The sequence below is a fragment of the Paenibacillus ottowii genome (assembly GCF_006874425.1).
Classification (GTDB): domain Bacteria; phylum Bacillota; class Bacilli; order Paenibacillales; family Paenibacillaceae; genus Paenibacillus; species Paenibacillus ottowii.
Genome location: NZ_VIJZ01000008.1, coordinates 115,343 through 173,013 on the forward strand (window position 1 = coordinate 115,343; position 57,671 = coordinate 173,013).

The 57,671-nt window shown below is 46.8% G+C and carries 52 protein-coding genes and 1 other annotated feature (1 of these 53 cut by a window edge); of the genes, 6 read left to right on the forward strand and 46 right to left on the reverse strand.

What is annotated here, in order from left to right:
- Nucleotides 1-348, reverse strand: the beginning of a protein-coding gene (gene addB, locus FKV70_RS18570) for a helicase-exonuclease AddAB subunit AddB (protein ID WP_142613781.1). It extends 3,219 nt beyond the left edge of the window; 348 of the gene's 3,567 nt are visible here — the first part of the coding sequence; it begins with the start codon at nucleotides 346-348; its stop codon lies off the left edge, out of view.
- A gap of 241 nt (nucleotides 349-589) precedes the next feature.
- Entirely contained in the window at nucleotides 590-1,969 is a 1,380-nt protein-coding gene (locus FKV70_RS18575) for a class I SAM-dependent rRNA methyltransferase (protein WP_142613782.1), read from the reverse strand.
- Between the two features lie 136 nt (nucleotides 1,970-2,105).
- Here FKV70_RS18575 and FKV70_RS18580 point away from each other — a divergent pair, with 136 nt between their 5' ends.
- Nucleotides 2,106-3,128 carry a Na/Pi cotransporter family protein gene (locus FKV70_RS18580; RefSeq protein WP_142613783.1) on the forward strand — a complete coding sequence of 341 codons (1,023 nt, stop codon included), beginning with the start codon at nucleotides 2,106-2,108 and terminating at the stop codon, nucleotides 3,126-3,128.
- Here the strand turns inward: FKV70_RS18580 and FKV70_RS18585 are convergent.
- From FKV70_RS18585 to gpr, 21 genes are all read right to left on the reverse strand, one after another.
- A complete protein-coding gene (locus FKV70_RS18585; RefSeq protein ID WP_064796020.1) occupies nucleotides 3,118-3,552 on the reverse strand; it encodes an NUDIX hydrolase in 435 nt (144 codons plus the stop codon). The two genes, FKV70_RS18580 and FKV70_RS18585, sit on opposite strands and share 11 nt — an antisense overlap.
- 100 nt (nucleotides 3,553-3,652) lie before the next feature.
- Nucleotides 3,653-4,996, reverse strand: a complete 1,344-nt coding sequence (gene mtaB / locus FKV70_RS18590) for a tRNA (N(6)-L-threonylcarbamoyladenosine(37)-C(2))-methylthiotransferase MtaB (RefSeq protein ID WP_063210079.1) — start codon at nucleotides 4,994-4,996, stop codon at nucleotides 3,653-3,655.
- 1 nt (nucleotide 4,997) lies between these two features.
- A complete protein-coding gene (locus FKV70_RS18595; RefSeq protein WP_142613784.1) occupies nucleotides 4,998-5,762 on the reverse strand; it encodes a 16S rRNA (uracil(1498)-N(3))-methyltransferase in 765 nt (254 codons plus the stop codon).
- Nucleotides 5,763-5,919: 157 nt separating this feature from the next.
- Nucleotides 5,920-6,612, reverse strand: coding sequence for a site-2 protease family protein (locus FKV70_RS18600; RefSeq protein WP_063210077.1), 693 nt, complete (start codon nucleotides 6,610-6,612; stop codon nucleotides 5,920-5,922).
- A gap of 2 nt (nucleotides 6,613-6,614) precedes the next feature.
- Nucleotides 6,615-7,580, reverse strand: a complete 966-nt coding sequence (gene prmA, locus FKV70_RS18605) for a 50S ribosomal protein L11 methyltransferase (protein WP_142613785.1) — start codon at nucleotides 7,578-7,580, stop codon at nucleotides 6,615-6,617.
- Between the two features lie 191 nt (nucleotides 7,581-7,771).
- Nucleotides 7,772-7,957 (reverse strand): YfhD family protein, encoded by a 186-nt coding sequence (locus FKV70_RS18610; RefSeq protein ID WP_142613786.1) that lies wholly within the window; start codon nucleotides 7,955-7,957, stop codon nucleotides 7,772-7,774.
- Between the two features lie 24 nt (nucleotides 7,958-7,981).
- On the reverse strand, nucleotides 7,982-8,356 hold the full coding sequence (locus FKV70_RS18615; protein WP_063210074.1) for a hypothetical protein: 375 nt from the start codon (nucleotides 8,354-8,356) through the stop codon (nucleotides 7,982-7,984).
- A gap of 182 nt (nucleotides 8,357-8,538) precedes the next feature.
- Complete coding sequence (locus tag FKV70_RS18620; protein ID WP_063210073.1) at nucleotides 8,539-9,735, reverse strand: NAD(P)-dependent malic enzyme; 1,197 nt, start codon at nucleotides 9,733-9,735, stop codon at nucleotides 8,539-8,541.
- A 61-nt stretch (nucleotides 9,736-9,796) separates the two neighbouring features.
- Entirely contained in the window at nucleotides 9,797-11,143 is a 1,347-nt protein-coding gene (locus FKV70_RS18625) for a 2-hydroxycarboxylate transporter family protein (RefSeq protein WP_142613787.1), read from the reverse strand.
- A gap of 120 nt (nucleotides 11,144-11,263) precedes the next feature.
- Complete coding sequence (gene dcuR, locus FKV70_RS18630) at nucleotides 11,264-11,971, reverse strand: two-component system response regulator DcuR (RefSeq protein WP_063210071.1); 708 nt, start codon at nucleotides 11,969-11,971, stop codon at nucleotides 11,264-11,266.
- The gene (dcuS, locus tag FKV70_RS18635; protein WP_142613788.1) at nucleotides 11,964-13,619 is read right to left on the reverse strand and encodes a DcuS/MalK family sensor histidine kinase; all 1,656 of its coding nucleotides are present in this window, start codon (nucleotides 13,617-13,619) and stop codon (nucleotides 11,964-11,966) included. Before dcuS ends, dcuR begins: the two co-directional genes overlap by 8 nt.
- A 151-nt stretch (nucleotides 13,620-13,770) precedes the next feature.
- Nucleotides 13,771-14,895, reverse strand: coding sequence for a molecular chaperone DnaJ (dnaJ, locus tag FKV70_RS18640; protein ID WP_063210069.1), 1,125 nt, complete (start codon nucleotides 14,893-14,895; stop codon nucleotides 13,771-13,773).
- Nucleotides 14,896-15,142: 247 nt separating this feature from the next.
- On the reverse strand, nucleotides 15,143-16,978 hold the full coding sequence (dnaK, locus tag FKV70_RS18645) for a molecular chaperone DnaK (protein WP_063210068.1): 1,836 nt from the start codon (nucleotides 16,976-16,978) through the stop codon (nucleotides 15,143-15,145).
- An 86-nt stretch (nucleotides 16,979-17,064) separates the two neighbouring features.
- Nucleotides 17,065-17,637, reverse strand: coding sequence for a nucleotide exchange factor GrpE (gene grpE / locus FKV70_RS18650; protein WP_064796013.1), 573 nt, complete (start codon nucleotides 17,635-17,637; stop codon nucleotides 17,065-17,067).
- Between the two features lie 121 nt (nucleotides 17,638-17,758).
- On the reverse strand, nucleotides 17,759-18,790 hold the full coding sequence (hrcA, locus tag FKV70_RS18655) for a heat-inducible transcriptional repressor HrcA (protein WP_063210066.1): 1,032 nt from the start codon (nucleotides 18,788-18,790) through the stop codon (nucleotides 17,759-17,761).
- Between the two features lie 974 nt (nucleotides 18,791-19,764).
- Nucleotides 19,765-20,241 (reverse strand): N-acetyltransferase, encoded by a 477-nt coding sequence (locus tag FKV70_RS18665; RefSeq protein ID WP_017428176.1) that lies wholly within the window; start codon nucleotides 20,239-20,241, stop codon nucleotides 19,765-19,767.
- Between the two features lie 156 nt (nucleotides 20,242-20,397).
- A complete protein-coding gene (hemW, locus tag FKV70_RS18670) occupies nucleotides 20,398-21,585 on the reverse strand; it encodes a radical SAM family heme chaperone HemW (protein WP_142613789.1) in 1,188 nt (395 codons plus the stop codon).
- 409 nt (nucleotides 21,586-21,994) lie between these two features.
- Nucleotides 21,995-23,809 carry a translation elongation factor 4 gene (gene lepA / locus FKV70_RS18675; RefSeq protein ID WP_063210063.1) on the reverse strand — a complete coding sequence of 605 codons (1,815 nt, stop codon included), beginning with the start codon at nucleotides 23,807-23,809 and terminating at the stop codon, nucleotides 21,995-21,997.
- Between the two features lie 71 nt (nucleotides 23,810-23,880).
- Nucleotides 23,881-24,390: a hypothetical protein gene (locus FKV70_RS18680; protein ID WP_063210062.1), complete on the reverse strand. Its 510-nt coding sequence runs from the start codon at nucleotides 24,388-24,390 to the stop codon at nucleotides 23,881-23,883.
- Between the two features lie 26 nt (nucleotides 24,391-24,416).
- Nucleotides 24,417-25,670, reverse strand: coding sequence for a stage II sporulation protein P (locus tag FKV70_RS18685; RefSeq protein WP_142613790.1), 1,254 nt, complete (start codon nucleotides 25,668-25,670; stop codon nucleotides 24,417-24,419).
- Between the two features lie 230 nt (nucleotides 25,671-25,900).
- Entirely contained in the window at nucleotides 25,901-26,902 is a 1,002-nt protein-coding gene (gene gpr, locus FKV70_RS18690; protein ID WP_142613791.1) for a GPR endopeptidase, read from the reverse strand.
- A 198-nt stretch (nucleotides 26,903-27,100) separates the two neighbouring features.
- On the opposite strand from gpr, the gene rpsT reads away from it, so the two are divergent.
- Nucleotides 27,101-27,373 carry a 30S ribosomal protein S20 gene (rpsT, locus tag FKV70_RS18695; RefSeq protein ID WP_014282531.1) on the forward strand — a complete coding sequence of 91 codons (273 nt, stop codon included), beginning with the start codon at nucleotides 27,101-27,103 and terminating at the stop codon, nucleotides 27,371-27,373.
- Nucleotides 27,374-27,456: 83 nt separating this feature from the next.
- Here rpsT and holA read toward each other — a convergent pair whose 3' ends face one another.
- From holA to FKV70_RS18725, 6 genes are all read right to left on the reverse strand, one after another.
- The gene (gene holA / locus FKV70_RS18700; protein ID WP_063210059.1) at nucleotides 27,457-28,488 is read right to left on the reverse strand and encodes a DNA polymerase III subunit delta; all 1,032 of its coding nucleotides are present in this window, start codon (nucleotides 28,486-28,488) and stop codon (nucleotides 27,457-27,459) included.
- A gap of 213 nt (nucleotides 28,489-28,701) precedes the next feature.
- On the reverse strand, nucleotides 28,702-30,162 hold the full coding sequence (locus FKV70_RS18705) for a zf-HC2 domain-containing protein (RefSeq protein ID WP_142613792.1): 1,461 nt from the start codon (nucleotides 30,160-30,162) through the stop codon (nucleotides 28,702-28,704).
- Complete coding sequence (locus FKV70_RS18710) at nucleotides 30,159-30,707, reverse strand: RNA polymerase sigma factor (RefSeq protein WP_063210057.1); 549 nt, start codon at nucleotides 30,705-30,707, stop codon at nucleotides 30,159-30,161. The genes FKV70_RS18705 and FKV70_RS18710 overlap by 4 nt, the downstream gene beginning before the upstream one ends.
- Before the next feature lie 295 nt (nucleotides 30,708-31,002).
- Nucleotides 31,003-33,618 (reverse strand): DNA internalization-related competence protein ComEC/Rec2, encoded by a 2,616-nt coding sequence (locus FKV70_RS18715; RefSeq protein WP_142613793.1) that lies wholly within the window; start codon nucleotides 33,616-33,618, stop codon nucleotides 31,003-31,005.
- Between the two features lie 202 nt (nucleotides 33,619-33,820).
- A complete protein-coding gene (locus tag FKV70_RS18720) occupies nucleotides 33,821-34,339 on the reverse strand; it encodes a deoxycytidylate deaminase (RefSeq protein ID WP_063210056.1) in 519 nt (172 codons plus the stop codon).
- Nucleotides 34,340-34,420: 81 nt separating this feature from the next.
- Nucleotides 34,421-35,071, reverse strand: a complete 651-nt coding sequence (locus FKV70_RS18725; protein WP_142613794.1) for a ComEA family DNA-binding protein — start codon at nucleotides 35,069-35,071, stop codon at nucleotides 34,421-34,423.
- Between the two features lie 287 nt (nucleotides 35,072-35,358).
- On the opposite strand from FKV70_RS18725, the gene comER reads away from it, so the two are divergent.
- Nucleotides 35,359-36,204 (forward strand): late competence protein ComER, encoded by an 846-nt coding sequence (gene comER, locus FKV70_RS18730; RefSeq protein WP_142613795.1) that lies wholly within the window; start codon nucleotides 35,359-35,361, stop codon nucleotides 36,202-36,204.
- On the opposite strand, the gene leuS is transcribed toward comER, so the two are convergent.
- From leuS to spoVAC, 16 genes are all read right to left on the reverse strand, one after another.
- Entirely contained in the window at nucleotides 36,185-38,623 is a 2,439-nt protein-coding gene (gene leuS, locus FKV70_RS18735) for a leucine--tRNA ligase (RefSeq protein ID WP_142613796.1), read from the reverse strand. The two genes, comER and leuS, sit on opposite strands and share 20 nt — an antisense overlap.
- Nucleotides 38,624-38,685: 62 nt before the next feature.
- Nucleotides 38,686-38,943: a binding site (T-box leader), on the reverse strand.
- A 145-nt stretch (nucleotides 38,944-39,088) separates the two neighbouring features.
- Entirely contained in the window at nucleotides 39,089-39,862 is a 774-nt protein-coding gene (locus FKV70_RS18740; RefSeq protein WP_142613797.1) for a class I SAM-dependent DNA methyltransferase, read from the reverse strand.
- Between the two features lie 3 nt (nucleotides 39,863-39,865).
- Entirely contained in the window at nucleotides 39,866-40,774 is a 909-nt protein-coding gene (locus FKV70_RS18745) for a CvfB family protein (RefSeq protein ID WP_142613798.1), read from the reverse strand.
- Nucleotides 40,771-41,118, reverse strand: a complete 348-nt coding sequence (rsfS, locus tag FKV70_RS18750; protein ID WP_142613799.1) for a ribosome silencing factor — start codon at nucleotides 41,116-41,118, stop codon at nucleotides 40,771-40,773. The genes FKV70_RS18745 and rsfS overlap by 4 nt, the downstream gene beginning before the upstream one ends.
- Nucleotides 41,115-41,711, reverse strand: coding sequence for a bis(5'-nucleosyl)-tetraphosphatase (symmetrical) YqeK (yqeK, locus tag FKV70_RS18755; protein WP_142613800.1), 597 nt, complete (start codon nucleotides 41,709-41,711; stop codon nucleotides 41,115-41,117). Before yqeK ends, rsfS begins: the two co-directional genes overlap by 4 nt.
- On the reverse strand, nucleotides 41,695-42,285 hold the full coding sequence (gene nadD / locus FKV70_RS18760) for a nicotinate-nucleotide adenylyltransferase (protein WP_142613801.1): 591 nt from the start codon (nucleotides 42,283-42,285) through the stop codon (nucleotides 41,695-41,697). Before nadD ends, yqeK begins: the two co-directional genes overlap by 17 nt.
- A 17-nt stretch (nucleotides 42,286-42,302) precedes the next feature.
- Nucleotides 42,303-42,599, reverse strand: a complete 297-nt coding sequence (yhbY, locus tag FKV70_RS18765; protein WP_013372202.1) for a ribosome assembly RNA-binding protein YhbY — start codon at nucleotides 42,597-42,599, stop codon at nucleotides 42,303-42,305.
- A 67-nt stretch (nucleotides 42,600-42,666) separates the two neighbouring features.
- A complete protein-coding gene (gene aroE / locus FKV70_RS18770; protein ID WP_142613802.1) occupies nucleotides 42,667-43,536 on the reverse strand; it encodes a shikimate dehydrogenase in 870 nt (289 codons plus the stop codon).
- 105 nt (nucleotides 43,537-43,641) lie between these two features.
- Nucleotides 43,642-44,769 carry a ribosome biogenesis GTPase YqeH gene (gene yqeH, locus FKV70_RS18775; RefSeq protein ID WP_063210046.1) on the reverse strand — a complete coding sequence of 376 codons (1,128 nt, stop codon included), beginning with the start codon at nucleotides 44,767-44,769 and terminating at the stop codon, nucleotides 43,642-43,644.
- Nucleotides 44,762-45,292, reverse strand: coding sequence for a YqeG family HAD IIIA-type phosphatase (locus FKV70_RS18780; protein WP_013372205.1), 531 nt, complete (start codon nucleotides 45,290-45,292; stop codon nucleotides 44,762-44,764). The genes yqeH and FKV70_RS18780 overlap by 8 nt, the downstream gene beginning before the upstream one ends.
- Nucleotides 45,293-45,435: 143 nt before the next feature.
- Nucleotides 45,436-47,682, reverse strand: a complete 2,247-nt coding sequence (locus FKV70_RS18785) for a transglutaminase TgpA family protein (RefSeq protein WP_142613803.1) — start codon at nucleotides 47,680-47,682, stop codon at nucleotides 45,436-45,438.
- The gene (locus tag FKV70_RS18790) at nucleotides 47,679-48,926 is read right to left on the reverse strand and encodes a DUF58 domain-containing protein (RefSeq protein ID WP_142613804.1); all 1,248 of its coding nucleotides are present in this window, start codon (nucleotides 48,924-48,926) and stop codon (nucleotides 47,679-47,681) included. The genes FKV70_RS18785 and FKV70_RS18790 overlap by 4 nt, the downstream gene beginning before the upstream one ends.
- A 3-nt stretch (nucleotides 48,927-48,929) precedes the next feature.
- Complete coding sequence (locus tag FKV70_RS18795) at nucleotides 48,930-49,889, reverse strand: AAA family ATPase (protein ID WP_142613805.1); 960 nt, start codon at nucleotides 49,887-49,889, stop codon at nucleotides 48,930-48,932.
- A gap of 215 nt (nucleotides 49,890-50,104) precedes the next feature.
- Nucleotides 50,105-50,461, reverse strand: a complete 357-nt coding sequence (gene spoVAE, locus FKV70_RS18800; protein ID WP_063210042.1) for a stage V sporulation protein AE — start codon at nucleotides 50,459-50,461, stop codon at nucleotides 50,105-50,107.
- On the reverse strand, nucleotides 50,458-51,480 hold the full coding sequence (gene spoVAD, locus FKV70_RS18805) for a stage V sporulation protein AD (RefSeq protein ID WP_063210041.1): 1,023 nt from the start codon (nucleotides 51,478-51,480) through the stop codon (nucleotides 50,458-50,460). The genes spoVAE and spoVAD overlap by 4 nt, the downstream gene beginning before the upstream one ends.
- Complete coding sequence (spoVAC, locus tag FKV70_RS18810) at nucleotides 51,477-51,983, reverse strand: stage V sporulation protein AC (protein WP_063210040.1); 507 nt, start codon at nucleotides 51,981-51,983, stop codon at nucleotides 51,477-51,479. The genes spoVAD and spoVAC overlap by 4 nt, the downstream gene beginning before the upstream one ends.
- Before the next feature lie 185 nt (nucleotides 51,984-52,168).
- Between spoVAC and FKV70_RS18815 the strand changes: the two genes are divergently transcribed.
- Entirely contained in the window at nucleotides 52,169-53,248 is a 1,080-nt protein-coding gene (locus tag FKV70_RS18815) for a M42 family metallopeptidase (protein WP_063210039.1), read from the forward strand.
- A gap of 98 nt (nucleotides 53,249-53,346) precedes the next feature.
- Here the strand turns inward: FKV70_RS18815 and FKV70_RS18820 are convergent, their stop codons facing one another.
- Entirely contained in the window at nucleotides 53,347-54,063 is a 717-nt protein-coding gene (locus tag FKV70_RS18820) for a metal-dependent hydrolase (protein WP_142613806.1), read from the reverse strand.
- Between the two features lie 349 nt (nucleotides 54,064-54,412).
- On the opposite strand from FKV70_RS18820, the gene exlX reads away from it, so the two are divergent.
- Nucleotides 54,413-55,126, forward strand: coding sequence for an expansin ExlX (exlX, locus tag FKV70_RS18825; protein ID WP_142613807.1), 714 nt, complete (start codon nucleotides 54,413-54,415; stop codon nucleotides 55,124-55,126).
- 229 nt (nucleotides 55,127-55,355) lie between these two features.
- Nucleotides 55,356-57,617 (forward strand): AraC family transcriptional regulator, encoded by a 2,262-nt coding sequence (locus tag FKV70_RS18830; RefSeq protein ID WP_142613808.1) that lies wholly within the window; start codon nucleotides 55,356-55,358, stop codon nucleotides 57,615-57,617.
- Nucleotides 57,618-57,671: the final 54 nt, after the last annotated feature.

The following is a 57,671-nucleotide window of genomic DNA, read 5'->3' on the forward strand; positions in this document are numbered from 1 at the left end:
TCCTGAATCCTTAAACAAACTCAATTCATCCTTGCGACGGCGAATAATCTTATATAAAAGCATCTTCTTGCCTTCTTCTGTTACAGGCACTAGTGCTGAACCGCCTGTTTCCTGCATGACTAAATAGGCAAGACGATGGAATCCCATCACCTGGGCGCGCACCGACCCCTGAATCCCGTTTCCAGCTTCGGTGAGCAATGCATGCTCAGAAGCAAATGACGATTGCTCTGGTACAAGTAACAGCATGGGCTTACCAAATGGATCTTCGCGTAACATAGACGTCATTTCATGACGGATTAACGTACTTTTACCACTACCAGAGCGGCCAATCAATAAGCGGACCGACATGATGCGGCCTCCTTTCTAACCCAAAAACATTCTATTAAATAGTATAGCATATCAGGCAAGGGAAAAAAGAACGTACGTTTGCCATGTTGTAGCAATTGATCACTTCTCAAAAACAAATAGTCCCGCAGGTTGGCTTGATGCAAGCCTTCTCTACAGGACTGATTTTTTACTAAAAATAAGTTTGTTTCACCTATTTATCTTTATCGTCTATAAGTCGCTTAACTATGACAAGATGGGATACCTACAGCCGTGTCCGACTGCGTACCTCAAAGATGGCAAATTTCAAATAATGACCTTCCTCCACACCCAATATTTGAGGATGATCCTTACCTGCCGCTCTCCAATCTACCAGTCGGAGGATTTTGCCAGCATCTGCTGCCGCTTCCTTAATCGTGTCCAAAAACAGCTCCGGCCGCATATGGAACGAACAGCTCGCGGTCACCAAATATCCGCCCTCGTTGACGAGCTTCATTCCGTGAAGGTTGATATCTTTATATCCACGTATAGCTCCTTTAACAGCATTCTTCGTTTTGGCAAAAGCTGGCGGATCGAGAATAACCACGTCAAAGGTGCGTCCGCCACCCGCAGTTAGCGGCTTGGATGTATCTCCTTTGCCCCCTGCTCGCGCAGTGCGTTCCTCTACACCTTTCACCTGATTGCGCAAATATTGAAAAGCATCGTCGACGACAAACTCGACGCGGTCTTCAAAACCGTTCAGTTTGACATTATCTCGAGCACTTTCAATCGCATGTTCCGAAATATCCAGACAAGTTACTTTTTTCGCACCATGTTTACACGCATTGAGCGTAAAGCTACCTGTATGGGAAAAGCATTCCAATACGATTGCTCCGTCCCAGAATGGGAACTCAACCACCTTACCACTTTTATTCATAGGCTTCAGGACCGTTGTGCCGTCATCTCCTGGGTTTGCAGCTACTTCCTGTAACGTTATTCCACTACGCGCTCCCCAGCCTCTCATCAACGGCGCAATGGCCGCACGATTTTCACGCTGGTCAAAGAAATAGCCTGTCTTCTGCCCCTCTACGATATCGACCTTGATTTGCAAGCCGTTTTCCGTCACCACTACATGTCGCGGACAATCACCGTACAAAGGCCCCTTCGTCTGTTCCAATCCTTCCAGCTCGCGGATGGGTACATCACTACGCTCATAGATACCAACTGGTCCCATGACTTCAACAAGTGCATCTCTGATTTCTTCCCTGCGCCGATCCATGCCAAGCGTTAACAGCTGAACGACCAACACATCACCAAAACGGTCTACAATCAGCCCAGGCAAAAAATCAGCCTCACCATACACCAAACGATAAGCATTTCCCCCGGTTACAAAGCGTTCGCGATGCTCCAAACAATTGCGGAAACGTTGGGCGAAAAAGCTTTTGTCCATCACTTCCAGCGGCTCATAGGACATCACACGCACTGTGATTTGTGAGGCAGGATTATAGTAACCTGTCGCCAAATAACGCCCTTGATGGTTCAGGATGCTGACCAAATCACCTGCTTCCGGCTCTCCCTCAACCTTGGCTATTTCATTTTTAAACACCCAAGGGTGTGCTTGCTCCAGCCTTTTTTTGCGGCTGCGTTCTAATATTACTGAAGGCAAAATCCTTCACTCCTATTCTTGAATTACAAAATTATCGTTTCGTAAAAAAGAGCACCGCCATGCTTGTCATGGCTGTCCTCGGTAAATCATAGGCTGTTACATAAGTATTCTCACCTAGAAAAGGGGGACTATGCCCGTGTTCATACATGTTATACTCCCACTATGCGGTGGGCTGCTTATTTTTTTAGGCGGAATGAAGCTGATGGAAGCTGCCCTCCAGCATTTGGCCGGCCCCTTCCTTACCCGCTGGCTGGATCGGGCTACCGTTTCCCCTTGGCGGGGGATGCTGTTCAGCTCAGGCATTACCGCTCTACTGCAAAGCAGCACCGCCGTAACGGTGCTGACGATCGGACTGGTCAACGCTGGACTGTTGACCTACGGCCGCACGCTCGGCATCATTCTTGGCACCAATATCGGCACCTGTCTGACAACCGAGCTGATGGGGCTCCAGCTTGGCAAGCTGGCTGTTCCGTTGCTATGCGGGTCACTGCTCTGCTGGGTCACTGCCGTCCTGTGGGAGGAAACGGTTGCCAGTCGTCAGTATGCAGCTGCCGGAGCTTCATCCGGCTCCAATAGGCTGAGCCGCCCGCAGGCTGTCCAATTTATCAGCCTCGTCTTTGCTGGATTTTCGCTGATTCTGGCAGGTATCCGCGTGATGCAAACCGTCGGCCCATGGATTGAGCAGGCCGGACTATTCCGCTGGTTTCTGGATCACGCGGCAGCCAACATGTGGTGGGCCTTCGCTGCTGGAGCCTGCCTGACCGCACTGGTCCACAGCAGTGCAGCCGTCATCGGTATGGCAATCAGCCTTGCTGCTGCTAGTGCCTTGCCAGTCGATGTAGGGATCGCCATCGTTATCGGCTCTAATGTAGGCACCTGCGTAACTGCCTTGATTGCCGCTGTTGGCGGCAGCGTATCAGGCAAATTTGTAGCCTGGTCCCACGTGCTGCTGAACGTAGGCGGAGCCTTGCTCTTTATGCCGTTGATTCCCGGGCTGGATATGGCTGCCACCTGGATATCTACCGAGCCCGGGGCCAAGGTAGCGCATGCCCAAACCCTGTTTAACGTCATCAGTTCTCTGCTTGCCTTGCCTCTCTGTTATTTACCGGTGTGGACACGTATAGAGGAGCGTTTGTCACCCCATAAGATTAAACGTTAATTCCTAGCATAGACAGCGCCTTGCTTAGAATGACATCATTGTTGTCATATCCGCCCTGACGCTGAAGACGCCATGCTTCTTCGGGCGTATGCCAGGCAACGCCTTTGATTTCTTCGATCTGTGCCTGTAAATCTCCATCCAGTGCCTCTACGAGATAATAATGAACTTCCTTGTCCACTTCACCATATTCCGGGTGCTGGTACGTATAAGCAATCATATCCACATGCTGAATAATCCGGCCGTTCAGCCCTGTCTCCTCACGAATTTCACGTAAAGCTGTTTGTTCGATCGTTTCACCCGGCTCCATTTTGCCTTTAGCCAAGGATGTCTTGCCATAGCGGTCGGTAATGAGCTGAATTTCAAGCTCTTCCCCCTGTTTGCGAAACACTACGCCACCTGCGGAAATTTCCTTTTTTGCTGCCATCCTGTAATCTCCTTTCCTTGCGCAACAAGGATTCCGTCCTCTCTGTAAGGAAAGGCGAAATCCTTGTTGGCCATCACTATTGCCTGGTCAGGCTCTTTTTTTACAAAGCTGTTTGCAGCCCATTTTCCAATACGCGGACCAATTGACCTTCACTTTCATTAATGCCTGCCTTCGTCAGCTTTACGCGGCACACCTTGCCAACCAGATCCTTATTACCTTCAAACACCAGTTGAATGTAATTGTCGCTATAACCGTAAAGTATGCCGCTATCTTCGGTCCCTTTAGGGGCTACTTCCGGAATAACCTCCAGCACCTGACCAACAAACTTCTCAGCATATGCCAGCTGCATTTGCTCTGATAGTTCAATCAACTCACGCACACGCGCATTTTTCACGTCCTCGTCCACCTGATCCTCCATACGTGCCGCAGGTGTTCCAGTACGCTTGGAATACGGGAATACGTGCATCTCCGAAAACCCGATTTTTTTCATCAACTCATAGCCATTACGGTACATTTCGTCCGTTTCCCCAGGGAAGCCGACAATTATGTCTGTTGTAATCGCTACATCTGGCATTGCCTTCCGAATCATAAGCATTTTGTTATAAAACTCTTCCGTCGTATATTTGCGGCGCATCCGTTTCAACACCGTATCGTCCCCTGCCTGAAGCGGTATGTGGAAATGGCGAACCAGCTTATTAGAGCGATTCAGCACATCCAGCATTTTTTCATCAATCTGGCTGGCTTCAATCGAGCTGATCCGAATACGTTCCAGCCCCTCTACTTTCTCCAGATCCCACAGCAGATCGGACAGATCATAATTATCCATATCGTCACCATAACCACCGGTATGGATACCCGTGAGTACGATTTCCTTGTAGCCTGCATGCACCAACTGACGCGCCTGTGTGATAATGCTCGCGGCATCACGGCTGCGCGATAAGCCCCGCGACCACGGGATAATACAGAAGGTGCAGAAGTTATTGCAACCATCCTGAATTTTTAGAAACGCACGTGTATGATGAGCAAAATCAGGCACATCCATTTCCTCAAACACACGGGTCTTCATTATATTACGCACCGCGTTTACAGGTTGACGCGACTCTTGGATCTCCTTCACAAACGGAATGATCTTATCCCGATCCTGCGTACCAATAACAAGATCCACACCTGGAATATCCATAATTTCAGCTGGAGAAGTTTGAGCGTAACAGCCCGTCACCGCCACAATGGCATCCGGATTTCGGCGAATCGCGCGACGAATGATCTGACGGCTCTTTTTGTCACCAGTATTCGTAACCGTACATGTATTAATTAAGTAGACATCAGCAGTCTGCTCGTCAAAATCCACCTGCTCATACCCTTCTTTTTTAAACAGCTGCCAGATCGCTTCTGTATCATAAAAGTTTACTTTACAGCCTAATGTGTAAAATGCCACTGATGGCATATTAAACCCCTCCCATTTCTCCTGTCTCATATAAAATGCATGCTAATGCAACCATACCTGCGGTTTCAGCACGCAGAATACGTCTTCCCAGTCCTGTAGACTGTGCCCCAGCCTGCTCGGCCTCCAGGCTTTCCGCTTCGGTAAAGCCGCCTTCCGGGCCTACCACCACCAGCACACGTGGTTTGTCTGCGGACGCCCATTGTTCTGCGAAAGGTCGGATTACATCCCGTAGCTGCCGACCCTGCTCTTTTTCATAACAATAACATATCAAATCATACCCAGCAAAAGAAGGCAGAAGTTCTTTCCACGTCAGGGGTGCGCTAATTTCCGGAATCCGGTTGCGATGGCTTTGCTCAGCCGCTTCCTTCACAATCTTGCGCCAACGCTCCAGTCGCTTGCCTTCCTTTTTGGCATCATATTGCACAACTGTACGCTCGGATAAGAACGGAACAAAACCGGTGGCTCCGATTTCTGTACATTTTTGCATCACCGTCTCCATCTTGTCCCCTTTAGGAAGACTCTGCGCAATGGTGATTTGAACATATGGTTCAGAGGTCATCTCCAGTGGCTCGATGATCGTCGCTTTCACATGATCCTGCTCAATTGTATCCAATGCAGCCAGCGCTTCCCTGGATCCCCCGTCACTGACTATAATTTTGTCACCACTACGGCCGCGCATGACTTTGGCAATATGCCGTGCATCCTCACCCGTAACAATAACGTGATCTTCTAGAAATTGCTCTGCCGGAATAAAATAACGCTGCATTCTCTCACACCTATTCTAAAAATAACTAATATTACTAACGTTCCGTACAAATTCCGAATAAATCACCAAGCACCATCATATCATCTTTTGCGCCTGTATGACCAGTCTGTTCCCTCTTCCATTCACGTTATACCCATTCTCATAAAAAAAGGAGCCCTTAGGCTCCGAACAATCCGGTAATGTAAAAAGAAAACTGCAAAAATTGTATATAAATCATCTGAGCCAGCGTGTAAAGAGGTTCAATCGTTATAGCTCGTACCGGTGGAATTACTAGTATAAGCAGGAAAATAAAGATTGACCATTGCTCAAACTGCTGAAGCTTGCGGCGCACACGAGTAGGAGCCACATCCTCCACAATCCGATAGCCGTCAAGTGGAGGCAGTGGGATCAAATTAAAGATAAACAAAAACAGGTTCAAATTGATCAACGCATTGATAAACAAATAGATTGCCTGCGCCACCCGCTGGTTCTCCATTCCTGGCAATACTTGAAAATGAAGGAGCATAGCATAGATCAGGGTCGTCACAAATGCAAGCAGCAAGTTGCTCAGCGGGCCAGCAGCCGATACAATAATGCCCATCAGGCGCGGACGGCTAAAATTGTCACGATTCACCGGAACTGGCTTGGCCCAGCCAAAGCCACCGATCAGCAGTAACAGTGTACCCAGCAGATCAATATGAACTGCCGGATTTAAAGTCACCCGTCCAAGCAGCTTGGCCGTAGGATCGCCAAATTTATTGGCATAATACGCATGCGCAAATTCATGCACCGTAAACGATATAATCACAGCCAGCAAATAAAATGGAAGGACATTTAAATTTACACGAAAAATACTTTGTAAAAAATCCATGCTTACCTCTTTCTCGCCACAAACGCCAGCCAATCTTCATCTCGGTTGATTTCGGCAATTTCAAAACCAGCTGCCTTCAACGCGGTTTCGACTGCCTCTTCTTTGTTTTTCCAAATCCCAGAAGCAATATAAATACCACCTGGCTCCAGGGCATTATATACATCATCAATGAACAGCAAAATGATCTCAGCCAAAATATTAGCTACCACCAGCTTGACTGGCAGTTGAATTCCCAGCGTTGGATCGCTTGCATTGAGCACAGAGAGCAAATCGCTTTCTTTGATGGTGATGCGTTCCTCCAGCCCGTTCAAACGCGTATTTTCACATGCACTGGATACCGCCACCGGATCAAGATCCAAGGCAAGTACATGCTTTGCTCCCAGCTTTATCGCTCCAATGGCCAAGATACCGGAGCCCGTACCGACATCAATGACTTCTTCTCCACCCTGAATTACGGATTCCAGTGTTCTCAGGCAAAGGGATGTTGTCGGATGTGTTCCAGTGCCAAAGGCCATACCCGGGTCGAGCTCAATGATTTTTTCATCCTCACTCGCAGGTTCATACTCTTCCCAAGTCGGTTTGATGGTCAAATGATCCGATACACGTAATGGCTTGAAATACTGTTTCCAGGCATTAGCCCAGTCATCTTCATTGACCGTTTTCAGCTCATAACGAACCTCTCCAGGGTCAATATCAAATGTTCTCAATTGTTCCACTCGCGGCTCAATTTGTGCGCGCACACCGTCCATGTTCACTTCTTCGGCAAAATAGCCTTTGATGACCGCTTGTCCTTCAGGAATATCATTCAAAGGGCGATCATACCATTGTCCATAAGACGTATCCCGCGGCTTGTTCAGCGAACCGGATTCTTCAATGGAAACCCCTCCTGCACCTGCTTCGTGCAGAAAATTCGAAATCATTTCGACAGCTTCCTCGCTTGTATGTATTGTAATTTCATTCCACAACATGGTTTACATTTCCTCCTCATTTCACATGCATACATTACATTGTACTATATACTCGCATAGGAGTTCAAAAAAGCTGGTAATCTTCCTGCTCCGATTTCTCCAGCTCGTTCTGGAATTGCTTGAGAAAAAACAAATAAGACGGGCCATCCCACAAATTATCTTTATAACTGGGATTCCCGCCTTATTGTATTCTACTCGCTGTCGTTTATAATACGCTGCTGACGGCGGTCAGCAACTTCACTACGCCGAATCGCTTCCAGATCCTCTGAATCTGCCAGCTCTGCCGAGAACTCAACATCCTCGTTTTTGGCAGATTGCATGCGTTTGATTTTCTCGGTTTTGGTCAGCACTTTATCAAACCTTTTGTTTCTAGGCATCGGTCACTGCTCCTTCCAAACTTTTCACAGCATTCCACCCGCTTGTTCTACGATGGACATGGCCTGGTGATGAATGGACTCATCCACCACAGCAGTCAGTAAAATATCGCGGCCCGTAGGTCCACCCTGTCCTCCGTCACTCATGCCACTGGCAACAGGATCAGCCGCAGCCAGTATCGCCGGACTGCGATCTGTAAATTCTACTCCCTGCGTTAGTGAAGACAAGCTGTTAATCTGTCCCGAAAATACAGGCAGTCCGGCGTTGCCCGTAGACTGCCGCGGATACCGGCTAAAACGATCTATCGACATATCCGTTACCCGGAGAGCTTCCAGTTTTCTCGCGGCTCCCTGTGCTTCCTCAGGACTTTTGAAATACGCCAAAATATTTTTTTCGCCCATTCCAAAATCCCCCTGTGTAGTAATTGAGCGCAACGCTTGTTTGAGAACATGGATCGTTACGCTTTGTTATAGCCTGCTCATTGGCAAGAATTTATATTCTCCACGAAAGGCTAAACGGATACAGGCGTTATCGAGAACAACAGGGCAAGACTGTGAAATAAAGTTTGTGAAGAATATAACTTTTACAGATGTAAATTAGCAGCTGGAGCTTCACCTGACTTGGCTACTCCCGTCTCCCAGGCTGCGCGAATAACAGCATCCCGTACCTTTTGAACCACCCTAGGATTAAAAACATCCGGTATGATATAAGTTTCACTTAGCTCCTCAGGGCAAATGGCATCAGCGATGGCAAGCCCGGCAGCCAGTTTCATCTCCTCATTAATCGTCTTGGCATGGCAATCCAGAGCACCACGGAAAATTCCCGGGAAGCACAGCACGTTATTAATCTGGTTAGGAAAATCGGAGCGGCCGGTAGCAAGCACACGCACATAAGGTAAGGCTACGGTCGGATCAATTTCTGGCTTCGGATTCGCCATAGCGAACACTATAGGATCAGTTGCCATGCTCTGTATGTCTTCCACAGTCAGTATATCTGGACCCGACACACCGATGAACACATCAGCTCCCACAATCACCTCGGATAAGCTTCCACTTAAATTATGCGGGTTAGTCATGTTCGCAAATTCTGTCCAATGCGGGTTGCTGTATTCTACACCACGGTGAATGGCTCCTTGCCGATCAACGCCAATCAGGTTGCGCACCCCTGCCTTGAGCAGCATGCGTGAGCAGGCCATACCCGCCGCACCGATACCGGCAAATACTACTTTGATATCTTCCATTTTTTTGCCGCATACCTTTAGTGCATTGACCAGACCCGCTAATACAACGACTGCTGTCCCATGCTGATCATCATGAAATACTGGAATGTCGAGTTCCTGCTTCAACCGTCGCTCGATCTCAAAACAGCGTGGCGAAGATATATCCTCCAAATTAATGCCGCCAAATGCTGGAGCGATCATTTTGACAATTTGAACAATCTCATCTGGGTCCTTTGTGTTGAGACAGATGGGGAATGCGTCGACACCTGCAAACTGTTTGAACAGCACCGCTTTACCTTCCATCACAGGCATAGCAGCCTCTGGTCCGATATCCCCTAATCCAAGGACCGCCGTCCCATCTGAAACGACTGCTACTGTATTTTTTTTGATTGTTAATTGGAACGCTTTTTCTGGGTCATTGGCAATTTCCATGCAAATTTGGGCCACACCTGGTGTGTAAACTTTGGACAACCCCTCCATTGTTTCAATTCGTTTCTTGGGTAAGGTCTCCATTTTGCCACCTTCGTGTAATTCTCTGATTTCATCTGTTAAACTGCTCATGTTCCTCTCCGTCCTCTCATAAGTTTATTTAATTAGACTGTTATATCTAGGTTGAAACTCATTAGCTCCAAAATTGGAGTAACAAGGTGGCTAAAATGACCGTGCCTGCTCCTCCAATCCGTGTTGCAATTTGGGCAAAAGGCATCAGCTCCATCCGATTGGATGCAGACAGAATGGCTACATCACCTGTGCCCCCTAATCCGCCGCGACAACTGGTCACCAAAGCAGCTTCTACAGGATACATGTTAATCCATTTTCCGGTGAAATATCCAGTAACAATCAATGCAACCACTACAGATGCGCAAGTGATCGCATACGGAACCGTCAAAATTCCTACTACACTATCTAACGGCACATACAAAATACCTAGCCCTACCATCAGGGGCCACGTCAGACTAGCCGTGATACATTTGTATAAATGAAAAGCTCCCTGCTCCAATGAGTTCGGCATGATCTGAATACACTTAATTAATGCCGCCGCCAGAATCATGAGAATCGGGCCAGGAATATGGAGATATGGCTCTAGCAGCTTACCCACAATAAAGAAAGTACAGGCCAACAGCAGACCTCCTCCCATTAACGGAAAAGAAACAGATTGTCCCAAGTTTACTGGAGCCAACTTACCTTCTTCTTTCTCCAGTTTCAACAACTTCCCGTTACCCGAAGTGTTTGGTTTTTTCTCCGCTAATCTTTTCAAGACACCTGCACCTATGATTGCAACTATGTTACCGATAATTGCAGCCGGGATAAACTGGGAGACGAATACCGCAGAATCCTTCCCCAGTACCATTCCATACGAAATGGACAACGGTAAAATGCCCTCTCCAATGCCACCGGAAATAATCGGAATGATGATGAAAAAAAATGTGTGATAAGCACTATAGCCAAAAGCCATACCCACCACCATACCAACGGCAACCGCAGCAATAGATCCTATAATAATGGGGGCAAAAATTTTGACAATTCCATTCAGCAGCATTTTGCGATCCATACCAAGAATGCTTCCTGTTACGAGACATGCGATGTAAAAATAAAGAAAATTTGAGGTTTTCATAAGCGTATGCACAGCCCCCAAGGCAGATGGACTGAACATATTCCAAAATACCATTAACGATGGAACCATAAGGGATAGAATGGCTGGCCCGCCTATATGTTTGAGTAATGGAAGTTTCGCCCCCAGATCACTGAGCAGTATACCTAAAATCATGATGACGGCAAATCCGCCCAACAGATCGTTCGGAAGTCTTTCTGTAATTGCTGCCGCATAAACAATCAACGCGATCACAATATACAGCGGAAGAGGAATAACTCCCACCTTTACCCTGCCCAGCATCCTAAACCCATCTAAAGTATTTTTACTCCATCTTTGCTCTTTTTGAATGACAGGCTGGTTTGTAGCATTTTCCATAAATCTCCCTCCATAAAGTGAAGAATGATGATCATGTTCCCATTCTACACCACGGAAAACGCTTTATTTGGTTTTAAAACTAAGAACTAACTTTTGTAACTAAAGTAATCAGAAGGAGGTTTAAATATAACTATTCATGATTCCTTCTGCCTGCGGCAACACCTGGTACTGGTAAACAGGACGTCCAATAGTACCATAGATGGTTTCCATAGAGAGTACTTCAATCTCTGTCATAAAAGCCAGATACTTGCGCATAGATACCCTGGAGATCCCTGCACTCTCCGCAATATCCTCGGTGGAAAATAGAGCTTTATGATGCTGCTGGATACAATTCCATATCATACCCAGCGTGGATTTCGTTATCCCCTTGGGCAACCGTGTCAAGTCTTTAGTGATGCTTTTGTGATAAATCAGTCGGTCCAGCTCTTCCTGTGACAGTAGACTGCGCTCACGCACAATACTAATGTGCTCTCGGTACCCGGTCAGGGCCTCTAGAAAACGGTTAAAGTGGAAAGGCTTGATCAAATAATCCACCGCGCCGAAGTTCATCGCTTTTTTGATACTGCTCATGTCACTTGCAGCTGAGATGACAATAACATCCACATTTACTCCAGCCTCCCGTATGAATGACAGTAAATCGAGGCCATTGCTTTCTTGCATATACACGTCCAGCAATATCAGATCAATCGCTTGTTCAGCTATATATTTCTTAGCCTCTTCCACCGAAGAAGCCCAGCCACCACATTGAAAGCCCTCTACCTGCTCCATATATTTGCGATTGAATTCCGCAACCATCGGATCATCTTCTACAATTAGGACATTAATCATGTTTATCATTCCCCGCTATACTGTATGGAATTGTAATCTGAAAACAGCACCCTTGCTCGACAGGGATCAATTTAACACTTCCTTGCAGCCTCTTTACGCTTTGCGTCACCAGATAAAGCCCCATCCCTCGTGACTCTCCCTTGGTCGAAAAGCCTTTTTCAAAAATAGTCTCCCTAAGGTCCTCCGATATACCCGGACCATTGTCGCACATGATACAGGTCAGACAGCCATTCTGCCGGTTTTCCTCATAATAAAGTGAAAGGGTAATCTGCTTATGCTCCAGAGATTCCATCGCCTCCACCGCATTATCAAACAGATTGCCAAGAATAGTAATCAGTTCATGTGTCGTTTGGGTTTGACTGGATTCAGGCAAGTGACTCCCCGAAGTCAGTTCAAAACTTACCCCTGCCTCTCTGGCCCGGCTTAATTTTCCTAGCACAAACCCTGCCATAACTGGGTCCCTAATCTGCCGAGTGATGGTACCGATCTCTACTTGATGATGCTCGACGGCATCCATAATATAGTGCTCCAGTTTATCGTACATTCGCAAGTGTACCATGCCCATTATGACATGCAGCTTGTTCATAAATTCGTGAGCCTGCGCACGTAGTGCTTCTGTGTACAGAGAAACTCCAGTCAAACGTTCCGCAAGCTGGTTCATCTCCGTCTTATCCCGAAAGGTTAGAATGGCTCCGACAATGGCTCCCTTGACCCGGATCGGAACACTGGTCGTCAGCAAGGTGATCCCACCCAGCTCCATTTCCTCATCCATCCGTGGAGTGCTTGCTTCCAACACCTCCTGCAATCGGAAAGCAGATAAATACACCGTAATTTCCTGTCCAGAGAATGAAAAATCTTCAATCCCCGCTTGCCTGAGTAGACGGATCGCTTCTGCATTCATCAGCATGATACGACCGCCTTCATCCACCGCGATGACTCCTTCCTTAATGGACTGCAACATCGCGCTGCGTTCCTCCAGCAAACGTGCGATTTCCGGCGGCTCCAGACCGACCAGCATGTTTTTGATTTTACGAGCCAGCACAACAGCTCCTTCTGTGCCAATCAACATCCCGATACCAATGGCGATAGCAATAAGACGCGTGTTGCCTTCCTGGGCTCTCTGCACATCTTGCATGGATATACCGACGACAATCGCCCCTACCTGCTTTCCCGTTACACTGTATATGGGAGAAAAAGCCCGCATGGACATGCCCAGTGTCCCCTTTGCAACGGACACGCTCTCCTGACCATGAAGGGCAGTATACTCGTCTCCTCCAACAAAGGCTTTGCCGATCTTCCTAGCATCCGGGTGTGTTCTACGAATTCCCTTCATATCCATGACCACGACAAATTGGACATGATTCGCCGATGAAACCTTCTTCACATATTCCTGCATGGCAGGAGAATAATAGGTCTGTTGCAATTGCTCAATAATAAGCGGTGTATGAGCGAGGGTACGCGCAATGGACATTGCCTTTTCCTCAAGCCCCTTCTCCGTTTCATGCTCAACTCTCTCTGCAAATAACAGGGTTACGGGCAAAAGCACAAGCGCCATAACCAAACAAACTAGCAGCGTTATTAGACCTCTAAGCTTTAATAGCGGCTTGCCACGACGCAGTCTTGTCCGTATTTTTTTGATGAAACTCACCCCTTTTCTACTTGCTAGAAGCTCATAGTTCAACTGCTTATACAAAAATGGTTATGTATGTGTTTACGTAAATACAAAAAAGGGGAACTATCCCGCACTGCGGAATAGTCCCCTCGGATTCATGGTTGAAGATCCGCGATTTCGACTTTGCTTAGTCGCCTCGGAAGGCGCGCTTTACACGGTCAAAAAAGGACTGCTCATTCTCATGTGTCTGCTCTCCACTAAGCGAAGAGAACTGACGCAGCAATTCCTTCTGTTCCTCACTCAGCTTGCTAGGCGTTACCACAACTACCTTAATATGCTGGTCACCTTGACCTACGCCGCGCAGTTTTGGCACACCCTTTCCTTTAAGACGGAAATAAGTGCCTGTTTGTGTGCCTGCTGGAACTTTCAGCTTCACTTTCTCAGTCAACGTTGGGATCTCTACTTCATCTCCCAAGGCTGCCTGAGAGAACGTCAGCGGAATTTCACAGTAGATATCGTCTCCCTCACGCTCAAAGAAGTCGTGCGACTTCACGCGGAATACGACGTACAAGTCACCTGCCGGTCCTCCGTTGACCCCGCCTTCGCCTTCACCGTTGATACGCATTTGTGCGCCATCATCCACACCCGCTGGAATGCGGATATGAATTTTGCGTTTCTTGCGGACACGGCCTGATCCACTACAAGTCGTACATTTTTCTTTGATGATTTTACCGGAACCGCCGCAATTGGAGCAGGCGCGACGATTAACCATGCGACCAAACGGTGTATTCTGCACCACTTCTTCCTGTCCACTGCCGTGGCAGACGGAACAGGTCTGTGGTTGAGTGCCCGCTTTGGCTCCTGTACCATGACACGTATCGCATGTTTCCGTACGTTCAATTTGAATGTCGGTTTCTTTACCAAATACCGCTTCTTTGAATTCAATCGTCATCGTATATTGAAGATCGTTCCCTCGTTGCGGTGCATTCGGGTCACGTCGACCATTGCCGCCACCAAAGAACATATCAAAAATATCACCAAATCCGCCACCGAAGTCGGCACCACCGAAGCCGCCTCCCATGCCCTGATTCGGGTCTACATGACCGTATTGGTCATATCTTGCCCGCTTCTGGCCATCACTGAGGACATCGTAAGCTTCTTTTACTTCTTTAAATTTTGCTTCAGCGTCCGCAGCCTTGTTCACGTCCGGATGATACTGACGCGCAAGCTTACGGTAGGCCTTTTTGACTTCTTCATCCGAAGCGCCTTTTGCGACACCCAGCACCTCATAATAATCACGCTTATCAGCCAATGTTCCACCCCCATGCCTACAACGTGTCTGCACTACATATAAAAGGAAAGCCAAAGGCGCGGGATGACCCGGCTTTGACCTTCCCATCTTTCAAGGCAGTACAACCCGTAATATGCTTATTTATCTTGGAAATAACGGTTACCCTTAGGCTAATTGTTATTTATCAAGGCAGCTACGCTGCTAATTACTGTCCAGTATATCATAAAGCACCGGTATACCGTAAAGTTGCCACTACCCGATCCGTTGCTTAGTCTTTCTTCTGATCTTCGTCAACAACTTCATAGTCCGCATCAACTACATTGTCACGGCCTTTGTTGTCTGCTGCTCCTTCTTGAGCTTGTGCTGCTTGAGCGGCTTGCTCATACAATTTCACAGACAATTGCTGAACGATTTCAGTCAGTTCTTCAGTAGCTTTTTTGATGTCCTCCAGATTGTCGGATTCCAGCGTTTTTTGCAGATTTTCTTTAGCTGCATTGGCTTTTTCGACTTCACCTGCATCCGCTTTTTCGCCCAGATCTTTAATCGTTTTGTCTACAGAGTAGATCAGTTGGTCTGCAGCGTTTTTCGCTTCTACCAAATCTTTGCGTTTCTTATCTTCTTCCGCATGCAATTCGGCATCCTTCATCATACGTTCTACTTCCTCATCGCTCAAGCCGCTGGAAGAAGTGATCGTAATTTTTTGGCTTTTGCCTGTGCCTTTATCTGTAGCAGATACGTTCACGATACCGTTCGCATCCAGATCGAAGGTAACTTCGATTTGCGGTACACCACGTGGTGCTGGAGGGATATCTCCCAATTGGAAACGGCCCAGCGTTTTGTTGCCTGCTGCCATTTCGCGTTCACCTTGCAGTACGTGAATTTCTACGCTAGGCTGATTGTCGGCATATGTCGAGAATACCTGCGATTTGCTCGTAGGGATTGTCGTGTTGCGTTCAATCATTTTAGTGAATACGCCACCTGCAGTTTCGATACCGAGGGACAGTGGAGTTACGTCAAGAAGAACAACGTCTTTCACATCACCTGTCAATACACCTGCTTGAACTGCCGCACCCAAAGCTACCACTTCATCAGGGTTTACGCCTTTGTGAGGCTCTTTACCTGTCAACTTTTTGATGGCTTCCTGTACAGCTGGAATACGTGTGGAGCCGCCGACCAGAACGATTTTGTCGATGTCGCTAGCACTCATGCCTGCATCTTTCATCGCTTGACGAGTAGGTCCCAAAGTACGTTCTACCAGATCTGCGGACAATTCTTCAAACTTCGCACGAGTCAGGTTCAACTCCAAGTGCTGTGGAACGCCGTCAGCTACGGTAATAAACGGCAAGGAAACAGTTGTTGTCAATACGCCGGACAGTTCCTTCTTAGCTTTTTCTGCTGCGTCTTTCAGACGTTGTACAGCTGCTTTATCTTTGCTCAGATCAATACCTTGATCTTTCTTGAACTCATTTACGAGGTAATCAATAATCACTTGGTCAAAGTCATCGCCACCCAGCTTGTTGTCGCCGCTTGTTGCTTTAACTTCGAAGAAACCATCGCCGAGTTCCAGAATGGATACGTCGAATGTACCGCCGCCCAAGTCATATACAAGGATTGTTTGGTCTTCGGATTTTTCCATACCATATGCCAATGCAGCTGCTGTTGGCTCATTGACAATCCGCAAAACTTCCAGACCGGCAATTTTACCTGCGTCCTTAGTTGCTTGACGTTGACCATCATTGAAATAAGCAGGAACAGTGATAACTGCTTGAGAAACCGTTTGGCCTAGGTATGCCTCAGCATCGGCTTTCAGCTTTTGCAAAATCATAGCGGAAATTTCCGGTGCAGAATATTCCTTACCATCAATGTTTTCTTTGTGACTTGTACCCATGTGGCGCTTGATGGACATAATTGTACGATCCGGGTTTGTAATAGCTTGGCGTTTTGCCGTTTCCCCTACAATACGCTCCCCATCTTTTTTGAAACCGACCACGGAAGGGGTTGTGCGTGCGCCTTCCGGATTTGGAATAACGACGGCTTCGCCGCCCTCCATAACAGCCACACAAGAGTTGGTTGTACCTAAGTCAATACCGATTACTTTGCTCATCGGACAATTCCTCCTTCTGTATATACGAGGCCCTCAGGCCAGAATAGTTGATCAGAATGATGTAAGTCTAATGTATATAGAAAAAGTTACATGCTAACTTTTACCATTGCTGGTCGAAGCACCTTGTCCTTCAGCATGTATCCCTTTTGTACCTCTTCAACAACAATGCCTTCATCATGCTCTTCGCTCTCTACCTGCATAATAGCCTGATGGAAATCAGGGTTAAACGGTTGTCCAACTGCATTCATGGCCGTTACTCCCTCTGCCTGAAGCACACTCTCAAACTGGCGGAAAATCATTTCCACCCCTTTCGTGAATGACTCAGACTCCGCTCCTTGCGATGCTGTTGCCAGCGCACGCTCGAAGTTATCCAAAACAGGTACTAACTCGGTAACCAGCTTCATAGACGCATATTTAGCAAGTTCTTCCTTTTCTTTCAGCGTACGACGGCGAAAATTGTCAAAATCCGCCTGTGCACGCAGTAACCGCTGCTGATGCTCCTCAGCCTCTGCACGAAGTTTGGCCACCTCTGTGTCTTCTACCTCGGCTTCCAGTGCTGCCGCTTCATTCACCGGCTCTTCCTGCTGGCTCGTTTCGGCGGCTTCCTCTGTGCTTACATTTTGTTGTTTTTCATCTTGGAACGCTTGTTCTTCTTTCAAAATGTTTCACCTCCTTCAAGTTGTAACTCCCCTTACAAAAGCACGCAACAATGCACCCGCGCAGGATACAAACCGTATCCCAGCGCGGAACATGTAGGACCGCAACCTGTGCGATCTTATTTTATTTAAACCGTTGCGTTAGCATTGCGGTCAAATCCTTAGACAGGATACCCAAAATATTAATAACTCTCGCATATTCCATCCGCGTCGGCCCCAATATACCTATCGTGCCCAACGCTTCTCCGTCTACTGCATATGTAGCAGTAATCAGGCTGCAATTAGCAAACGCCTCATGATCATTTTCCGTACCGATGCGGACTTGAATTTCAGGTGCTCCGGCTACAGGGGTCATCAGTTTAAGCAGCGTTGGTGTTTCCTCCAGCAGATCAAGAATATGTTTAACCTTCTCTACATCTTTAAATTCAGGTTGATTCAGCATGTTCGTCGCACCGCTCAAATATAGGCGCTGATCCGATTCATTATCGAGTGCTTTATCCAGCACCTTCATAGCATCCTCAAAATGAGACACATGCTTCTCCATTTCCTGACCAAGCGCGGTGTAAAGGCGTGATTTAAGCTGATAAATCGGCACACCGACCAGCTTGCTGTTCAGCAAGTTCACAACCTTTTCCATCTCGGAGATTGAGATTCCTGGTGGAATATCCACCGTTTTATTCTCCACCTGACCTGTATTGGTCACGATAATCGCCACTGCTGTCGTTTCGTTGAGCGGCAACAACTGAAAATGACGCAACGAAGTATGAAAAACCTCCGGCCCAAGCAGGATGGAAGTATAATTGGTCATATGGGACAAAATGCCTGATGCATGCTGGATCACTTGTTCCATTACATTCAGCTTTTCGGCGTAAAAGGCTTTTAGTTCCCGCATTTCCACAGGCTTCAGTGTATTTAGCGGCACCAAATGGTCCACATAATAACGATAGCCTTTATGAGACGGGATGCGTCCCGCAGAAGTATGGGGTTGCTCCAGATAGCCCTGTTCCTCCAAATCCGACATTTCATTACGGATCGTGGCTGGGCTGAATCCGACATCCTGCCTTTTGGATATGCTGCGGGAACCCACTGGCTCAGCCGAACGGATGTAGTCATCAATAATCGCATTCAAAATGAGTCTCTGACGTTCGGTTAACAAGCGAATCCCCCCTTATCGTTTATCCATAATAGCATGATTGTGAAATGGAATCATTAGCACTCGTTCGCGATGAGTGCTAACTGATAATACAAAAATACCAAACCGACCTGATCATTGTCAAGTCAGATCAGTATTTTCAATGAATGATATTTATTACATCCAATTTGATTACTATGACAAAACAGAGGGTTTGCAATTTTTCACCTAAAACCTCATTATTCATCTTATCCAAACCGTATTTATCTAAAGGACGGAAAACAGAAAAATTTGAGATTGTGTCCCCAAGCTGTTTTAACTTCATTGCCCTAAAGGAGGAATGAGATCTGAGAAGCCAGCGCCGTAACCTTTTATACGCCCTAATCGCACTCTTACCCACAATTTGTATGTTTTACATTTTGATTGAATTGTTTCCGTACACAGGACTAGGCAGAATCGTTGCTTTGCCACTAACTTTTATTCTGAACGCTGCCCTTATGATTTCCGTAATCCATCTAATTCGTAAATTAAGAACTCTGTGGTGTGTCTTTATCCTGGTCCCTACCATTCTGTTAAGCATGTGGAATACCATTTTATTTTACCCGCAAGAATTCAGTCCAAGTATTCCCAAGCAAATAAAATATAGTGTTACAGCTATATCACATTATGATGATTTAACACCAGCCGATTGGAAAGAGTACACATATCGTCCAAGCCGAATCGGAGAGTCTGAAAAATACGTTGTCGCCTTGTATAAATACAAACATCAAGTTCCATTAGATGGCACTACATACTTTTATAATGATACGGATTATTACGGGGAACATCCCATAAGCAGCCTGAGTGAAATACCCTCGGAACTGAAGCCTCATCATCAATTCATTTGGTGGTTGCTCCAAAACTTCGAGAAATGAACAAGGGCAAACATTACAAGCTGCAATACATACGCACAACTATGTCCTGATAAAAAAAACTGAACTGACCTCATTATTACCAGGTCAGTTCAGTACTTTCAATACTGCGATTTCATCGCAATTGTTTTGCTTGCTGCAGTGAATACAGTCGGTCCATACCTTTTCAGGGAAAATCTCTTTGCTAACAACATCAAAACCGTTTTTTATAAAAAAGGATACCTCGTAGGTCAATGCCATAATTTTAGGAATACGTTGCCGCCGTGCTTCTATAATAAGGCCCTCCACAAGCTTGGAGCCAATCCCCATTCCTTTATGTCCCTCAGAGATGCCAAGGGAGCGAATCTCTACCAAATCAGCGCCCAATTTGCATAAAGAACCACAACCAACGACCTGGCCATCCACCTCTGCAACAATAAACAGCTCCAGTTGGCGCGTAAGCACTTCCCTTGAACGTGGCAGCATAATCCCCCGCTCTGCATAGCCGCTAATCATTTGATATAAAGGCTCCACATCCTCAGGAACCGCACTTCTGCACAATACATCTTTACACACTGAAGCCATCTTGCTCTCCTCCTGCCGCTTGCCGCATATAATGAATAAATATACAACATTACGCATAGAATCGCAATACTCCATTTACCCTGCTGTGGCAGAACGGTGTAATACAAAGATAGTACAGCTTATACGGTGAAAACGCGCTGTATTGAAGTCTGCAACTTATGCATTTGCCGTGATCGACCCGATGAACTCTGCAAATACATCATTTCCGAATAAAATGCCGCGTTCGCTCAAACGATACCCATCCTCGATCGATTCGATTAATCCCGCATTCAGCATTTTTCCGAGAGGCACTGTAAATATGTCTTCCAACGCCTGACCGAATTGAGCTTTAAAGCGGGATTTGGACACACCCTCCAGCATTCTCAAACCGACCATGAGGAAATCCTCCATGGCTTCCGCCGTCGGCACTTCAAAGCTATCCAGACGCGGCAGACCATTCCGAGTAGCCTCCACATAAGGGTTAATACCCTTAATGTTCATGTGACGCTCTCTGCCGACATAACCATGTGCCCCGGCGCCGAGACCGTAATAATCCTCATTACGCCAATAAGTCATATTATGCTTACTTCCCAAACCTGGTTTTGCGAAATTGCTAATTTCATACTGTTCATACCCCGCTTCTTTCATACGGCGCATAAGGAGTAAATACATTTCCAGTTCGTCATCTTCATGTGGAAGCGGCAGCTGATTTTTCTGGTACAGCGTGTGGAAAAGCGTGTTCTCTTCAACCTTCAAACTGTAGATCGAGTAATGAGGAAGCTCCAGCTCAAGTGCTCTACTGACGCTTTCATCCAGCATATCCACCGTTTGGTTCGGCAAACCGAACATCAGATCAATCGACAGATTGTCCAAGCCAGCCTTACGTGCGTTTTCCAAACTACGATAGACATCATCTGTACTATGAATACGACCTATGCCTGTAAGCAGCTCATTCTGGAAAGCCTGCACACCAAAGCTGAGTCGATTGACGCCGCCTTCTTTCATCACAGAAAGTTTTTCAAAATCAGTTGTACCCGGATTGGCTTCCATGGAAAACTCAATATCTTCCGCCCAGTTTGGAAAATAGGTACGAACGCTCTTCAGGAAATATTCCATTTCCTTCGGAGTGAGAGTCGTTGGTGTTCCGCCCCCGACAAAAATGGTCTTTATCTCTCCAGGCGGGTGAAGTTTGACCGTATGTTCCATCTCCCGTTCCAAGGCATACAGATATTCCATAACAGGCTGATCCTTGAGCACATAAGAGTTGAAATCACAGTAAAAGCATTTATTCGTACAGAAAGGTATATGCAGATAAACCGCTTGAGGTGCGGATGAATATTCATGTTTTTGTATGGATGCGGTCATACCGATCCTCCTTGTCGATTTCAGGGTATAGTGAGAAAATGAACCGAGTTGAGACCAACCGCTTCATGTTCCATTTGATCTTCTGCTCGCTGTTACTCCCCAATTTTTTATTATATAAACACTCTTAGGGATAAAATTGGGGAGTAAAGGCGAACGCTACGCTTCTCCAGATTCAAATGGCCCACTCCGCTGCTGCCCACCACAAGTCGATCATTTTTTATGGTGTAGGTGTTGCAGTAAAAGAAACTCTACTTAGAGATACGCTAAAGTTTTAATGATACTATGCTTTGTTACGCTGATTGTAACTTGAACGAGATCTACGTCTTGAATAGCTTGCTCAAATAAAGAACGTCCATTCTTCATGCTGGCCAATGCCCCATGAAAGAATGGACGAATACTTCAAACTGCTTTACTCATCTATCTTCAGTACCGCCATAAATGCTTCCTGTGGTACCTCTACGTTACCGACCTGCTTCATACGTTTCTTGCCCTCTTTTTGCTTCTCAAGCAGCTTCCGTTTACGGGAAATATCGCCGCCATAACATTTGGCCAAGACGTTTTTACGCATAGCCTTAACGGTTTCACGCGCAACTACCTTTGTTCCTACAGATGCCTGGATTGGCACCTCGAACATTTGACGCGGAATCAGTTCGCGCAGCTTCTCACAAATGATGCGTCCGCGGTGATAAGCCCGATCTCTATGCACGATGAACGACAGGGCATCGACCTGCTCGCCGTTCAACAGAATATCCATCTTCACCAGATTAGACTGGCGATAGCCTGAAATTTCATAGTCAAAGGAAGCATATCCTTTGGTGCTGGATTTAAGCTGATCAAAGAAATCATATACGATTTCAGACAAAGGAATCTGGTACGTAATCGTTACCCGTGTTGTATCCAGATACTCCATGTTCACGTACTCACCACGCTTGGTCTGGCAAAGCTCCATAACCGTACCTACATAATCATTTGGCACAATGATGCCTGCCTTAACATATGGCTCTTGTACATGTTCAATACGTCCTACTTCCGGGTAGTTGGAAGGGTTATCGATTTCAATCGTTTCCCCGTTAGTCAATTGTACACGGTAAATTACGCTCGGTGCCGTTGTAATCAGCGGAATATTGAATTCACGTTCAATACGTTCCTGAATGACGTCCATATGGAGCAGACCAAGGAAACCGCAACGGAAACCAAAGCCCAGCGCACTGGATGTTTCCGGTTCAAAGCTAAGCGAAGCATCGTTCAGCTGCAGCTTTTCAAGCGCCTCACGCAGGTCGTTGTACTCCGATGTTTCAATCGGATACAGACCGCAATACACCATCGGATTAATTTTCCGATAGCCTGGCATCGGCTCTGGTGTTGGATTTTTGGCATCCGTCACCGTATCCCCGACACGTGTGTCGCCCACATGCTTGATTCCGGCAACAATAAAACCAACATCACCGACATTCAGCTCGTCCACGATTGTCATACGTGGCATGAAAGCTCCAACCTCAATGACTTCAAACGTTTTGTCAGTCGCCATCATTTTAATTTTCGAACCTGCGCGGATACTGCCATCCACAACACGTACATATACGATAACGCCCTTATAAGGATCATAATGCGAATCAAATATAAGCGCCTTGAGCGGATTATCCGGATTTCCTTGCGGAGCAGGCACACTTCTGACCACCTGTTCCAGAATTTCCTTGATACCGATTCCAGCTTTGGCTGAAGCATGTACAGTCTCGCTTGTGTCCAAGCCGATAACATCCTCGATTTCCTGCTTAACCCGTTCAGGATCAGCACTCGGCAAATCAATTTTGTTAAGCACCGGCAAAATCTCCAGATTGTTGTCGAGTGCCAAATAAACGTTAGCCAGTGTCTGGGCTTCAATCCCCTGCGCTGCGTCTACTACCAGCAAAGCACCTTCGCAGGCTGCCAAACTACGGGATACCTCATAGGTAAAATCGACGTGTCCCGGGGTATCAATCAAATTCAAAATGTACTCTTCGCCGTCATCGGCCTTATAGGTGAGTCGCACTGCCTGGAGCTTAATCGTAATCCCGCGCTCCCGCTCCAGTTCCATCTGGTCAAGCACTTGCTCCTGCATTTCACGGGAAGTGAGTGCACCGGTGTACTCCAAGATCCGGTCAGCCAGCGTGGATTTACCATGGTCTATATGTGCAATGATACTAAAGTTCCGAATTTTACGTTGTCTTGCCAAAATATCAGTCATGCCTTACCCCCACACAATGCCTAGTATCAATCAGCTTATTATAGCAGTTGTAAGGGGGGTCAGCAATATTTCTATTCTGTTACCCCGTCAAATACAGATACAACCCAGCGAATGCTCTTTCTTGACAGGTTTTGAAGCAGTCCAGCCGTCTTGTCGGCCATGGTATCCACCGATGCCTGTTGCGCCTTGACGGCTAGCAGTTCACGAGGTGTCTCCAAACCTTGCCGGGTATTGTCATCTTGTGCAGTTTTCGTGTCCCATTCATGTGTCCAACGTGTGCTCTGCTCCTCGCTTCGTTCGTTTGGTTTCTCTGCATTCATGTCCGTTTGTGGCTCCGATTCGACCTTTCCACCTGTATTATACGTACGGTTATACGCTCGGGCATTAGCTGCCGGGGTATCCTCAATCACCGTTTGTTCATATTCAACATTCTTTTGAGTTACCGATGAAACTGGATTCTCAGCCCATTCCGGGCCATAGACTGAGCGCAGGCCAGAGCCTGCCAGCTGCATGCCAAGTAACACGCCTGCCCCGACCAGAAGCACAAATCCGAGCGCTTTTTTACGAAAATGTCCAGACATTTATATCCCCCTTCCTACTACCTCATTTAATTGCCACTCTTTTGGTTGTCAGATACATGGGTACCCGCCTTTTGTGCTTTCTGATCTTCCCAATACACTTCACTGATCATGTCCGCCAAAACGTCAGAGGTCCGTTTTAACTCCTCCTCGGTGTTATCAATCCCCCCGATTTCAATCAAAATGCTATGGGAAGACAAGCTTTGATTGTATTCCCCGTTGTTTCCTTTGCCGCCATCTTTCCCCCACACACCGCGCGATACGCCGTGATATGATTTTTCCAGCTTTTCATGAATACGAGCGGCAAAAGCTTCGTTTTTGCGCCAATTTTTGTTGTCATGTCCAATGATAAAATACACTTTGGCATAAGAGAGTCCATTAATAGTGGCTGTTGTTTTTCCATGACGTTGAGAATCACGATGAATATCAAGCAGATAAGTTAAACCTTTATTTTGAGCCAAAGCTTCCTTGACGGTTTCGCGTGAATATTTATAAGAGTAGTTCCAATTGTAATTTTGAACGGTGGCCGCATAATCCTTGTTTACATGCAGTGTGGATATCCCTTTCTTTTCCAGTCTCTTCTTTACAAAGTCCCCCACCCTTGATACATTGGCTGATTTGGAACCTGAATTGGGGTTAGAACTGGCTTTGCTTAATAATGGGTTATATGCTTCTCTCGGATGAGAGTGGTAGATTAATATCCGCTTCTCTCCTTTGGCGGCATCAACTGGATCATCCTTACGGGCGGGGTCTGTTTCCGGTGTTGTCGGAATATCCGGTGTAGTAGATGGCGGGTTCTCAGCTGTGTCTGATCCTCCAGGGGTATCCGTCGTTCCCTGATCGGGCTGATAGTCCTCAGGACCCTCAACCTTGATGTTCCCCGAACCCTTGCGCAGCAAGACAGGCGCTCCCGCAGACATACCAGGAATTTCACGAGCAATGAGGCTTTTGGGATCCTGCGGATTAATACCTGTAAGCATCTGAAAAACAAATGGTGACCATTGTTCCCCCGACAACGAAGAATGCTGCTTCTTTTGTGCCAAATGGGGTACCTCCATACCTAGCATATCCGCGAAAAAACCGCTGGACACCGAGCCCGCCAACCCTTTCATCGAAGAAACAGGAGAGGTTTGCAAACGATTTTCTGCCAACCCTCCTAATCCCAAAACGACAAATAAAAGCGCCGAGCCCATGATAAGCAGCACAAGCGTATGTCCCATCGCCAAAATTTCGATACCTTTTCTTCTCCATCTTCCGACGTTCCAGGTCTGAATTTTTTTCATGTGAGCTTGTCCTCCTTCGTCCCGTCGAAACCCGCTTTTTACTTCAGAACACAGGGTTCCTATCCGTTGCGGAAATCTCTTATACTTCAACTCTATGAACGGAGAACAATTACTAGAACACAAAAATCTCTATCTACAGGTCAATCCCATCCCTTTTTGAGAGAGATAGGCTGCCTGTTAAATAGAGATTTTGTGTCTGTGTCTAGAAAGATGGTTTTGCTAGCCTTTCATTAATGCGTATAAGCGGCGACATTGTCAGGAGCAACCGCCTCATGCAGAGCAGCGTTCAATCCGGTCGCAATGATATTTGCGATATCTTCAATAAATTCATCAATCTCTTTTGGAGTGACAATCAAATCATGCCCTAATGGTTGAAGTACCTCTCTCACCAGCCCGAGTCTCTCAGGTTCTGAAATATCATCCAACATCCCCAGAATTACTTTGGTAGAAGCCTTTTCTTTGGTAAAATGCGTTTTCATCAATTCGATTACATTATTGACAATAGTTGAGGCGTAGCATACCGTGGGAACACCGATCGCGATACACGGAACCCCCATAATATCCTTGGTGATGCCGCGCCGCTTGTTGCCAATACCTGAACCTGGATGTATTCCGATGTCCGCCACCTGAATGGTCGTATTGACACGCTCCAGTGAACGTGATGCCAGAGCATCAATAGCAATAATCAGTTCTGGCTTTGTGCGATCCACAATACCTTGAACAATCTCACTGGATTCGATTCCCGTAATACCCAGAACACCCGGTGCAATCGCACTCACATCCCGATATCCCGGGTTGATCTGATCAGGTGTCAGTTCAAAATATTGACGGGTCACCATTAAATTTTCAACGACAAGCGGACCCAGCGAATCAGGAGTAACGTTCCAATTTCCCAAACCTACCACCAGCACTTTTGCCGTCTTAGAAATCCCTATTTTTTGTATAAAATGCTCCATTTCTTTTGCAAAGGTAATAGCTACCCGCTGCTGGAGCCCAGTGTCGCCTTCACGTAAGCCAGGTACTTCGAGCGTAACGTAATGCCCTTGTACCCGTCCGATCCGGTTGGCTCCTTCTTCATTTAATACATCCAACCGTGTAATTTTAATACCGTTATCTTCCTCCACGTTCTCATTTATACCCGCCAGCGGTACAGGCTGATTTCGTTCTGCCAGTTCTCTTGCCTCTAATGCCAAATCCGTGCGGACTGCATACTTCTGCAAATCCAGATCCATCTCTTACCCCTCCTTATATACCATCACTGGCTATAGTGTGCGAGCCACCCAACAGGTTTATGCACATCCATTTTCATCCTGTAGTTTGCATCGTCTCAGAATGTTTTCTTATTGCAATTTGAGGTACGGCATGCTAAAATATTTTAAGTTGTGAAACGTTTGTGTTCATAAGTAATGCCTTTACAGGAGGTGAATGTAATGCCAAACATCAAATCCGCTATCAAACGCGTTAAAACTAGCGACAAACGCCGTGCGTTGAACGCTTCCCAAAAATCTGCGCTTCGTACAGCAGTAAAAGCTGCCGATACAGCGTTGGTAAATAACGAAGCTGAAACTGCTGCTGCTGCTTTCAAAGTAGCTTCCCAAAAGCTGGACAAGGCTGTAACTAAAGGTTTGATCCACAAAAATGCAGCTGCTCGCAAGAAATCCCGCTTGGCGAAAAAACTTAACGCTCTTACAGCTCAAGCGTAAGCAAGAGCTACTTTCATACGTTAATGAAAAAATCCTGACCAGCCTTGGCTGATCAGGATTTTTTAGTTTATAACTTTATGGGACTAGATTGAAGCACCCGCTCCCATTTTCATCAAAAATAGTTCCAGCCCCAATACCTTGTCAACGACACCTGTCTTCATATGATAGTCTAGCTCGCCCAGCTCATAGAGAAGCTGGCGCAGTTGCTCAGGACGGAAACGCCGTGCTTGGTCCCCTGCAACTTTCACCCCATAAGGATGCAAGCTGAGCTGACTCGCAATTTGTTGCTGTGAATAGCTTTGACCTGCCAGCTCTTTGACCTGCAACATAATGCGAAACTGTCGGGTGATCAAAGCTGCGATCTTGATTGGTTCCTCTTTTTGCTTAAGCAACTCATAAAAAATACTAAGCGCCTTATCCAACCGCAAATTAGCCAGATCCTCAACCATCGCAAATACGTTCTGCTCTGTATTACGAGGCACAAGGGACTCAATGTCAGCGGACGAGATCGTTCCCTGTGCTCCTGCGTACAAGCACAGCTTATCGATCTCGGCAGCCAAGGATTGAAGCCCAGTACCCGTGAATTGTATGAGTCTCTCAGCCGCCCCTGCTGCCAATTGCACTTCTCTTTCTGCTGCACGCTTATGGACCCAAGCCACAAGATCATCTCCACCCATAGGAGCAAAGGCAATAACGGAAGCATCACTTTTCAGTTTCTTGACAATCTTTTTCCGTTCATCCAACTTTTCAGCCTGAACCGTAAAAACGATGACACTATAGTCAGTCGGGTTATCCATATAAGTCAACAGCGTCTCAAGACGGTGCTCTATTTTGTTGTTATCTTTGCCTGCTGCAAATACACTGGTATCCCGTACAATAATCAGCTTCTTCGGCACCAGAAAAGGCGCTGTTTCCGCGTCCTCCACAACCACCTCAATTGGCGTCTCGGTTAAATCATAAGAAATAATGGCGAAGTCACGATGTTCCTCCTCCACCACCTTCTCTTTTAACAGATCGACAAACTGCTTCATTTGATATTTTTCATTACCGTATAGCAGATACACTGGCGAGATATCGCCTTTGCGAATAGCCTTAGAGGCCGTTTTTACATCCATTTTCCGTTCCCCCCACCCACTGATCGTACCTGACATCCGACCAGAAGGCAAGTCAAGGCACAAACAAAGGGACCCCGCCCTTAGGCAGAATCCCTTCACCACCATCTATATCAACACGGCAGCAGAAAGCTCTAGAAACTTTCGGCCGTCGGGATACGACGTCGGTTCATATAGTTTATTCTCTGTTTCTAAAAGTGTGCCAACTTACGGAAATTATTTTCCAGTGCTGCGCGGGACGGTGTACGTATATTTACTTGCAGTCCCATCCTGCTCTGTTTCATACATAAAGGTCTGGCTGTCATCTGACCAGCTTCCTTTGACCCAGGCACCCTTCAGAGTACGGACTTCCAGTGTTGTTCGGTCTACACCGTTATCGGAGAGCTTATATACTTTCAGCTTTTTACCCTCAATAGCCACCGCATAGCTACCATCTGGCGAGTTGAGCTGATCTGTAGATGTGGACTGAGCACCATAGGTGGAAGCATTATTGCTGTCTGGAGAGACCAGCGAATTGGATACAAAGCCTTCTCTGCGAACCGAGTCTTGTGACACGGATGATTGCTGATCATCAGAAGCTGTATTGCTGCTATCCGCTCCTAAGGAGCTCCCTGCATCCTTGGTAGCACTTTTGGAAGTCGTGTCTTTCGATGTTTCATTTGAAGCAATTCGACTCTGTACCTTCAATTCCTGACTAAGCGACGAAGATGCGTCATTTGTACTTGTATTATCGCTATTATCGTTCTGAGCGGTATCTGTGCCCGCTAGAGGCGCCTTTTCCATTTTTGGTTCCAATTGTTCATTAGGAGCAATCGTGGCTTGATCAGATTCCTTCTGATTTAACCGTTGATCATCAGATTTAGGAGCATCTGCGGACGTCTTTTCCTTTGTCATCTGACGATCGGCGTTTGGTTGTCCCTGTTTCACATCCTGACGGGAAGAATGTCTAGTTGGTACAGACTTTGTTGAAGGTTCCTCGCCAGCTTGCTGATCATCAGACTTCCCAGCATCCTGTTTGGAAGGATCGTTTTCATCAGCATTGTTTGCTCCCTGTTTGTCGAGGTCAGGTTCTTTGTCCACAGGTGTCTGAAACGGCTCCGTTCCTTGTCCTTGTTCAGACGGTTGATTGGTCGAATCCGATCCAATAGCTGCGTCAGGCCCTCCACTCCCATTGGTTGTACCTGGAATTCCCGCCTGGTTCTGTTGGCTCGTTACCTCGGGCGATTGGGATGTAAGCATGCCTTCCGCATCCTGTACTGTTTTAGGCTCGAAGTTGAATACTACAATCCCTAGTACAACGGCTGCGGCAGCCACGCCCATGGCTGCACGGCCTCCCACCCGGTTCCACCAAGGCACAGGTCGAGTACGTTGTCTAGGCTCCGTTCCAAGCACAGGATCAACAGCCACAGGCTGCATTTCCTGAAGCGCGCTTCCCTGTTCTTCACGTGCGCGGTCAATGGCATCAAGCTGAGGCATGATGGAATCCACCAGGCTGAACGCCGGGGAAACCGCAGGCAATTCCTCCAGCTCGCGAGAGAGTGTCTGAAGAATATGAAATTTTTCCGCACAGTCCGGGCATGTCGCAATATGGTTCATTAATTGGGATGTCTCTTCTTCGCCCAGTTCATGATCCACATAACGCTGCATCCAATCCATCACCTCTTCTCCACACTTCATCCTGATACACCACCTTTCTGATATTCCTGAAGTAGCCCTTGCAATTGCTGTCTTGCACGATACAAGTATGACTTGACCGTATTTAGCGGCAAATCCAGAGAATCGGCAATCTCGTTGTAAGAGAAATCCTGCAAATATCTCAGGACAATTACCGTCCGGTGGTGTTCCGGAAGCCGTTGTATAGCCTCGCGAACATCTTGTGCCATGTAAGAGGTTAACACCTCAACCTCCACATTTTGGGGGTCGTTAAATACCATGTCATGCTCGTCAATGGAAACCGATGGCTTTGTTCTTCTGAATTTGTCAATGCATATGTTCGTTACAATGCGTTGGACCCAGGTTTTAAACTGCGCTTTTTCCTCATAAGAGTTAATTTTGGAATATATCCGTATGAGGGCTTCTTGTGAAGCATCCATGGCGTCCTGCTCATTATTTAGAATGTAATATGCCGTACGGTACACATGTTGTTCTATCTCTCTTAATAGGGTAATGAGAGCGTCGCGATCGCCCGATTGAGCGGCTCGAATGAGTCCCTGCTCTACCACAAAGGATCCCCCTCTCCCTGCAATATTACAGACGTATCCTGTTTACAAATTGTTGCAGAATAGACGTCTGACGCTGATTTTATTTTTTTCAACAAAAAAATTATAACAAAATGCCCAGAATCCCCATTGTATCCTCCCTTAGAATAACAGAAAAAGGGAAGGTAGTCACCTTCCCTCAGTCCCGTATCTTCTGATACTCAGCAGCAGGTAGCCAGTTTTCAAAATAAAGCCTATGAAACTTAGATTTAGAGTTCTAAGTGACTTGACACCCAAGGCAAAAAATAATAATCAAAAATTATTTTGTATCTCTTTGTTCACGTTTGCGTTGATACCGCACACTCAGCTTTCCTTGCTGCACACGAATCTGTACCTCCCCCATGGTGTCTGTTCGATATATGGCAGAATCAACTTCCGCCAAACGTTCCAATACCGCTTTATTCGGATGTCCATAAGTATTGCTTGCACCAACTGAAATGACGGCTACTCTCGGCTGCCAGTAGGACAACCACTCTTCCGAGGTGGAATACTTGCTGCCGTGATGTGCTACTTTCATAACATCTATAGCTTTCCTTGCAGCTCCTGGTGTTTCCTGAGCTTTCACCCCGGATGAGGAATGGGTTAATTCAGAAAGCAATAGCGACTCTGCAGCGTCATCCATATCTCCTGTGAACAAAAAGGAAGCCCCCTCCATCTCTAAAATCATGGCAACGGAATAATGATTTTGTTCTTTTATAACAGGCAACTGTGCAGATTCGTTCTCCTCCAGCTTAAACGGATAGAGAAAGCGAATTTTTGTTTCCGGATCTAGTTCCCACTCCATGCTATGATGTGCACCATACAGCTTGATTCGCTTGTCCAAAGCTGTGCTCAACAACTTCCGGAATGGGGCTTTTTCTGTTAGGGTGCCGTTAAAAAACAAAGTGGATACGGGAATTTGGTCAAGTACAGCTTGTAGTCCTCCAGCATGATCATGATCTCCATGCGTCAAAATGACGGCGTCCAGCCGATGAACCCCGCGTTGCTTTAGCAAAGGGACAATTGTATCCGCACCTACATCGTAGGGATCTGTGCGCTTGCGCCAAGCGTTTTTCCCTGTTGCAAAGTCCATTGTCCCCCCGCCATCCACCAATATATGCTTCCCGCCCGGAGTTGTAATTAAAATGCTATCACCTTGGCCCACATCCAGATATTGAACAACTCCTGTGCCTCTTTCATCCGGAGATTGGTATCCTATACATAGTATTCCTAACCAGACAATACCACTTAAGGCCAGTGCCATATAACGATATCCATTCCACTGTTGATGCGCAAATTTCCCTGCGCCCTCAGGTTCATGAGCTGTTTGCAAAACCGCCGCCCACTCGGCAGAAGCCGCTAGTCCTGTATGCACGGGCGATGTTGTGGGGTTAGAGCTTACTACGATGGAAATGTCGTCCGTTTGTCTTCGGGATGTCAACCACGTTTTAAGCCAGTATAGAACACTGTACAGAGCAGCGTAATACGCCATAACCCACAGAATAGAAGAAGACGGCCAAATGCTCACATAAGCATCATCCGCATTCAGCCATTTAACAAGCCAAAACGTTAGATCGTTCAATTTCTCTGCCGGCCACGCAAGGATACGAGCTCCAGCCCCCCACAAAAAGGCCATTCCCATTGCCACCGTACCCAGTGGAAGCACGATATATGTAATTAGGGGAACAAGTACAAAATTAGCCGCAAATGATAATAGCGAAAATTGATTAAAGTAGAATACCGTCATTGGAAACGAAACGAGCTGTGCCGTGATGGTAATCGCAACTTCACCACCGATCAGAAGGGGCCATTTGGTGAAAAACGGCTTCATAAGCGGCATATAAATGAGCAACCCACCTGTCACCAGAAAGGAAAGTTGAAAGCTGACGCTAAGCATGTAGTATGGATTCCATAGCAGCATAAGCAACGCAGATATACTTAAAATATTAAGTCCATCTTTGAGCAACCCTCGTCGGGCTGCAAACAAGCCGATCATCGCCATAATGCCTGCTCGTACAACTGAGGGAGAAGCACCTGTCAGCAGAACATAAGCTGGAATGAGTACCATTACAATCGTAAGGGAGGTCTCGCGGCTAACTCGTAACAACTTGAGTAAATATAATAACGTGGCCGCATATACCGCTACATGCATACCTGATATCGCCAATATATGCGTTAAACCAAGCTGCGTAAATTCGTTATACGTTGCTGGGTCCAGTTCATCTGTAACCCCAAGTACCAGACCTTTCATATATCCTGCATGATGAAGTGATGTAAAAGCATCCTCCATTTTTTGACCTAGCTGCTCTCTAAGCTGATCATTCCATCTGAATAATGTGTAGCGGTTCCACAGTGGAGCCTCCTGCCTCTGTAATGAGGTGGCTCCAGCCCCCTTGAAAAGCCAGTGAATTTCCTGCGTGTGCAGATATTCACTGTAATCAAAGCTACCAAAGTTCCCCGCTTTCGCTGGTGCCTTTAAGCTGCCGTGCAGCAGGATTGCATCCCCACGCTGCCATGCCGCCGCAAGTTGCTGTTCCTGCTTCGCGGCCAATTTGATATGAACAATGACTTGTTCAGAAATATGGTTTTCAACCTTATTCGAATGACTTCCAACGTGATGGATTGAAGTAACTCTCATCACAAACTGCGCACGATCCCCATCAATCTCAACTTCTGAAGCAATAAACCCTGCTGCTTGTAAAGGCATGTCCTCTATGACAGAAGATGATACATGAAGAGCATCAGGAATACTGCTTACATTATGCGTATCATGCCAAAACCAATGAAATCCACCACCGCTTAAAGCAATCCATAACAATACCATTTGTCGAATGGGAATTTTCATTAATAGAGCTATAAGTGGAAAAAGCAGGCTAACCCCCGTCCACAGCAACAAAAGCATACGTCCTGAATACAGACAGGCTCCCGCACTTCCTATAATCCAACAAACAGTGAGGCTTAATATAGGCCTAGTAAATACACGTTGGGCTTGAATACAATCACCTTCCATTAGCAAAAACATTGCTTTCTGTCCAGAACACAAACAAAAAAAGAACCCCCGACAACAGCATTGTCAGAGGTTCTTCCTCGTTTATTATTTAATCCTTCACATCCATTAGCGTTTCCTGTGGTGGATGATAAGTCTCCAGCATGCGAAAGGCGATTCCCTTTTCCTCCATCATAGCACGAACCTTATCGGCATCTTTTAGATAAGGTCGGTGATATACAATCTCCACTATGCCGCTGTTCGCCAACATATTGGCACATGTCCAGCAAGGCTGGTCAGTGACATATACTGAGGAGCCTTCACGGTCGATCCGGTCAGTAAACAGCAATAGGTTCTGCTCCGCATGAATAGTGCGAACACAACGCTGCTTTTTAACCATCTCCTCCCGTCCGTCACGATGAACGACCTCATATTCCTCCGAGATCATACAGCCTGCCTCAGAACAGTCAGGCACTCCGGATGGAGCGCCATTATAGGCCGTCCCTAACAGCTTTTTACCTTGTACAAGTACGGCCCCAACACGACGCCGCGCGCAGCGTGAACGGGTAGATACCATATAGGCAATATCCATGAAATAGGTGTCCCAGTCCTTACGTACATCTGCACTCATTTCCATCTCTCCCGAATAAACAAGTTAAACGTAAAACATACCGTTATAGCCACTCTCAAAGCCACACCGTAAACTTATAAGTTATAAGCTGACATACGGCTTCATTTTCGCTAACATCTTAGCTCCGATTCCTTTTACATGATCCAAATCATTCACACGTTTAAACAGGCCATGCTGATTACGATAGTTCAAAATAGCCTCGGCCTTTTTAGCCCCAACCCCCGGTAGCTCCATTAAGTCGGCAGCAGTCGCCGTGTTAATGTTTACCTTTTTTTCACCGGAAACGGATGGAATAACCGAATCATTCGCCATACTTGTCCTACTCGTCGTTGCAGCCTTTGAACTGGCAACAGCAGTGTCTGATCTTGAATCAGCAATATCTGACTGCTCTACAGCACTTGAATTTCCCGTCGTAGAGTTTTCACTTCTAGCAGTAGCAGATACACCAGTAGAACGCTGCTTAGTATCGTGCTTCACATTGTCATCAGCTTCGACATTCCCACTGCGCTCAGCTTGGTCAGAAGACTCTTTTACAACATGCCTTCCTTGGACATAATCTTTGCTGTGCTGCGATTCCATTGGCTCCGACTCCATCACTAATGTCTGCTCCACCTTATGGTTAAGCAAACTCCACTCTTCTTGGGGCTCAGTGCGCTGCCCTCCGGCAAACAAAATAAGTCCACTTCCGATTACAGCAAGCGTGATTGCTGTTCCTGTCCATACGCGTTTCATTTTTCGTATCTTCCCCTACTCCACATGGATTTCGGGAATTTGAGCCGACTGAAAGTACCGCCCCAATCAAACAGAGGAAATCTGCTCAATTCCCGTCAAACCGGAGGTTACAAGCACCTCCATACGGTATCGCTGTGAGTATTTATACAAAGAATGGTATGGTCCCGGGCACGGTCTATCATGCTCACACATAAAATGGGGCATGTTGGCCAAGACCAAGTGCATACACTAAGAAGAATGACAGCACAGCGTCTATACCGCAAAGTATGAAAGGAGGACGTTGAACAATGAAAGTGGGATTTATCGGGACTGGCAGCATGGGAAGTCTGCTAATTGAATCTTTTATTCATTCGAATGCACTCAAACCACAGCAAATATTAGCAAGCAACCGAACGTATTCCAAGGTAGCCGAGCTAGCCCTTCGTTATCCAGGTTTGCATGCAGCCCAAAGCAACCGTGAGACGGCAGCGGAAAGCGATATCCTGTTTATCTGCGTGAAGCCGCTGGAATCAAAAACCGTAACGGATGAAATACGCAACGTCATTACAGAAGAGCACATTGTCGTGTCTATCACAAGTCCAGTGCAGATCCGTATTTTGGAGCATGCCTTGAAAGCCAAAGTGTCCAAAATTATTCCGAGTATCACTCACCAGGTCGGAAGCGGAGCCTCACTATGCATCCATGGAAGCCGGATTACAGAGGAGGATCGCTCCCTTCTTGAAGAGCTTATGTCCCACATCAGCAGGCCGATTCAGGTTAAAGAGTCTCATACACGGATCACATCGGATTTTTCGAGCTGCGGTCCTGCTTTCTTGGCCTTTTTTATGGACCAGTGGATTCAAGCCGCAGTTCAAGCTACGGGTATAGACCGTACAGAACTATGTGCTTTGGCCGGTGAAATGATCATCGGTACTGGAAAGCTGCTCACTGAAGGCGGGATGACACCAGCCGAGTTACAAGCAAGAGTAGCGGTTCCCGGAGGTATAACCGCCGAAGCTCTCGCATTGTTGGATATCAGCCTGCATAGTGTCTTCCCTGAGCTAATACGAGCCACGCACAACAAGTATGAAGAGGACATGCAAAAGATAGATGTCTCTTTCGGCTTAAAACCAATTAACCGGCAACAATATTAACCAGCTTACCCGGTACAGCAATTACCTTGCGAACTGTTTTACCAGCCAGCGCCTCCTGAATGCTGTCCAGCGACAATGCAAATGCTTCCATAGCTTTGGCATCAAGATCTTTAGCAATCGTTGCACGCTGTACAATTTTACCATTCATCTGAATGACAATTTCCACTTCAGCGTCCACCGTCCATGCTTCATCATAAGCAGGCCAAGCCGCGTAGGTAATGCTTTCGTTGTGTCCCAGCAGCTGCCACAGTTCCTCGGCTAGATGCGGTGCAAGCGGCGACAGCATTTGCACGAAGTTTTCCATCGCTGCACGCGGCAGAAGGTCTGCTTTGTATGCGTCATTTGTAAAGATCATCAGTTGGCTGATCGCTGTATTGAAACGCAATGCATCTAGGTCTTCGGTTACCTTTTTCAGCGTTTTATGCCAAGTTCGTTTGAACTCGTCACTACCGCTGTCATTTTTAATTTTTTCGTTCAGGCTGCCATCCTCGGAAACAAACAGGCGCCATACGCGGGACAGGAAACGATGCGCTCCCTCAACCCCATTTTCATTCCATGGCTTGGTCGCTTCCAGCGGTCCCATAAACATTTCATAAATACGCAGCGTATCGGCGCCAAACGTATTTACAATATCGTCAGGATTGATGACATTACCACGTGATTTGCTCATTTTTTCATTGTTGTTGCCCAAAATCATGCCCTGGTTGACTAGCTTATAAAAAGGCTCTTTCGTTTCCACTACGCCGATATCATACAGCACCTTGTGCCAGAAACGGGCATACAGCAAGTGAAGAACCGCATGTTCTGCTCCGCCAATATACAAATCAACAGGCATCCATTCGCGCTGTTTCTCTTTGGATACAAGCTCTTTATCATTTTTCGGATCAATAAAGCGCAGGTAGTACCAGCAGCTTCCTGCCCATTGCGGCATCGTATTTGTCTCGCGACGTGCTTTCATACCTGTCTCAGGATCAACGGTTTCTACCCAATCTGTCGCATTCGCCAGCGGGGATTCACCCGTACCAGAAGGCTTGATATTCTCCATCTCTGGCAGTACAAGCGGCAGTTGATCCTCAGGAACTGTTTTGATCGTTCCATCTTCCAGATGAATTACTGGAATCGGCTCGCCCCAATAGCGTTGGCGGCTGAACAGCCAGTCACGCAGACGGTAGGTTACTTTTCCTTGTCCCTTACCCTCAGCTTCGAGCCATTCGATCATTTTCGGAATAGCTTCCTCATTGGTAAGCCCATTCAGCAGGCCTGAATTGACATGCGGGCCATCCTCAGTGTATGGCTCTTTGTCCACATCTCCACCTTGAACGACCTCAGTGATTTTCAATCCGAACTTTTTGGCAAATTCCCAGTCACGTGTATCATGCCCCGGTACAGCCATGATTGCACCTGTTCCGTAGCCTGCCAGTACATAGTCTGCGATCCAGATTGGCAGCTTTTCACCGTTCACCGGATTCACGGCGTAAGCTCCTGTAAATACGCCTGTTTTATCTTTGGCCAGATCCGTACGCTCCAGATCGCTTTTACGAGCAGCTTGTTCACGATACTGTTGCACAGCGTCCTTTTGCTCAGGTGTAGTAATCATATCGACCAATTCCTGCTCTGGAGCCAGCACACAGTAGCTTGCGCCGAACAATGTATCTGGACGAGTTGTAAATACAGTGAGTTGCTCGTCATAGCCTTCAATTGTGAAATGAACCTCTGCCCCGGTAGACTTACCAATCCAGTTCCGCTGCATATCTTTAATACTCTCGGACCAGTCCAGTTCCTCCAGATCGTCAAGCAGACGATCCGCGTATTCCGTAATTTTCAGCATCCATTGACGCATTGGTTTGCGGATAACCGGATGACCGCCACGCTCACTCTTACCGTCAATTACTTCTTCATTCGCCAGTACTGTTCCCAGTGCTGGACACCAGTTTACAGGCACTTCAGCTACATAAGCGAGACCGCGCTTGTACAGCTGGATGAAAATCCACTGTGTCCACTTGTAATAATCAGGATCCGTTGTGCTAATTTCACGGTCCCAGTCATATGAAAAGCCAAGTGATTTGATTTGACGGCGGAAGTTGTTTACGTTCTTCACCGTAATTTCGCGCGGGTGCTCACCTGTATCCAGCGCATGCTGCTCAGCAGGCAGACCGAAGGCGTCCCAACCCATCGGATGCAGCACGTTGTAGCCGCGCATTCTTTTATAACGCGAAACAATATCTGTAGCTGTGTATCCCTCCGGGTGGCCTACATGCAGACCAGCTCCAGATGGGTACGGAAACATATCCAAAGCATAAAACTTCGGTTTGCCCGGCTCTTCCCCAGTGCGGAACGTCTTGTTCTCATCCCAATATTTCTGCCATTTTGGTTCAATACTTTGCGGTTGATAGCCGTGCTTCGGCTGTGTGTCTGTCATTGTCTTTTTCCTCCTCAAACGGTATGCAACAAAAAAACCTCTGCATCCCGTAGCGTGTCAGCGCTAGGGACGAGAGGTTATATTCCCGTGGTACCACCCTAGTTAGCAGAAAGCGTTCTTCGCGTTCTACTCCCTTTGCACCTGATAACGGAGGTGATCCGATGCGTGTTAATAACAGGAAGCCAACACTTATATAGTGCTTTCCTGCGTTGGGCGCATATCTCCGAGGCGAGTTCGCTTTGCACTGTCAACCGGCTTGCACCACCCGCCGGCTCTCTACATGTCCAGACAAAACTACTATTCCTCATCAGCGATTGTTTAACCGTTAATAATGGCACTATTATATTGAAAACCACGAAAAAAGTCAAATAAGGCACTGTAAAGTGAATATATGAATGCAAAAAGACGCCCTTCATGTCTTCATGAAAAGCGTCTTTCTTTTTATATTAGCCAAATGAATCCTAGCTATTTTACAGCGATATAAAACAGTCTCGCCGCGTCATCTTCTGCTTCTACCCATTCAAAATCCGCATATACCTTTACATCGCGAAAACCCGCTTTGGACAATTCTGCCTTCATCCAGTCTGGATCGTAAGCCCGCTGTACATGAATTTCCTCAAAACGCTGGTACAGATCACGACCTTCTTGTTCTGCTTTCGCAAAAATACTGAGATGATGTTCAATTTCACAACGTGGAGTGTCCAACGCACATGTCCAAATATACGAGATGGAGCGTTCATCCAATACGAATGGTTGTTCTTCATCATAACGCAAAAATGTCTGGGGATGATGCACATCAAATAGAAAGGTTCCACCAGGCTTCAGACCAGCATACGTTCTACGAAAAGTAGAAATGATATCTTCTTCCTCAAGTAAATAATTCAGGCAATCGCAAAAAGAAATGACAGAATCCACAGGCTCCGGTAAAATCCACTCCCGCATATCCTGTTGTATCCAGCGAACGCTTCCCTCACGAAACAAGCGCTGTCCCTGAGGAGAGTTTTCCATTTTGCGACGGGCTACTGCCAGCATGTCTGAGGATAAATCGATGCCAGCTACCTCAAAACCCGAGTTAACCAGTGGAATCGTAATTGAGCCCGTACCGCAGCCCAGTTCGGCCACTGTATGTGGCATACCGTATTGGTCCCAAGCCTGCCGTGCAAAGCGCAACCAGTCAGGATACGGCATGTCCTGCATAAGCTCATCGTACACATAAGCAAACTTACGGTAAGACGCCATCTTTTATTCCCCATTCCCGTCCTTCGGTTTAGGCATTTTCTCCACGAGGTAAGTCCAGTTTTCCTTCTGTGTAACCAGTCCATCCTTCATCAACTTGCCCATCGCACGCTTGAAGGCGGATTTACTGATACCAAACCGTTGCTTGATAATATCCGGCGGCGTCGCGTCAGAATATGGCATGCCCCCACCTGGACGTTCCTTCAAAAAGGCAATCAACCGATCCGCATCCTCATTACGGCCTACTTCCTTGCGTGGCGCCATCGCCAGATTGACCCGGCCATCTTCGCGAACAAGCGTGACCCGAACCTTAACCTCCTCGCCCAAGCGAAGCATACGGTTACGTTCCGAGGAATGAATCATTCCTATTGCACCAAAACCAAGCACACCACCGTCCACCAGGACGAATGTGCCCATCTGAAGCGGCTTGTATACCGTCGCCTGCACCCACGTATTGAGCCATGAACTAGGAGCATGAAAGCACAATGGAGCCAGTTCCTGCTCCCCTGCCAGCTTGGCTCGCAGTCTGCCTTGTTTGTCATGCTCCATAATGGCATACACATAGTCACCCACACGAGGATGCAGATCCCGGTTTTCAGGCAACTCACGAATCGGCAGCAAAAGTTGACGCCCCAATCCCATCTCCAGGAAACAGCCCAAACGCGGATGCACGTCAGCCACCTCAAGCTTGGCCATTTCACCCAGAGACAAAAACGGCTTTTTCATAGTTGCAGCCAAACGGTCCTCTGTATCGTGGAAAATAAATACCTCTAACCGTTCGCCCACCTCGATTTCACGAGTCAGCTCCGTATAGTGCAACAGCACATCCTGCTCACCGACGGTAAGAAAGTAGCCGAAAGGAGATACCTCACGATCCACCATAATGGTGACATAAGTACCAGCGATCAAACTCATACTTTCTCCACAACCTTAGCATCCGACCAGAGTCGTTCAATGTTATAATATTCGCGTTCGTCACGATGGAAGACATGCACTACAACGTCCCCCAGATCCATTAGAACCCAGCGAGCGGAATCCATCCCTTCGATTCCTTTGATGGTTACACCTTCGTCATGAGCGCGTTTGCGAATTTCAGTTACAATGGCCTGTACTTGTGTGTCCGAATTACCGTGGCAAATTACAAAATAATCCACTACCAGCGATACTCCGCGCAAATCCAGTGCGACAACATTCATTGCCTTTTTATCATTAGCGGCCTCAACCGCCGTTTGCATTAATTTCTCATTTGTTAGGGTCATTCATGAACCTCCATTTTTTTCTGTTTTAGCTGTTGAATCAAGTCATTGCGTGACAAGACCGTCAGCGGGAAAATAACCTTTTGCTTCTCCAGCAACAATGAAATGGTAGAATCAAATCCAGCGATAAGGCCCTGCTCTAAGCTTTTATTTGCCTGCTTACGGATGTGTTCAACCCCAGGAAAATCCCGCCCCGGTTCAATGTAATCAGCCAGACACACGACTTTGTCCAGCAAGCTCATACCAACGCGTCCTGACGTATGCCAGCGGATCGCATTCCTTATTTCCGGATCATCCACTCCGTAATCCCTTGCTGCAACGCAGTACCCCACCTCTGAATGCCAGAGCTGCTTGTCATGCTTCAATAGCTCCTGATCACATTCAGGATGGCTTCGAATTACTTCTTCCATCTGCTGAACAGGCCAATATTTCGCTACATCATGCAAAATAGCCGCCAGTTCCGCCTTATCCGGATCTGCCCCATAGCGCTTCGCAAGCTCCACAGAGGTATGCATCACACCCAGTGTATGTTTCCAGCGTTTTTCAGGCATCTGGCCAGATACGGCTTCCATTAGCCGCTCACGGCTGTACTTCATACAAACCGCCCCTTGTAATATAGTCATGTACACGATCAGGCACAAGATAACGAATAGTGCGCCCTTCTGCAGCACGCTCCCGAATATCCGTCGAAGAAATATCCACCCCTGGCATATCCGCCAGCAGCACCTTGTCCTGCAAATAATGTGGCAACTCATTCAGTGCAAGCTGGAACCCCGGTCGCCGAACCCCAATAAAACGAATCCGCTGCGCCAATTCCTCGATTCCCTGCCAATGAGGCAAGTAGTTCACCATATCCGCACCAATGATAAAATAAAAATCTACAGCAGGATGCAGCTCCTGGAGCTTCTTGATCGTGTCAATGGTATAGGATACCCCTCCGCGAAGCACCTCAATATCCAGCACTTCAAAAGCAGGATGACCCGCTACCGCTTCACTCGTCATCTCCAAACGCTCTTTGCCGCTTGCCCCCGCTTGATGCTTGTGCGGAGGAATATGAGAAGGCATAAACCATACTTGATCCAGCCCATAGGCATCTCTTGCCGCTTCCCCAGCCAGCAGATGTCCGATATGAATCGGATCAAATGTACCACCCATAATACCGATTTTCATAATTTTCTCCCCGCGTATTATCCTCTAGGCAATTCGATTTGCTTATGATCACGAGATTCCTTGTACAAAATAATGGTGCTTCCAATCAGCTGCACAAGCTCTGAACCCGTTTCTGCTGCCAGTTCTTCCGCAATTTCATGCTTGTCGTCCAAACAGTTGTTCAAAATTTGCACTTTCATCAGCTCACGCTTTTCAATCGCATCGTTGATGTGACGCATAAGGTGCTCATTGGTACCATTTTTACCTACTTGAAAAACCGGGTCCAAATGATGCGCCATCGAGCGCAGATATCTTTTTTGTTTACCTGTTAACATGTATATTTAACCCCTTCGTCGCCACATATACAATGCGGCATTTCCATAATTTTAAAGTATAATCCACTTACGACAGGCTGCTCAGCACCGCCGCTCTCATTGGGTCTACTGCAGGAGCTACGCCCGTAAAATACTCAAAAGCCACTGCCCCCTGATACACAAACATGCCCAAGCCTCCATGTACAGTGCAGCCGCGCTGTTCACGGCTTTCTCGTAAAAGTCTCGTTTCCAGCGGGTTGTAGATTAAATCACTCACAATAATCCCCTCTGGAATCAGACCCGTTTCCACTGGAAGCTCATCCGATAAAGGAGACATTCCGACCGAGGTTGTATTAATCAACACATCTACTGCAGTGAGCACACTCTTGGCATCCTCGTTGGAATAGCCCGTGACTGGAATTGCCTCTGTCGTCCACTCCAGTGCCAGCTGTTCAGCTTTGTCACGTGTTCGGTTCAGAATGATAACCGATTCAGGCTGTTCCTCCAATAGGGAATGAATTACGCCACGGGCGGCCCCACCGGCTCCGAGAACGGCAATTTTTGCGCCTTTTAACTCGACAGAAGTCTCTTCCTTGAGGGAACGCACGTAGCCAATTCCGTCCGTGTTATAGCCCTTGAGTCGTCCATTGTCATTCACTATCGTATTAACAGCGCCGATGAGCCGAGCCCCTTCATCAATCTCATCCAGATATTTCATAATCTCGACTTTATGGGGAATTGTTACATTGACTCCACGGAAACGCAAGGCACGAATCCCCTTCACGGCATCTTCCAGTTGGTCCGGCGTGACATGAAGAGGTACAAAATCCCCTTCAATCCCCGCTGCCTGTAAGGCTACTTTATGCATAAGAGGCGATTTGGAGTGCTTGATCGGATCACCCAATACGCCCAATAGTACAAGATCTCGTTCGGTTGTTCCAGACTCCCCGCTGTTCATCGTTGCTCTCCCCCATATTGCAAAATATTAGGCCGCTCAAATACATGAATGGCGGCAGGAACCAATATGTGTTCCTTGCCGCCCTATAACTTGGTTACCGCATTGTTAAATCAACGCAGGCCGCAAAAGCACACGGACTCCCCGAGGAGCATGAACCGCTACCAGAGCTCCGTTCTCGCTATTCACTCTAATCCATCCCAAACCGGATATATAAATGTCCGATGGAGACTTGCGTGGAACACGGAACTCATGTCTTGTCCACTCTGGCATCTCTGCCAATTGATCACGTGTTGGCGGAGACAATAACTCCCCAGCATGATCAGCGAACAGTTGATCAGCCCGTTCTAGCTTGGTGCGATGTATTTTAAGACCACTGTTAATGTAGCAGGTAAAAGATTGATGCTGACCATCTACAAAATCGAATCGGGCCATTCCTCCGAAAAACAGTGTTTGCCCGGAATCCAACTGATATGCTGCAGGCTTCAAGGGTTTGTCAGGCATAATGGAGCTCAAATCCTGACGGGAGACAATTTCACTAAATCGCCAAGGGTATACAATACCCGGAGTATCAATAATGTGCTTGCCGTCGTCAAGCGGGATATTCACCATATCGAGTGTAGTCCCAGGGTAACGGGACGTGGTGAGTTCCTGCTCCATATCACTGTAATCGCGAATCAGGCGGTTAATCAGCGTGGATTTGCCTACATTTGTGGCACCAACCACATATACATCGCGGTTACCACGCAATTCGGATACCACATCCAGCAGACGGTCAAAGCCCTGATTTTTTTTAGCTGAGCACAATACGATTTCTTCCGTGCGTAGCCCTTGCTCCTTCGCCTGCTTTTGTACCCAGTTACGTACCTTGTTCCAATTTGTCACCTTGGGCAACAAATCGGTCTTATTGACTGCCAGTACAACCGGATTGGAACCTACAAAACGCTGTAAGCCGGAAATCAAGCTGCCTTCAAAGTCAAAAATATCTACAATGTGGATAACAAGCGCATCCTTGTCCCCAATCTGACTAAGCAGCTTCAAGAATTCATCCTGATCTACCGTCACCGAAGAGGTTTCATTATAGTTTTTGATCCGGAAGCAGCGCTGGCAAATAACCGGTTCGCGAGTTAATAATTTCTCAGGAATATATCCCGGAAGGTCCGGACTAGTGGTCTGCATGGTGATACCGCAGCCACTACATTTGACGGCAGTTCCGCCGTCAGGTCTTTCAGTCATTCTTCTTTTCCTCCTCAAGCCATAAGCCTTTCTTACGCAACCTTGTGAGCGCGATTCGCTCTAACCGTCGATTAAATCGGGTCATGACTCCTTCATCATGAATGGAGATCGGCAGCACCAAAACGGTATGCAAACCCATTCGGTTGCCTCCCAATACGTCCGTCAACATTTGATCCCCGACCATAATAGTCTCTTCCGGAGTAAGTCCCATCATACGTATAGCTCTGCGAAAGGACGAGTTAGATGGTTTCCGGGCGGCATGTATAAATTCAATGTCCAAAGGCGTAGCAAACACGGATACACGGTCCATATTGTTATTAGACACGATGACAAGCTTAAAACCCGCCTGTTTGACCTTTTCAAACCAGGCCACCAGCTCGGGAGTTGCGTTCGGCGCTTTCGCACCGACCAGCGTGTTATCCAGATCCGTAATAATGCCGCGATATCCTTGAGCATACAAGCCTTCAAGATCAATATCAAAGACGGTATTCACCCGTAATTTGGGCATCAGCATTTCAAACAACGTCGGTCACCTCAGTTTCATACGACAAACTATACCATATTACTATGGCTTAGTAAAAAGCTATCCGCAACAAACGGACAGCTTTTTACTAAACTTATAGATTAAGATGAAAAATTACACTGCTCGAACTTAATAAAAATAAACTAGCCTTCATTCTTCTGATCAGACTTTGCTTTACGTCCAGTCCATCGTTTTATCCATGATTCCTTCTGCAACAGGAAAGCTTGCTGACGAACAGTGCGCCAATCCTCCGCGGTTACCGACGAAGGACTATAACGCGCCTGTTCAAAACATCCGAGCAAATGATGTAAAATCGCAGCGCGTTCCGGTGTTTCTTGTGACCACCTGTCGACTGATTCCCTCAGCGTCTCATGGCTGGCACGGACAAAGCCCTTTTTTCGCATATACCGTAACCAGTGTTCCGTTTCGACGACCACCTTTTCATCGGGAGTCAGCGGCTTACCTGTACGTAAACGCAGTAGATAAAAGTGAATGTCTGCCCGGTTACGCCAGATGATATAAGCAGCCCATAATAGAAGAATGGCAACAGCAGAGCCTATGATTACAGGATGAATCTCAAAGCTTTCCCCTGGGTTCATCTGCGGGGTTTGCTCAGGCTGCTCTGGTTCTGGCTGATCTTTGACCGCTGGGGCTTCTGGAGTCTTTGAATCCTCCTGCTCCGTAAGCAGTGGCATGTCAAAGCCAGGTGTAGCCTCTACAGGAATCCAGCCATATTCGCCTAAATATACCTCTGCCCAGGAATGAGCGTCTGCGTTTGTCACGGAGTAAGAGGACATGTTTTCGTCACCATTGCCCGCAGCTGCATCATCGGAAAACGTCTGCTGGCCAGGAGCATACCCTTTGACCCAACGGGCTGGAACCCCAACGGAGCGAGCCATTACGACTAATGAAGTGGAGTAATAATCGCAATAACCCTCCCGAATCTCAAACAGAAAAGCATCCACGAAATCCCTGCTTCTTTTCCGTGAAAGATCCGGATTGTTCGTATATGCATAATTTTGCTGTAGGTACTGCTGTAGCAATCCGACTTTTTCATACGGCGTTTTGGCCGTTGCCGTTACATTGCGAGCCAAATCACGAACCCGCTGCGGCAACTCCTTTGGAATTTGCAAGTAGGCTTCCTGTTTGTTTTTTCCATACAACTCATTAAAACTTTTTCTACGCAGCTCTTTCTCAGGGATCACGGGAACATGCGATACCAAAGTATACGTTTTAGGATAAGCAGTTCTTCGAGAGGATGGATTCCAAAGAAGTTCTGCCTGTTTCGGGTTCCAATGCAACCCGTTGGCCCGTGAATCTCTATCTACCGATTGAACACGATTCACCGAATAAGCGCCAAACAGAACAGGGTAGCTCTGATCATTTTGCATTGTAATGGTCTGTACGACCTGCTCAGTGGAATGCTTCGTTTCTTGTGCGTTTTCAAGCTCTGCGGTCATCGACACCTCATTTGGTGCTGGATCATCGTTGCCCACGTCACTCCAGCCTGTACCGGAGTAGGTTCGTTTCGTTTCTCCTCGCCAATAGCTTCGCTGATTAGTTGTGATGGTCATGACAGGTGAATAATCAAAATTAAAGCCTCCACCCAATCGATTATCCTGGCGACTATAACCCGATGCAGTGTTCATCCGCTGATTCAGTACCCCAGCTCCATTGGTGGTTCCTGCGGTGGTTGAGCTAGTGCGCTGGGTCCACGCTGTATAGGGGTCCGTCAAAGCAGGCTGCACCTCGGGCATATTCACACCAGCCATAATAATGAGCGCAAAAATGACAGCAATATTAGCCGCAATTTTATACGGATAACGCCGAATCTGCTTCCATCCTTGAGGATAATGCTGACGAAAATACTGCAAATGCTGTGTCACTAGCCATCCCATACCAGCAAAGACAATCCAGGCAACCTCCTCCCACAACACAGTTGGTGTGAAGGAATCAAGCACCGCCAGAGCTGCAATATTGATGCCCACAAAAACCAGAATCCGCTGCTTCGTGGTAACGATAAGCGGGACCATCTCAATAACTAGCCAAGCAATGAGGGAAAACCAAACATAAGGAGACATGTTAGATATAAATTGGTCTAGACGATTGGCCACCCCACCAAAAGGGATAATAATGGAGTAAGACACCAATGTCCGATACAAAATAAAAAATAGGGTTACTGCCTTAACGACAAATTCTATCCATGGACGGAATGGTAGTAAAATCTTCACCAGCGCCAGCATGGTAATGGTCATCAGTACAAGTGCCCTTGTCTCTTCCAGCCATAATTCGGAAGCAAAAGACACCCATTGCATAGCAATAATAATAATCCATAAGAAAGTAAAGGCGGGGGCCCAGGAGCTCTTTAACGATTGTAACCAGCTTTTCATTGTGTCCCTCCCCCCATTACAGCCGGAAGCTCTTCGAGGCTCTCAACATCGTAGCCCTTAATTCCCCTTGCTCGAAGCATACTCATCCATTTTTCAGCTTCTCCCTCGGCAGAGCCTTCCCCAATATAGACGTGGCACGGGGTCATCCCCCGTGTATCGGCCCAGCGAAGAAGTTCCAGCGCCTGCTGATCCTTCAGCGGACTAATCAGTATAAAATAACAACCTTGTGGAAACTGGCGCACACAGCTCTCTACAGCGGTCATCAAGCTGCCTTGCGAAGTGGTGTGAATGTCCACCAAGTGATGCATCATTCGTTGTCGTTCCATCATCTGCTCACTTGGCTGAAAAACGGTCCCCTTCTCTCCAGCTGTACACAGTCCGACCCCCATCCGCTCCCGTCCACCATATTCCAGCAATGAAGCGGTAGAAGATACAGCTAGTTCAAACTGATTGGCGTTTACATAATGCCTTGTTTGTACGTCCAGTACAAGCATCGTTTTGGGAACCGTTTCATGTTCAAATTCCTTGGATTTCCAGCTGCCTGTACGAGCTGTCGCATTCCAGTGGATGCGTGAAAACCGATCTCCATATACATAATCCCGCACACCATTGATTTGGGTCGTTTCACGACGTGTTCGAGTTTGAACGGTCTGCGGCCCAGACATCCTTGAGCGGCGATCATTGATCTGCCAATATGGAATGAATACCGTTCGGGGGAGCACCCGAAATTCACCACGTGCATTCAATTTGCCCTTGTGCTCCAACAGGCCAAAGATGTCCTCACTCACACATTCGGTTTCCTCAAAATAGTAACTTCCTCGTTCTAAAGCAGGGGTTTGAAAAGTAAGCTGGCCGCCCCCTTTCATACTGGGGATGACACTGTCTTCAAACGACCAAGATTCCCCTGTATGTCGCTTAAGCACCTCACGAACAATGACATAGGGTAACGGAAGAAAGCCAGGAATGCTCAAACTGAGCTTTACATGCACCTGATCTCCCGCATGCAGCAGTTCCCCGAACTCCGAGCCTTGCGAAAGCTGCCGGTGGCCCTGGACGCGACGAACTCCACTCAGACCCACCATCCATAAATAAACGATTAACAACGTAACCATAGAAAACAGCATGACCGATGTCTTTCCGCCCTGAAACAACAAATAAAGCAGGCACACCACCCATATAAATAGGATAAGCCAGATACGACTTGATAGCCGGGGAAGCCTGCGCTTCCTTTTGACCATACTCATTCCCTAAGAACGCTCCATTCGTACGGGTACATGAACTTGTCGGAGTACGGACTGCAGCACGGACTTGGCGTTGGAACTATCCAAGCGCGCTTCGGGGCGAAGCAGCAAACGATGCGTCAGCACATAAGGCGCCAGTGCCTTCACATCATCAGGCAGGACATAGTCGCGATTGTCTTGAAAAGCATATGCCTTGGCAGCCATGACAAAAGCAAGTGCAGCCCGTGGACTAGCGCCCAGCAGCACGGATGGGTGTTCTCTTGTTGCTCGTACGATATCAAGTAAATAGGAAGTCACCGCTTCATCCATATAGATATCTCTGATTTCCTGCTGGATGTCAGCAATCTGTTCCATATGCGCTACAGCCTCCAGACGGTCTGCTGGCTGGCCCGCCTGATGATGAAGCAGCATGTTTCGCTCCGTCTCCAAATCAGGATAGCCTAAGCTGATTTTGAGCATAAATCGATCTAATTGCGCTTCCGGCAGCATATAAGTGCCTTCAAAATCAATCGGATTTTGAGTGGCACACAACATAAATGGATGAGGCAACATATGAGTGTCCCCATCCACCGTCACACTTCGTTCCTCCATAACCTCCAGCAAAGCCGACTGGGTTTTCGTCGTGGCGCGGTTAATTTCGTCTGCCAGCAAAATGTTAGTCATCACAGGACCCGGACGGAAATAAAAACGCTCGTCCCGTGGATGAAATATAGATACGCCTGTAATATCGCTCGGTAGAATATCAGGGTTACATTGAACACGGCGATAATCACCACGCATGGATTTAGCGAGAGCCTTGATCATTTGCGTTTTCCCCGTACCCGGAACGTCCTCGATCAGAATGTGTCCACCTGCCAGCATAGCTGTAAGCAGTAATTTTATTTCAAAGGATTTACCTAATATGCATGATTCTAAATTAGAACGGATTGCAGATACAATCTGCACAGATTCTTGACGCACGGGCATAACTCTGTGAACCTCCTAGATAGCAACATGTTTCCTATTATTGTACATGAAGGCGGACACAGAGTACACTTAACTCCCTGCCCATATTATTCAAGCTCCATCTGTTCGCGTACGTACCTGTTTTGGTACAGCCAAAAAAACCCTTCGATTTATAAAATCCGAAGGGTTCACGTATACAATATATTTTACTTTTGTCATATTCAAAGCATCTGCCTCTATATACTTCCTTTTGGACGAACAAACAAGCATGCCAGAAAAGAGAAAATAATCGCCGAGGAGATCCCTGCACTTGTTACACTAAAGATCCCTGTAATGACACCAAGCCATCCGTCCTTTTCCAATTCAGTTAATGCACCATGTACGAGTGAGTTACCAAAGCTGGTAATTGGAATCGTCGCACCCGCTCCGGCAAATTTGATAAGTGGATCATATATTCCGACAGCGTCCGCAATTGCACCTGCTACCACCAACGTACTCATTGTGTGTGCCGGAGTCATTTTGATCACATCCATCATCAGCTGACCTACGACACAAATGGCACCGCCCACTAAAAAAGCCCATAGATATATCATACTTGTCCTCCCGCTTCAAAAGCTACAGCATGTGCAATACAAGGGATGCTTTCACCCTGCTGTGTAGTCAAAGGAGATAATAACGCACCGGTTGCCACAACTAGCACCTTTTGTAATTCTCCCTTTTCGAGCCGCTTTAACAGATGCCCATAAGTTACAACAGCTGAGCATCCACAACCACTTCCCCCTGCGATAACCTTCTTTTGCTTATTGATGTCATAAATCAGTAAACCGCAATCATTAAATTCCGTCTGACTCATATCAAATCCGTCTTTTTTGAGCAGCTCCTTGGCAATCGGCAGCCCTACAGAGGCTAAATCCCCTGTTACAATAAGATCATAATATCCAGGGTCCCTGCCAGTATCCCGAAAATGAGACAAAAGCGTATCCGCCGCTGCTGGAGCCATAGCCCCGCCCATATTAAAAGGGTCTTTAATGCCCATATCTATTACACGCCCGATGGTAGCACAATCCACCACCGTTCCTGACTTGGCATGTCCTATAATGGCCGCACCTGAACCAGTAACCGTATACTGAGCCGTCGGGGGCTTTTGTGCTCCATATTCATTAGGATAGCGGAATTGTTTTTCTGCAGTACAGTTATGGCTAGTTGTGCTGGCCATTACGTAGTCGCCTGCCTCTGAATCCACAATAAGTGATGCTAAAGCCAAACTTTCCATCGACGTTGAGCAGGCACCGAAAACGCCAAGATAGGGAATAGCAAGCTTGCTAGCCGAAAATGAGCTGCTGATAATCTGATTCATCAGATCACCACTTATAAAAAATTGCACTTCCTCTTTGTTTAAATTAGCATTGATTAACGCAAGCTCTGTAGAATGCTCAATTAATCTTCGTTCCGCTTTTTCCCATGTTTTCTCATTTATTTCGATATTGTCATAAATATAATCGAAATCTGTGGACAACGGCCCCTCCCCTTCATCTGGGCCTACGACAGTTGCGCTTCCAATGATGCGCGGTCTCGACTCAAACTTCCAGGTTTGTCCTCCCTGTCTTTTCATAAGTGATTGCCCCCCACACCGAGGATCGCGTAGATCACGCCCACGATAAATGCCGCCACCACACCGAATACGACAACTGAGCCTGCCAGCTTGAACATATTGGCGCCCACTCCGAGTACCAATCCCTCGGAACGATACTCCAATGCAGATGAACACATCGAGTTCGCAAAACCTGTAATAGGTACTGCGGTTCCCGCACCTGCCCATTGGGCAATCTTATCGTAGACCCCGATGCAGGTTAATATAACTGACAACAAGATCATCATGGATGCAGTTGGTGCTGCAGCTTCTTTGGCGGAAATATGCATCCCTGCCATAAAGGCTTCCTGGATTGCCTGCCCAATCACACAGATAACCCCTCCGACCAGAAAGGCACGCACACAATTGGCAAATACGTTTCTGGAAGGTTCATGCTTTTGGGAAACACTCTGATAGTCTTTCTCATTTATGGACAACGGCGACGAATTGGTACGAAAACCGCGCTGTCCCGACTTAGCTGGCATCATTCACCACCCCTTATTCGTAAGTTCCGCGCTTTGGCGGTTCAGATTGCTTGGCTCCTTAACATTATGAGCTTTTTGGGGAAATGTTATGTCAGGAAAATGATATCGTGGACATTCCGTACAAATCCATTCATACTGAATAGATGACAACCACTGGTTAATTAATAAGGAGTGAGGTATACATCATGGAAGCAAAAACATTGGAGTTGTTTAAAACCTTAACCGAGTTCCCTTCCATCTCTGGACATGAGCGTGAGTTGCGAGCATGGGTTAAAGAACGAATATCCGGTTATACGGATGAAATCGTGCAGGACCGTTTGGGCAGTCTTTTTGGCGTGCTGCGCGGGCAAGAAAGTGGCCCCCGTGTAATGGTAGCTGGGCATCTGGACGAAGTTGGTTTTATTGTGAATGGTATTACGGAAAATGGAATGATTCGCTTCCAGCCGGTTGGAGGCTGGTGGAGCCAAGCCATCATGTCACAACGTCTTCAAGTATTGACTCCAAATGGTCCAATGATCGGTGTAGTTGGCTCTATCTCACCACACTTGCTTGATGAAGCACAACGCAGTAAGCCGATGGACATTAAGCATATGTACCTGGATATTGGCGTAGACAGCAGACAGGAAGCGCAAGATCTGGGGATCGTACCCGGAACAGCTATCGCCCCGATCTGTGATTTCACTCCACTTGCGAATCCCAAAAAAATCATGGCAAAAGCATGGGACAATCGATATGGTGTAGGCCTGGCCATTGAACTTCTGGAAGCATTACATAAGGAAAAGGATCAGCTTCCAAATACATTGTATGCAGGAGCTACGGTTCAGGAGGAAGTGGGACTGCGCGGTGCACGCACTGCTGCCAATCTGATCCAGCCGGATATTTTCTTTGCACTGGATTGCAGTGCTGCCAACGATATGGGTGGAGATCCGAATGCATACGGGCAGCTTGGCAAAGGCGCATTGTTGCGGGTATTTGATCCTGGTATGATTACACACCGCGGGATTGTGGAATATGTGCAGGATATGGCGGAAACCCACAAAATCAAGTACCAATATTTTATCTCCACAGGAGGAACGGATGCTGGTCAAGTGCACTTGAGCGGAATTGGTGTGCCATCCACCGTCATCGGCATATGTGGACGATACATCCATACATCCTCTTCCATCATTCACACGGATGATTATGATGCAGCCAAGGAGCTGATCATTAAGCTGGTTCAAAATCTAGATCGCACAACGCTGAATACCATTGTTGAGCGAGCTTAAAAGTAACAAAGAATAGGAAGCTATAAAAAACAGTCAAGACACATACAACGTGCACTTGACTGTTTTTTTAGATTAATAGAAGCAAAAAATATAGGAACTCAAATTAAATGCTTGTACCGAAGCAGCGCAATCACTACGAGTACAGCTGTTAAGGCGATACATACATTTTCTACCCTTGTTCCCTTCCGGGTTCCGGTGCTCATCAATTTAAATCGAAGCTTCCATTTAAATGGTGGCAAAGGCTTAATTCCGTTATTCGTCAAGGAATCTGCCAATAAATGCAGCAAATATGCCATACCTCCAGCCAGCCATATGCTATCGCCATGCAAACGTGTGGTACCATACAGCAATGCAGTCCATGCTGCTGTCCCATACACCGTATGCGTCAATCCTCGGTGTGGAACAAGCGTACATATGATCAGCAGACACCCGGCGATATAATTCCAGGGGGCATATGATTCCCCATACCACGCTAGGCCGATCCCAATTAGAAAAATAATAACTTTACGCATGGACCGTGAAGGCATAAAAGAAGCGCTGATCATCAGCAAAGCCAAAACAAGATTCCAGGGCGGCGGAGCCAAACGAGTAAAGAACACCCAACCCGCAGCCACGATCATTAGAAGCTGTACGAGTCTAAGCAACTTGTTCGGTAACGCCCGGCTCACAAGCATGGAATTAGGCTCGTCAATATCCGGCAACAATGAACCGACCACAGCAACGGCCACGGCAGCCGGGGTCACTTCGTACCCGCTTAAGGCTAATACTGACAGGGAGACCCCGGTTCCAATAATTAAATGGGCTCTTCCCATCATGATGCATAACATCCTTTCGTTGCAGCATACACAGAGTCGACACTACTCTATTAAAATCAGCATGATTCGATTGTATACGACAATCAAAAGGAGAACAATAGTTCGCTTATTCTATTTAAAAGACTTCATCCAAAAGTCCTAGTTTCGTCCCTATCACTTCATCCTCCCCTTATTCCTTATCTACACAGTCATTTTTTAAAAACACACCATATGTCCTATGAGTAGATCGACAAATACTTCCAACTGTATCTTTTTGCCTCAAAGTCCTATTGTACAATTTGGAATATTAGGTAATATAGTGTTTATATTTGCTATATAAATCTATTACATGAACAAGGAGGAAATCATTTTGCGAGAAAAATCTCTGTTCCGAAAGTTCAAAACGATCGGTCTGACATCGTTGCTAAGTGTCGTATTGTTCGCCCTGCCTGCTTCGGCTGCTTGGAATGATACTTACACGGGGTACGCCACATATACAGGATCAGGTTACTCTGGAGGAGCCCTGCTGCTTGACCCTATCCCTTCTGATGCCAAAATCACAGCGCTCAACCCCACACAACTGAATTATAACGGAATTAAAGCTGCATTGGCCGGAGCCTATTTGGAAGTTCAAGGCCCCAAAGGAAAAACAACTGTATATGTAACCGATTTATACCCTGAGGGTCCAAGTGGTGCGCTCGACCTGTCTCCGAATGCCTTCAATCTGATTGGTGATCAGAAGGATGGAAAAATCAATATTTCATGGAAAGTTGTCAAAGCTCCGGTTAGCGGCAATGTCTCCTATCGCATTAAAGAAGGCAGCAGCCAATGGTGGGCAGCTATTCAAGTACGCAATCATAAATATCCGGTCCTTAAAATGGAAGTCCAACAAAACGGACAATGGCTCAATCTTGAAAAACAGGATTATAACCACTTTTTGGGCACTAACTTAGGAAAACAGCCTCTAAAAATACGGATGACGGACATTCGCGGTGTCGTGCTCAATGATACCATCCCAGCTCTAGCCGAAAATGGCACAGGCCAAGCTTATATCGTTAAAGGTAACGTTCAATTTCCTGACTGATGGAAGTACCGCCTCATGTTTGCTTCTTTACATTTGAATATATAAACCCGGCCGGGAACCGACGCAATCTAGTTTGCGTGGCGTGTTCCCGGTCTTTTTACGTAAAAGTCATTATTTTTCACAAAGGATCGGTTTGTTCACTGTCCTGTTCATAAGATCATACGTATAATGAATACATAAATAGGGTGTACTTTACAGCTATGTGCACACAGACAGGAGGCCTGTTCATATGAGCAATTTCAAAAAGCATCACAAGCTTCACAGCAAATTGCTGGTCAGCATTACGTTATGTATAACATTAACGTTGCTGGTATCCACTACTGTATATTATTTCTACTACATTCGCGTGGAAAAGGAGCAGGCGTTCGAAGCCAATCACAATAGCTTGGCGTTGAGAAGCAAAGAGGTCATTAACATGACATCTATTGCTCAATCGTTGGCATTCCAAATGTACCGCAGCAGTACCCTATCCAAACTGTTGTATTATCCTAAACCCAATGTATATGATGTAACCGCTGCCATGACCGAATTAAACAATTATCTTAACTCCATGCCATATATTGAATCCATCTACGTGTATAACCCTAAAAGTGACACCTTCTACATTGCGTCCTCACAAGGTCAAAACGGGTTATTCAGCAAGCATGAACTGGCTGATACTGACATCATTCGCGTGCTGGATCATTATCAGAACTACAAACCCTTCACGCCTATTCCACGCACGTATCCGTTGCTGCCTGCATCAGACTCCGGTGCTGGCGTAAAGCAAGCAAGCCCAAATATCGCAGCCTATACGTATTTGTGTTATGACGCCATTAACTCGAACGAAACGATAAATTCAGCTGTAATTGTGAATGTGTCAGCAGCCTGGATGAACAAGGAAATGGCGGCGAACCCCACCTCAGGCGGAACCGCTTATATTTTAGATGATCAAGGCAGACTGTTGTCTGGGACAACGTTGACAGACGAAGCTTTGAACGAGAAAGAACAGCTATGGCTACACACTAGAGTCAAAAAACAGGAAACAGGCTATTTTGTAGAGGACTTTCATGGTATTAGATCGTTGATTTCCTATACTTCCCCGGATGGACTAGGTTGGCAGTATATAAGTATCACACCATATGAAAGCGTTATCAAAATGGCAAGTGTTATTCGTAATGCAATGCTATTGATCGCAGCCATCATCGGAATGGCAGGATTCGTGGCTTCCTGGTTGCTGTCCAAAATGTTATATACGCCTATTGGCCAAATTGTTATGCAAATGAATACACTGGAATCGGAGAAACGCAACAGTATGTACACGATCCGGCAAAACATTTTACGGAATGTGATTCGCGGAACCCGAAATCTTCCTGCTGGTGAAGAACCGGAACGGCTCCGCGAGCTTGGGATCACATTCCAGTTCGACAAAGACTATCGGCTTGTACTCCTGCGCATAGATGAATATGCGCGGTGGCAAAGCGAGCGTGGACCTGATCTGCTACCCTACAAATTTGCGATCATGAATATCGCATCTGAAATATGCGGGCAGACGTATCGGGTGGAGACCGTTGATATAGATGAGGATAGCGTCCTGTTAATGCTCAACATTTTAGACCCTGCGGAATATACAGACACAGTACTACTGGAGACCCTATTACGCCAAATACGCGAAGCTTGTTTCGAATATTTGAAGCTGAGTGTATCCCTAACCTATAGTGCGATTACGAGCCAACCAGAACAGCTGCATTTGCTATACCGCCAGGTAGAGAACGCATCTATGCACCGTTTTTTTCAGGGACATGGCTGTATTATTAATGCCAGAAACGCTACAAATGAAGATGTCCAACATACTTATATATTTCCATCGGATAAAGAAAAAAAATTGCTGGATACGCTGCTATCGGGTCATACGGAGGATGCACACCGACTGTTTCAAGACCTGTTAATGCACATGGAGCAATATCCGTTTTCCTCTGTTCGGGTGGCAATTTCTCGGCTCATCATGAGTGTGAACAATGCTGTTCGGCATATCAGTGAGCTCAATGGATTAGCTATCGAGTCTATACCAGAATTACCGTCTCCAGATCGATTAGAGACCGCCGAGGATCTTATCGATCATTACCAATTGATCTTTGATCAGATTCACTCCAGTCTAGCGGAAAAACGAAATACGAAACAAGAACGATTGGTACGGCAAATCAATGAACGTATAGAGCAAGCTTATACGGACCCCAATTTCTGTCTCAATCAGATTGCGGAAGAGCTGAATATGTCACCAATCTATGTCAGCCGGCTTTATAAGCAACAAACCATGTCTACCATCGTGGACGTCATCCAGCAGCTTCGTATTCGCAAGGCCTGTGAACTGCTGGAACAGACCGATTGGTCGGTGGCTGAAGTGGCAGAACAAACCGGATTTGCAAGCAGCTCTTATTTCCACCGTATGTTCAAACGCAGCCTCGGCGTGACACCCACAGATTTTCGACGTTCCAAAGCGAATGCGCAATAAGCGACATCAAAAAAGCAAGCCTCCACTTCTGGAGACTTGCTTTTCTGCTTTAGA

Excerpts from the sequence above, each read along its gene's own strand:
- rpsT (WP_014282531.1), top strand. The coding sequence starts at position 27,101 with ATGCCAAACATCAAATCCGCTATCAAACGCGTTAAAACTAGCGACAAA.
- FKV70_RS18625 (WP_142613787.1), bottom strand. The coding sequence starts at position 11,143 with ATGGAAAATGCTACAAACCAGCCTGTCATTCAAAAAGAGCAAAGATGG.
- FKV70_RS18595 (WP_142613784.1), bottom strand. The coding sequence starts at position 5,762 with ATGCAGCGTTATTTTATTCCGGCAGAGCAATTTCTAGAAGATCACGTT.
- FKV70_RS18785 (WP_142613803.1), bottom strand. The coding sequence starts at position 47,682 with ATGAAAAGCTGGTTACAATCGTTAAAGAGCTCCTGGGCCCCCGCCTTT.
- FKV70_RS18685 (WP_142613790.1), bottom strand. The coding sequence starts at position 25,670 with ATGAAAAAAATTCAGACCTGGAACGTCGGAAGATGGAGAAGAAAAGGT.
- FKV70_RS18815 (WP_063210039.1), top strand. The coding sequence starts at position 52,169 with ATGGAAGCAAAAACATTGGAGTTGTTTAAAACCTTAACCGAGTTCCCT.
- yqeK (WP_142613800.1), bottom strand. The coding sequence starts at position 41,711 with ATGAAGTACAGCCGTGAGCGGCTAATGGAAGCCGTATCTGGCCAGATG.
- prmA (WP_142613785.1), bottom strand. The coding sequence starts at position 7,580 with ATGTTGTGGAATGAAATTACAATACATACAAGCGAGGAAGCTGTCGAA.
- leuS (WP_142613796.1), bottom strand. The coding sequence starts at position 38,623 with ATGACAGACACACAGCCGAAGCACGGCTATCAACCGCAAAGTATTGAA.
- rsfS (WP_142613799.1), bottom strand. The coding sequence starts at position 41,118 with ATGACCCTAACAAATGAGAAATTAATGCAAACGGCGGTTGAGGCCGCT.
- FKV70_RS18680 (WP_063210062.1), bottom strand. The coding sequence starts at position 24,390 with ATGTCTGGACATTTTCGTAAAAAAGCGCTCGGATTTGTGCTTCTGGTC.
- spoVAE (WP_063210042.1), bottom strand. The coding sequence starts at position 50,461 with ATGATATATCTATGGGCTTTTTTAGTGGGCGGTGCCATTTGTGTCGTA.
- FKV70_RS18600 (WP_063210077.1), bottom strand. The coding sequence starts at position 6,612 with ATGGATTTTTTACAAAGTATTTTTCGTGTAAATTTAAATGTCCTTCCA.
- FKV70_RS18725 (WP_142613794.1), bottom strand. The coding sequence starts at position 35,071 with ATGAAACGCGTATGGACAGGAACAGCAATCACGCTTGCTGTAATCGGA.
- spoVAD (WP_063210041.1), bottom strand. The coding sequence starts at position 51,480 with ATGAAAAGACAGGGAGGACAAACCTGGAAGTTTGAGTCGAGACCGCGC.
- comER (WP_142613795.1), top strand. The coding sequence starts at position 35,359 with ATGAAAGTGGGATTTATCGGGACTGGCAGCATGGGAAGTCTGCTAATT.
- mtaB (WP_063210079.1), bottom strand. The coding sequence starts at position 4,996 with ATGCCATCAGTGGCATTTTACACATTAGGCTGTAAAGTAAACTTTTAT.
- yhbY (WP_013372202.1), bottom strand. The coding sequence starts at position 42,599 with ATGTTAACAGGTAAACAAAAAAGATATCTGCGCTCGATGGCGCATCAT.
- FKV70_RS18610 (WP_142613786.1), bottom strand. The coding sequence starts at position 7,957 with ATGCCTAGAAACAAAAGGTTTGATAAAGTGCTGACCAAAACCGAGAAA.
- hemW (WP_142613789.1), bottom strand. The coding sequence starts at position 21,585 with ATGACCGCATCCATACAAAAACATGAATATTCATCCGCACCTCAAGCG.
- FKV70_RS18790 (WP_142613804.1), bottom strand. The coding sequence starts at position 48,926 with ATGAGTATGGTCAAAAGGAAGCGCAGGCTTCCCCGGCTATCAAGTCGT.
- FKV70_RS18615 (WP_063210074.1), bottom strand. The coding sequence starts at position 8,356 with ATGGGCGAAAAAAATATTTTGGCGTATTTCAAAAGTCCTGAGGAAGCA.
- dnaK (WP_063210068.1), bottom strand. The coding sequence starts at position 16,978 with ATGAGCAAAGTAATCGGTATTGACTTAGGTACAACCAACTCTTGTGTG.
- nadD (WP_142613801.1), bottom strand. The coding sequence starts at position 42,285 with ATGAAAATCGGTATTATGGGTGGTACATTTGATCCGATTCATATCGGA.
- spoVAC (WP_063210040.1), bottom strand. The coding sequence starts at position 51,983 with ATGCCAGCTAAGTCGGGACAGCGCGGTTTTCGTACCAATTCGTCGCCG.
- FKV70_RS18820 (WP_142613806.1), bottom strand. The coding sequence starts at position 54,063 with ATGATGGGAAGAGCCCATTTAATTATTGGAACCGGGGTCTCCCTGTCA.
- aroE (WP_142613802.1), bottom strand. The coding sequence starts at position 43,536 with ATGAACAGCGGGGAGTCTGGAACAACCGAACGAGATCTTGTACTATTG.
- FKV70_RS18665 (WP_017428176.1), bottom strand. The coding sequence starts at position 20,241 with ATGGCTTCAGTGTGTAAAGATGTATTGTGCAGAAGTGCGGTTCCTGAG.
- FKV70_RS18720 (WP_063210056.1), bottom strand. The coding sequence starts at position 34,339 with ATGAGTGCAGATGTACGTAAGGACTGGGACACCTATTTCATGGATATT.
- FKV70_RS18585 (WP_064796020.1), bottom strand. The coding sequence starts at position 3,552 with ATGGCAGCAAAAAAGGAAATTTCCGCAGGTGGCGTAGTGTTTCGCAAA.
- FKV70_RS18740 (WP_142613797.1), bottom strand. The coding sequence starts at position 39,862 with ATGGCGTCTTACCGTAAGTTTGCTTATGTGTACGATGAGCTTATGCAG.
- FKV70_RS18795 (WP_142613805.1), bottom strand. The coding sequence starts at position 49,889 with ATGCCCGTGCGTCAAGAATCTGTGCAGATTGTATCTGCAATCCGTTCT.
- FKV70_RS18830 (WP_142613808.1), top strand. The coding sequence starts at position 55,356 with ATGAGCAATTTCAAAAAGCATCACAAGCTTCACAGCAAATTGCTGGTC.
- holA (WP_063210059.1), bottom strand. The coding sequence starts at position 28,488 with ATGGATGTAAAAACGGCCTCTAAGGCTATTCGCAAAGGCGATATCTCG.
- FKV70_RS18620 (WP_063210073.1), bottom strand. The coding sequence starts at position 9,735 with ATGAGCAGTTTAACAGATGAAATCAGAGAATTACACGAAGGTGGCAAA.
- FKV70_RS18745 (WP_142613798.1), bottom strand. The coding sequence starts at position 40,774 with ATGAGTTTGATCGCTGGTACTTATGTCACCATTATGGTGGATCGTGAG.
- dcuR (WP_063210071.1), bottom strand. The coding sequence starts at position 11,971 with ATGATTAATGTCCTAATTGTAGAAGATGATCCGATGGTTGCGGAATTC.
- FKV70_RS18705 (WP_142613792.1), bottom strand. The coding sequence starts at position 30,162 with ATGAAGTGTGGAGAAGAGGTGATGGATTGGATGCAGCGTTATGTGGAT.
- gpr (WP_142613791.1), bottom strand. The coding sequence starts at position 26,902 with ATGGATCTGGATTTGCAGAAGTATGCAGTCCGCACGGATTTGGCATTA.
- lepA (WP_063210063.1), bottom strand. The coding sequence starts at position 23,809 with ATGACTGATATTTTGGCAAGACAACGTAAAATTCGGAACTTTAGTATC.
- yqeH (WP_063210046.1), bottom strand. The coding sequence starts at position 44,769 with ATGACTGAAAGACCTGACGGCGGAACTGCCGTCAAATGTAGTGGCTGC.